The 57,671-nt window shown below is 70.7% G+C and carries 50 protein-coding genes (2 of these 50 only partly in view); 42 read left to right on the top strand and 8 right to left on the bottom strand.

Annotated elements, in window-relative coordinates; translation table 11 throughout:
• The 3 genes from hisS to ACZ32T_RS25330 form a co-directional block, all read left to right on the top strand.
• Positions 1–306, top strand: partial view of a histidine--tRNA ligase gene (gene hisS, locus ACZ32T_RS25340; protein WP_467369188.1) — the 3' end only. It extends 957 nt beyond the left edge of the window; the window shows 306 of its 1,263 coding nt (coding positions 958–1,263); its start codon lies beyond the left edge, outside the window; it ends in the stop codon at positions 304–306.
• A 308-nt stretch (positions 307–614) separates the two neighbouring features.
• Positions 615–1,250 carry a vitamin K epoxide reductase family protein gene (locus ACZ32T_RS25335; RefSeq protein ID WP_124279733.1) on the top strand — a complete coding sequence of 212 codons (636 nt, stop codon included), beginning with the start codon at positions 615–617 and terminating at the stop codon, positions 1,248–1,250.
• Between the two features lie 44 nt (positions 1,251–1,294).
• A complete protein-coding gene (locus tag ACZ32T_RS25330) occupies positions 1,295–2,668 on the top strand; it encodes a replication-associated recombination protein A (protein WP_467264836.1) in 1,374 nt (457 codons plus the stop codon).
• A gap of 9 nt (positions 2,669–2,677) precedes the next feature.
• Here the strand turns inward: ACZ32T_RS25330 and ACZ32T_RS25325 are convergent, their stop codons facing one another.
• Positions 2,678–3,379, bottom strand: a complete 702-nt coding sequence (locus ACZ32T_RS25325; RefSeq protein ID WP_467369186.1) for a DUF2470 domain-containing protein — start codon at positions 3,377–3,379, stop codon at positions 2,678–2,680.
• A gap of 188 nt (positions 3,380–3,567) precedes the next feature.
• On the opposite strand from ACZ32T_RS25325, the gene rpsD reads away from it, so the two are divergent.
• Positions 3,568–4,182: a 30S ribosomal protein S4 gene (gene rpsD / locus ACZ32T_RS25320; RefSeq protein ID WP_099176856.1), complete on the top strand. Its 615-nt coding sequence runs from the start codon at positions 3,568–3,570 to the stop codon at positions 4,180–4,182.
• A 14-nt stretch (positions 4,183–4,196) separates the two neighbouring features.
• Here the strand turns inward: rpsD and ACZ32T_RS25315 are convergent, their stop codons facing one another.
• Positions 4,197–6,440 carry an ATP-binding protein gene (locus ACZ32T_RS25315; RefSeq protein ID WP_467369184.1) on the bottom strand — a complete coding sequence of 748 codons (2,244 nt, stop codon included), beginning with the start codon at positions 6,438–6,440 and terminating at the stop codon, positions 4,197–4,199.
• A gap of 238 nt (positions 6,441–6,678) precedes the next feature.
• On the opposite strand from ACZ32T_RS25315, the gene ACZ32T_RS25310 reads away from it, so the two are divergent.
• From ACZ32T_RS25310 to nusB, 13 genes are all read left to right on the top strand, one after another.
• On the top strand, positions 6,679–7,134 hold the full coding sequence (locus ACZ32T_RS25310; RefSeq protein WP_467265068.1) for a DUF948 domain-containing protein: 456 nt from the start codon (positions 6,679–6,681) through the stop codon (positions 7,132–7,134).
• Between the two features lie 7 nt (positions 7,135–7,141).
• Positions 7,142–7,438: a hypothetical protein gene (locus ACZ32T_RS25305; protein WP_467369182.1), complete on the top strand. Its 297-nt coding sequence runs from the start codon at positions 7,142–7,144 to the stop codon at positions 7,436–7,438.
• The gene (gene alaS / locus ACZ32T_RS25300) at positions 7,438–10,107 is read left to right on the top strand and encodes an alanine--tRNA ligase (protein ID WP_467264844.1); all 2,670 of its coding nucleotides are present in this window, start codon (positions 7,438–7,440) and stop codon (positions 10,105–10,107) included. The genes ACZ32T_RS25305 and alaS overlap by 1 nt, the downstream gene beginning before the upstream one ends.
• Positions 10,108–10,115: 8 nt before the next feature.
• Positions 10,116–10,589, top strand: coding sequence for a Holliday junction resolvase RuvX (gene ruvX / locus ACZ32T_RS25295; RefSeq protein WP_356712737.1), 474 nt, complete (start codon positions 10,116–10,118; stop codon positions 10,587–10,589).
• A gap of 100 nt (positions 10,590–10,689) precedes the next feature.
• Complete coding sequence (mltG, locus tag ACZ32T_RS25290) at positions 10,690–12,423, top strand: endolytic transglycosylase MltG (RefSeq protein ID WP_467369180.1); 1,734 nt, start codon at positions 10,690–10,692, stop codon at positions 12,421–12,423.
• Positions 12,420–13,256, top strand: coding sequence for a shikimate dehydrogenase (locus tag ACZ32T_RS25285; protein ID WP_467369178.1), 837 nt, complete (start codon positions 12,420–12,422; stop codon positions 13,254–13,256). The genes mltG and ACZ32T_RS25285 overlap by 4 nt, the downstream gene beginning before the upstream one ends.
• Positions 13,257–13,403: 147 nt before the next feature.
• Positions 13,404–14,588: a chorismate synthase gene (gene aroC / locus ACZ32T_RS25280; RefSeq protein ID WP_467264850.1), complete on the top strand. Its 1,185-nt coding sequence runs from the start codon at positions 13,404–13,406 to the stop codon at positions 14,586–14,588.
• Complete coding sequence (gene aroB / locus ACZ32T_RS25275; protein ID WP_467369177.1) at positions 14,585–16,231, top strand: 3-dehydroquinate synthase; 1,647 nt, start codon at positions 14,585–14,587, stop codon at positions 16,229–16,231. The genes aroC and aroB overlap by 4 nt, the downstream gene beginning before the upstream one ends.
• Positions 16,228–16,671 carry a type II 3-dehydroquinate dehydratase gene (gene aroQ, locus ACZ32T_RS25270; RefSeq protein ID WP_467369175.1) on the top strand — a complete coding sequence of 148 codons (444 nt, stop codon included), beginning with the start codon at positions 16,228–16,230 and terminating at the stop codon, positions 16,669–16,671. The genes aroB and aroQ overlap by 4 nt, the downstream gene beginning before the upstream one ends.
• 107 nt (positions 16,672–16,778) lie before the next feature.
• On the top strand, positions 16,779–17,594 hold the full coding sequence (locus ACZ32T_RS25265; protein ID WP_467369173.1) for a Pro-rich N-terminal domain-containing protein: 816 nt from the start codon (positions 16,779–16,781) through the stop codon (positions 17,592–17,594).
• 69 nt (positions 17,595–17,663) lie between these two features.
• The gene (locus tag ACZ32T_RS25260; protein WP_467369171.1) at positions 17,664–18,770 is read left to right on the top strand and encodes a M24 family metallopeptidase; all 1,107 of its coding nucleotides are present in this window, start codon (positions 17,664–17,666) and stop codon (positions 18,768–18,770) included.
• A 75-nt stretch (positions 18,771–18,845) separates the two neighbouring features.
• Positions 18,846–19,412 carry an elongation factor P gene (efp, locus tag ACZ32T_RS25255; protein WP_467264859.1) on the top strand — a complete coding sequence of 189 codons (567 nt, stop codon included), beginning with the start codon at positions 18,846–18,848 and terminating at the stop codon, positions 19,410–19,412.
• 2 nt (positions 19,413–19,414) lie between these two features.
• Entirely contained in the window at positions 19,415–19,846 is a 432-nt protein-coding gene (gene nusB, locus ACZ32T_RS25250) for a transcription antitermination factor NusB (protein ID WP_031097763.1), read from the top strand.
• A gap of 170 nt (positions 19,847–20,016) precedes the next feature.
• Here nusB and bldD read toward each other — a convergent pair whose 3' ends face one another.
• Positions 20,017–20,517, bottom strand: coding sequence for a transcriptional regulator BldD (gene bldD / locus ACZ32T_RS25245; protein WP_014157378.1), 501 nt, complete (start codon positions 20,515–20,517; stop codon positions 20,017–20,019).
• A gap of 221 nt (positions 20,518–20,738) precedes the next feature.
• Between bldD and pyrR the strand changes: the two genes are divergently transcribed.
• The 14 genes from pyrR (at position 20,739) to ACZ32T_RS25175 (ending at position 37,466) form a co-directional block, all read left to right on the top strand.
• A complete protein-coding gene (gene pyrR / locus ACZ32T_RS25240) occupies positions 20,739–21,323 on the top strand; it encodes a bifunctional pyr operon transcriptional regulator/uracil phosphoribosyltransferase PyrR (protein ID WP_362929224.1) in 585 nt (194 codons plus the stop codon).
• Between the two features lie 92 nt (positions 21,324–21,415).
• On the top strand, positions 21,416–22,432 hold the full coding sequence (locus ACZ32T_RS25235; RefSeq protein ID WP_467264862.1) for an aspartate carbamoyltransferase catalytic subunit: 1,017 nt from the start codon (positions 21,416–21,418) through the stop codon (positions 22,430–22,432).
• 2 nt (positions 22,433–22,434) lie between these two features.
• Complete coding sequence (locus ACZ32T_RS25230; RefSeq protein ID WP_467264864.1) at positions 22,435–23,721, top strand: dihydroorotase; 1,287 nt, start codon at positions 22,435–22,437, stop codon at positions 23,719–23,721.
• A complete protein-coding gene (locus tag ACZ32T_RS25225; RefSeq protein ID WP_467264866.1) occupies positions 23,718–24,332 on the top strand; it encodes a PH-like domain-containing protein in 615 nt (204 codons plus the stop codon). Before ACZ32T_RS25230 ends, ACZ32T_RS25225 begins: the two co-directional genes overlap by 4 nt.
• Positions 24,329–25,471, top strand: a complete 1,143-nt coding sequence (gene carA, locus ACZ32T_RS25220) for a glutamine-hydrolyzing carbamoyl-phosphate synthase small subunit (RefSeq protein ID WP_365931454.1) — start codon at positions 24,329–24,331, stop codon at positions 25,469–25,471. Before ACZ32T_RS25225 ends, carA begins: the two co-directional genes overlap by 4 nt.
• Positions 25,464–28,772, top strand: coding sequence for a carbamoyl-phosphate synthase large subunit (gene carB / locus ACZ32T_RS25215; RefSeq protein WP_467264868.1), 3,309 nt, complete (start codon positions 25,464–25,466; stop codon positions 28,770–28,772). Before carA ends, carB begins: the two co-directional genes overlap by 8 nt.
• A 55-nt stretch (positions 28,773–28,827) precedes the next feature.
• Positions 28,828–29,937, top strand: a complete 1,110-nt coding sequence (locus ACZ32T_RS25210) for a quinone-dependent dihydroorotate dehydrogenase (protein ID WP_467264870.1) — start codon at positions 28,828–28,830, stop codon at positions 29,935–29,937.
• Positions 29,934–30,773, top strand: coding sequence for an orotidine-5'-phosphate decarboxylase (gene pyrF / locus ACZ32T_RS25205; RefSeq protein WP_467369169.1), 840 nt, complete (start codon positions 29,934–29,936; stop codon positions 30,771–30,773). The genes ACZ32T_RS25210 and pyrF overlap by 4 nt, the downstream gene beginning before the upstream one ends.
• Before the next feature lie 244 nt (positions 30,774–31,017).
• Entirely contained in the window at positions 31,018–31,341 is a 324-nt protein-coding gene (locus ACZ32T_RS25200) for an integration host factor (protein ID WP_014157387.1), read from the top strand.
• A 38-nt stretch (positions 31,342–31,379) separates the two neighbouring features.
• Positions 31,380–31,997 (top strand): guanylate kinase, encoded by a 618-nt coding sequence (gmk, locus tag ACZ32T_RS25195; protein WP_467264875.1) that lies wholly within the window; start codon positions 31,380–31,382, stop codon positions 31,995–31,997.
• A gap of 95 nt (positions 31,998–32,092) precedes the next feature.
• Positions 32,093–32,365 carry a DNA-directed RNA polymerase subunit omega gene (rpoZ, locus tag ACZ32T_RS25190; protein ID WP_003970369.1) on the top strand — a complete coding sequence of 91 codons (273 nt, stop codon included), beginning with the start codon at positions 32,093–32,095 and terminating at the stop codon, positions 32,363–32,365.
• A 189-nt stretch (positions 32,366–32,554) separates the two neighbouring features.
• Complete coding sequence (coaBC, locus tag ACZ32T_RS25185) at positions 32,555–33,757, top strand: bifunctional phosphopantothenoylcysteine decarboxylase/phosphopantothenate--cysteine ligase CoaBC (RefSeq protein WP_467369167.1); 1,203 nt, start codon at positions 32,555–32,557, stop codon at positions 33,755–33,757.
• A gap of 238 nt (positions 33,758–33,995) precedes the next feature.
• Positions 33,996–35,204, top strand: a complete 1,209-nt coding sequence (metK, locus tag ACZ32T_RS25180; RefSeq protein ID WP_467264879.1) for a methionine adenosyltransferase — start codon at positions 33,996–33,998, stop codon at positions 35,202–35,204.
• Between the two features lie 117 nt (positions 35,205–35,321).
• Entirely contained in the window at positions 35,322–37,466 is a 2,145-nt protein-coding gene (locus ACZ32T_RS25175; RefSeq protein WP_467369165.1) for a primosomal protein N', read from the top strand.
• Between the two features lie 38 nt (positions 37,467–37,504).
• Here ACZ32T_RS25175 and ACZ32T_RS25170 read toward each other — a convergent pair whose 3' ends face one another.
• Positions 37,505–38,017 carry a hypothetical protein gene (locus ACZ32T_RS25170; RefSeq protein ID WP_467264883.1) on the bottom strand — a complete coding sequence of 171 codons (513 nt, stop codon included), beginning with the start codon at positions 38,015–38,017 and terminating at the stop codon, positions 37,505–37,507.
• Between the two features lie 260 nt (positions 38,018–38,277).
• Between ACZ32T_RS25170 and fmt the strand changes: the two genes are divergently transcribed.
• The 4 genes from fmt (at position 38,278) to ACZ32T_RS25150 (ending at position 42,700) form a co-directional block, all read left to right on the top strand.
• Positions 38,278–39,210 carry a methionyl-tRNA formyltransferase gene (gene fmt, locus ACZ32T_RS25165; RefSeq protein WP_467264885.1) on the top strand — a complete coding sequence of 311 codons (933 nt, stop codon included), beginning with the start codon at positions 38,278–38,280 and terminating at the stop codon, positions 39,208–39,210.
• Positions 39,211–39,289: 79 nt separating this feature from the next.
• The gene (locus ACZ32T_RS25160) at positions 39,290–40,723 is read left to right on the top strand and encodes an RsmB/NOP family class I SAM-dependent RNA methyltransferase (protein WP_467264887.1); all 1,434 of its coding nucleotides are present in this window, start codon (positions 39,290–39,292) and stop codon (positions 40,721–40,723) included.
• 168 nt (positions 40,724–40,891) lie between these two features.
• A complete protein-coding gene (rpe, locus tag ACZ32T_RS25155; RefSeq protein WP_356712587.1) occupies positions 40,892–41,575 on the top strand; it encodes a ribulose-phosphate 3-epimerase in 684 nt (227 codons plus the stop codon).
• 132 nt (positions 41,576–41,707) lie between these two features.
• Positions 41,708–42,700, top strand: coding sequence for a sugar-binding transcriptional regulator (locus tag ACZ32T_RS25150; protein WP_467264889.1), 993 nt, complete (start codon positions 41,708–41,710; stop codon positions 42,698–42,700).
• Between the two features lie 57 nt (positions 42,701–42,757).
• Here the strand turns inward: ACZ32T_RS25150 and ACZ32T_RS25145 are convergent, their stop codons facing one another.
• The gene (locus ACZ32T_RS25145; RefSeq protein ID WP_467264891.1) at positions 42,758–43,810 is read right to left on the bottom strand and encodes a terpene synthase family protein; all 1,053 of its coding nucleotides are present in this window, start codon (positions 43,808–43,810) and stop codon (positions 42,758–42,760) included.
• A 294-nt stretch (positions 43,811–44,104) separates the two neighbouring features.
• Between ACZ32T_RS25145 and ACZ32T_RS25140 the strand changes: the two genes are divergently transcribed.
• The 5 genes from ACZ32T_RS25140 (at position 44,105) to ACZ32T_RS25120 (ending at position 50,533) form a co-directional block, all read left to right on the top strand.
• Positions 44,105–45,571, top strand: a complete 1,467-nt coding sequence (locus ACZ32T_RS25140) for a GuaB1 family IMP dehydrogenase-related protein (RefSeq protein ID WP_467264893.1) — start codon at positions 44,105–44,107, stop codon at positions 45,569–45,571.
• 195 nt (positions 45,572–45,766) lie between these two features.
• Positions 45,767–47,227: an aldehyde dehydrogenase family protein gene (locus ACZ32T_RS25135; RefSeq protein WP_467264895.1), complete on the top strand. Its 1,461-nt coding sequence runs from the start codon at positions 45,767–45,769 to the stop codon at positions 47,225–47,227.
• A gap of 101 nt (positions 47,228–47,328) precedes the next feature.
• The gene (locus ACZ32T_RS25130; RefSeq protein ID WP_104790440.1) at positions 47,329–47,787 is read left to right on the top strand and encodes an Lrp/AsnC family transcriptional regulator; all 459 of its coding nucleotides are present in this window, start codon (positions 47,329–47,331) and stop codon (positions 47,785–47,787) included.
• Between the two features lie 210 nt (positions 47,788–47,997).
• Positions 47,998–48,795, top strand: a complete 798-nt coding sequence (locus tag ACZ32T_RS25125) for a carbon-nitrogen hydrolase family protein (RefSeq protein ID WP_467264897.1) — start codon at positions 47,998–48,000, stop codon at positions 48,793–48,795.
• 46 nt (positions 48,796–48,841) lie between these two features.
• On the top strand, positions 48,842–50,533 hold the full coding sequence (locus tag ACZ32T_RS25120; RefSeq protein ID WP_467369163.1) for a flavin monoamine oxidase family protein: 1,692 nt from the start codon (positions 48,842–48,844) through the stop codon (positions 50,531–50,533).
• Between the two features lie 218 nt (positions 50,534–50,751).
• Here the strand turns inward: ACZ32T_RS25120 and ACZ32T_RS25115 are convergent, their stop codons facing one another.
• Complete coding sequence (locus ACZ32T_RS25115) at positions 50,752–53,016, bottom strand: penicillin acylase family protein (protein ID WP_467369161.1); 2,265 nt, start codon at positions 53,014–53,016, stop codon at positions 50,752–50,754.
• Positions 53,017–53,359: 343 nt separating this feature from the next.
• On the opposite strand from ACZ32T_RS25115, the gene ACZ32T_RS25110 reads away from it, so the two are divergent.
• On the top strand, positions 53,360–54,454 hold the full coding sequence (locus tag ACZ32T_RS25110) for a ferric reductase-like transmembrane domain-containing protein (protein ID WP_467369159.1): 1,095 nt from the start codon (positions 53,360–53,362) through the stop codon (positions 54,452–54,454).
• Between the two features lie 166 nt (positions 54,455–54,620).
• Here ACZ32T_RS25110 and ACZ32T_RS25105 read toward each other — a convergent pair whose 3' ends face one another.
• Positions 54,621–55,370, bottom strand: coding sequence for an isochorismatase family protein (locus ACZ32T_RS25105; RefSeq protein WP_467369157.1), 750 nt, complete (start codon positions 55,368–55,370; stop codon positions 54,621–54,623).
• 532 nt (positions 55,371–55,902) lie between these two features.
• On the bottom strand, positions 55,903–56,799 hold the full coding sequence (locus tag ACZ32T_RS25100) for a helix-turn-helix transcriptional regulator (protein WP_467369155.1): 897 nt from the start codon (positions 56,797–56,799) through the stop codon (positions 55,903–55,905).
• 263 nt (positions 56,800–57,062) lie between these two features.
• Between ACZ32T_RS25100 and ACZ32T_RS25095 the strand changes: the two genes are divergently transcribed.
• Positions 57,063–57,671: the 5' portion of a zinc-dependent alcohol dehydrogenase family protein gene (locus ACZ32T_RS25095; RefSeq protein ID WP_467369153.1), read on the top strand. 408 nt of this gene lie beyond the right edge of the window; the window shows 609 of its 1,017 coding nt (coding positions 1–609); its start codon is at positions 57,063–57,065; its stop codon lies beyond the right edge, outside the window.

Below are 57,671 nucleotides of genomic sequence, written 5' to 3'. Positions count from 1 at the left end.
GAGCTCGACGTCCCGGCCACCACCAGCGTGTACGCGGTACCGCTCGGCGAGGAGGCCCGGCGGGTGCTCTTCGGTCTGGTCACCGAGTTGCGCAAGGCCGGTGTCGCCACCGACTTCGCGTTCGGAGGCCGGGGCCTCAAGGGTGCGATGAAGAGCGCGAACCGCTCCGGTGCCCGCTTCACGATCGTGGCCGGCGAGCGTGATCTCGCCGAGGGCGCGGTCCAGCTCAAGGACATGGAGTCCGGCGGCCAGGAGCCGGTCGCGCTCGACGCGCTCGTGGCCACGGTGCGGGCCAAGCTGGCCTGAGCCGCACGTCCGACCGCTGTGCCCGCCCGGTCCGTCCGGGCGGGCACAGCGCGTTCCGGGGCGCCCTTCGTCAATTTCGGGTCCCTGGATTCACCGTGCCGGGATATTTCATTACGGGGTCAGGACGCCAGGAGCGCTCACCCCGGCCCGGCCCTTCACCGCGTGCCGGGCCAGGGACGCGGGCTTCCCACACACCTCCAAAAACAGGGCGGTCGTCGCACACTTTTATGCCGATCGAACGGCTGGCCACAACGCCGGTGCGGCACAATGACCATGCCCAGCCGGCTACTCAGTGATGGAACGGCGATATGACGATGGCAGCGGTAGACCACCCCTCCTCCCGGCAGGACGAGGACAACGGCGCGAAGACCTACGGCGGCAGCCGCGCGCTCGCACTGCTGCTGGTGATCACCGGCGCGGCCGGGCTGCTCGCCGCCTGGGTGATCACCATCGACAAGTTCAAGCTGCTCGAGGACCCGAGCTTCACCCCGGGCTGCAGCCTCAACCCGGTGGTCGCGTGCGGCAACATCATGAAGAGCGAGCAGGCGTCCGCCTTCGGCTTCCCCAACCCGATGCTCGGCATCGCCACGTACTCGGTGGTCATCGGCATCGGCATGGCGCTCCTCGCCGGTGCCCGCTTCCGTGCCTGGTACTGGCTGGGTCTCAACGCGGGCACGCTCTTCGGCGTCGGCTTCTGCACCTGGCTGCAGTACCAGTCGCTGTACAACATCAACTCGCTCTGCCTGTGGTGCTGCCTGGCCTGGGTCGCCACGATCTTCATGTTCTGCTACGTCACCACGCACAACATCAAGCACGGCATCCTGCCCGCCCCCGCCTGGCTGCGGAACACCCTCACCGAGTTCCACTGGGTGCCGCCGGTCCTCTGGATCGGGATCATCGGCATGCTGATCCTGACCCGCTGGTGGGACTTCTGGACCAGCTGACGCGCCAGGCGGTCCTGTCAGTGGGGTGACATAGGCTTCGTGACGTGGAGCCCGACCTCTTTACCGCAGCAGCCGAAGACCGCCAGGAGAAGGACCCGTCCAGCAGCCCCCTCGCTGTCCGGATGCGTCCTCGTACGCTGGACGAGGTGGTCGGCCAGCAGCATCTGCTCAAGCCCGGCTCTCCGCTGCGGCGACTCGTCGGGGAGGGGAGCGGAGGGCCCGCGGGCCCCTCGTCGGTGATCCTCTGGGGCCCGCCCGGCACGGGTAAGACAACTCTGGCGTACGTGGTCAGCAAGGCCACCAACAAGCGCTTCGTCGAGCTCTCCGCGATCACCGCCGGCGTCAAGGAGGTGCGGGCCGTCATCGAGGGCGCGCGCCGCGCCACCGGCGGCTTCGGCAAGGAGACCGTCCTCTTCCTCGACGAGATCCACCGCTTCTCCAAGGCCCAGCAGGATTCCCTCCTCCCCGCCGTGGAGAACCGCTGGGTCACGCTGATCGCGGCCACCACGGAGAATCCGTACTTCTCGATCATCTCCCCGCTGCTGTCGCGCTCCCTGCTCCTCACCCTGGAGCCGCTCACCGACGAGGACCTTCGCGCGCTCCTGCGCCGGGCGCTGACCGACGAGCGGGGACTGGGGGGCGCCGTCACCCTGCCCGAGGACGCCGAGGCCCATCTGCTCCGCATCGCCGGTGGCGACGCCCGGCGCGCGCTGACCGCGCTGGAGGCGGCGGCCGGAGCGGCCCTCACCACGCACGAGCGGGAGATCACGCTCACGACGCTGGAGGAGACCGTCGACCGGGCCGCCGTGAAGTACGACCGCGACGGCGACCAGCACTACGACGTGGCGAGCGCCCTGATCAAGTCGATCCGCGGCTCCGACGTGGACGCCGCCCTGCACTACCTGGCCCGGATGATCGAGGCGGGGGAGGACCCGCGCTTCATCGCCCGGCGGCTGATGATCTCCGCCAGCGAGGACATCGGGCTCGCCGATCCGACGGCACTGCCCACGGCGGTGGCGGCGGCCCAGGCCGTCGCCATGATCGGCTTCCCCGAGGCGGCGCTCACCCTCAGCCATGCCACGATCGCGCTGGCGCTCGCCCCCAAGTCGAACGCGGCGACGCTGGCCATCTCCGCGGCGCAGGAGGACGTGCGCCGGGGCCTCGCCGGTCCGGTCCCGGCCCATCTGCGCGACGGCCACTACAAGGGCGCGGCCAAGCTGGGCCACGCCCAGGGCTATGTCTACCCGCACGACGTCCCCGGCGGTATCGCCGCCCAGGAGTACGCCCCGGACGCCGTCCGCGGCAGGCGCTACTACGAACCCACGCGGTACGGCGCGGAGGCGCGCTACGCCGACGTGGCGGACCGGGTGCGCGAGCGGCTCGGCCGCGGGGAGCAGGGCGGCCCGGCCTCCCCGTGAGGCCGCCGCTCAGCAGGCGGCCGCTTCGAAGAGGGTGTGCATCGCGCGGCGCAGCCCGGTGATGTCGCGTACGGGCTCGGGAAATTCGAACCGGGCGTCGAAACGGGCGTCGCGGCCGTCGACGAACCGCACCCGGAGTCCGAAGCGGTCGAGTGCGACCGGGACGGCACCGAGCCGGTGCTCCGCGCAGCCGCACCCGTCCCGGTCACCGAGGAGCGCGGACAGCGTGGCCATCCGCTCGCTGTGCGCGGCGTGCAGATGCTGGAGCAGCTCGGCCTCATGGGCGACCAGCGGATCGGCGACCGCGTCCCGGAAGGCATCGGGCTCCACCTCGTCGAACCCCCACAGGTCGTCGACCGACGCCTCCCCGGTCTCCAGCCGGAGCGTCATCCGGCCGGGCTCGGCGAGCCCGGGCACCGCGGTGAGCCAGCCACCGATCCGGACGCGGCCGCGGATCCGGTGCGGGACCGAGACCGGTGCGACATCGGTGATCTCCAGCACAGCGGTCAGCTCGTCGCCCTGGGCGCGCGTCGCGGCCCGCACGACCGGGGAGTCCACGGGGAAGCCGAGGAAGAGGTCCCCCTCGGGACCGATGCTCCTGCTGTCGGGCATCAGCTGGTCCGGGTGGATCACCGACAGCCCCGGTGCGAGCAGCACCGCGGAGCAGGTACTCTGTACGAGAGTTCGTGTGCGCTCGGCTGCTGACGGCATCCGAGTGTTTTCAAGCCCGCTGGGACGCGGCTGACCACGATCAGATCGGCCTTCCGTCGTAGCAGCACCTTCAGGTGTGCTGCCGCTGTCTGTGCTGTCCGTGACGTGTGTGGTGTTCCCAGGGCGAGACATGCGATCTCCTTGAGTAAGGTAAGCCTAACCTAACCTACAACGGAGGTCTGGAGAACGTGCCTAACCAGTCGCGTCCCAAGGTCAAGAAGTCGCGTGCCCTCGGCATCGCCCTGACGCCGAAGGCTGTCAAGTACTTCGAAGCCCGCCCCTACCCGCCGGGCGAGCACGGCCGTGGCCGCAAGCAGAACTCGGACTACAAGGTCCGTCTGCTCGAGAAGCAGCGTCTGCGTGCGCAGTACGACATCAGCGAGCGCCAGATGGCGCGCGCCTACGACCGCGCCCGTAAGGCCGAGGGCAAGACGGGCGAGGCGCTGGTCGTCGAGCTCGAGCGCCGCCTCGACGCCCTGGTCCTGCGTTCGGGCATCGCCCGCACCATCTACCAGGCCCGTCAGATGGTCGTCCACGGCCACATCGAGGTCAACGGTGGCAAGGTCGACAAGCCGTCCTTCCGCGTGCGCCCCGACGACGTCGTGCAGGTCCGCGAGCGCAGCCGCGCCAAGGTCCCCTTCCAGGTGGCCCGCGAGGGTGGCTACGACACCGATGGTGAGACCCCGCGCTACCTCCAGGTGAACCTGAAGGCCCTGGCCTTCCGCCTGGACCGGGACCCGAACCGCAAGGAAATCCCGGTCATCTGCGACGAGCAGCTCGTCGTCGAGTACTACGCCCGCTGACGCAGGCGTAGCGCTCAACCGAGCTCGGGCCCGCCCCTCCTTGTTGTCCGGGAGGCGGCGGGCCTTCGCGTTTCCCCGGCCGTCCCGGCGCCGGACACTCCCTCGGGGCCCGGGGTGATGCCGGGCTCCGCCGGAAACGCGCGGGCGGCCTCCGGGTCCGGGTCGTCGACCTCGCCGGTCCCGAGTGCCCGCGCCACTGCCGCCGAGGCGTCCAGCCGGCGGCCCGAGCGCCGTCGTGCCTCGTAGCGCTCGTCGCCGAGCTCGCCGCGCGCCCGCTCCTCGCACTCGGCCCGGGGTCTTCCGTAGTGGACGGAGCCGAACAGCGGCAGGCCCACCGACGGCCAGATCCGGTCGGCCGCGCCCTGGAGCACCGCCGCCTCCGCCGCGTCCCCCTCGGCCACCGTGACGAGGGCCAGCAGCTCCATCGAGAGGACCGTGCCGAGCAGATCGTGGAAGGCGTGCGCGATGGACAGGGACTCCCCGAGCATCCGCCGCGCCCGCCCGCTCGCCCCGGACCGCAGGGCGGCGAAGCCCAGGACATACAGCGCGTAGGCCAGGACCCACCGCTCACCGTGGTCCTCGCAGATGTCGCGGACCTCGTCACAGATCGCCGCGGCCGCGCCCAGATCCCCGCGGAACGCCACGGCCATGCCCAGCTCGACCTGGGCCATCAGCACATTGCTGTTCAGTTCGCCGATCTCCCGGTAGCGCCCGAGCGCCTCGCGCAGCAGTTCCTCCGCGCGGACCGGGTCGTCCGTGACGAGGGAGAGGCAGCCCGTACGGTGCACGGCGTAGGCCACGGCGGTGGCGTCCCCCGAGTGCTCGCCCTCCTCGCGGCACTCCTGCAACGCCGACACCGCGCAGGCCGGGTCCCCCTGCAGCACGGCGACGTACCCGAGCACCCAGAGGGCCTTCAGCCGCGAGTGGTCGTAGGGGGACTCCGCCTCCAGGACGTGGTCCAGCCAGTGACGGCCCTCCGAGAGGCGTCCGCAGCCCACCCAGTGGAACCAGAGCGTGCCCGCCAGATACTGCGCGAGATGGACCTCCTCCGGGCTCTCCATCGAGCACTCCATCGCGCGGCGGAGGTTGGGCAGCTCGCTGTCGACCCGGGCGGCGGCCTCCGCCTGCCGTGGGCTGAACCAGTCGAGCTCGCACCAGGTGGCGAGCCCCAGATACCAGTCCCGGTGCCTGCGGCGCAGCCGCTCGGCGTCCCCCGTCGCGCGCAGCCACTCGGCGCCGTACTCCCGCACGGTGTCCAGCAGCCGGTAGCGGCTGCCGACGGCCGAGTCCTCGCGCAGCACCACGGACTGCGCCAGCAGTTCGTCCAGCACGTCCAGCACGGAGTCGACCGGCAGGCCGGGGCCGCTGCAGATGTACTCGACGGCCTCCAGGTCGAACTGTCCCGCGAACACCGAGAGCCGCGCCCACAGCAGCCGCTGCTCGGGAGTGCACAGTTCATGGCTCCAGCCGATGGCCGTACGCAGGGTCTGGTGGCGGGGGAGAGCGCTCGGACTGCCGCCGGTCAGCAGCCGGAAGCGGTCGTCCAGACGGTGCAGCACCTGCTCCATCGTCAGGGCCCGCAGCCGCCCCGCGGCGAGTTCCAGGGCCAGCGGAATGCCGTCGAGGCGGCTGCAGAGCTCCCGCGCGGTCTCCAGGTCGCCGCCGGCCGGCCCGAACCCGGGACACACCGCGGCGGCGCGCCGGGTGAAGAGTTCGAGGGCGTCGTCGTCCTTCATCGGCGGCAGCGGAAACGTGAGTTCGCCGTCCACCCGCAGGGGACGGCGCCCGGCCGCGAGCACCTGGAGCCGTGGAGCCCGGCGGAGCAGCTCCCGCACGAGTCCGGCGCAGGTGTCGGCGAGATGCTCGAAGCCGTCGATCACGAGCAGGAGCCGGCGCTCCGCGCAGTGCTCGACCAGCACGGTGCGGGGCGGCTTGCCGGTGTGGTCGGTGATTCCCAGCGCCTCCACCAGGGCGTGTTCGAGCAGCGCGGGGTCCTGGACGGCCGACAGCTCGGCGATCCAGACACCATCGCAGTACCGTTTCTCCATCAGGGCGGCCGCCCTGGTCACGAAGCGGGTCTTGCCGACCCCGGCCACCCCCGCCACGGTGACCAGCCTCGACTGCCGCAGGAGCGGCTCCAGTTCGGCCAGTTCGTCGTCGCGTCCCACGAAGGTGTTCAGCTCGGCCGGGAGATTTCCACGTACGGGGGCGGACTCCGCGTCGTCGGGCGTAGGGCGGGGGCGCTGAGGGCGTCGCATGAAACACGCAGAGTACTGGCACATAAGCTCTCCGTACAATCTCCCCACGTCCGGACCCGCGCTGCCCGCCCGTAATGCGGTACGGCGTCCGACGCCCGGCGCGATAGGCTCGGGGGACGACGATCGGCAGTGGTGGCAGCACGCCGCCGGCCGAGCAGTGACAGGCAGATACCGGCCGGGACAGGTCCCGGCCGATGCGGCGACGAGCAGAGAGCGGTGCACTGTGTCCGGTGGAGAGGTGGCCGGCATCCTGGTGGCTGTCTTCTGGGCGATCCTGGTTTCCTTCCTCGCCGTGGTACTGGTGAGACTGGCCCAGACGCTCAGGGCGACCACCGCGCTGGTGGCGGATGTGACGGAGCAGGCGGTCCCGCTGCTCGCCGACGCCTCGGCCACGCTGCGTTCCGCGCAGACCCAGCTGGACAAGGTCGACGCCATCGCGAGCGACGTCCAGGAGGTCACCTCCAACGCCTCGGCGCTCTCCACCACCGTCGCGTCGACCTTCGGCGGCCCGCTCGTGAAGGTCGCCGCGTTCGGCTACGGCGTGCGGCAGGCGATCGGCCGTCGTACCGCCGCCGAGCCCGAGCCCGCCCAGGCCCGCCGGACCTCCCGCCGCACCGTGATTGTCGGCCGTACCGTGCCGTCCGCCCGTGACAGGAAGCGGAACGGCCGAAGCTCCCGCGGACAGAAGGACTGACCCAGCGATGTTCCGCCGTACGTTCTGGTTCACCGCCGGCGCAGCCGCCGGTGTCTGGGCCACCACCAAGGTCAACCGCAAGATCCGGCAGCTGACCCCCGAGAGCCTCGCGGCGCAGGCCGCCGACAAGGCGCTCGAGGCAGGTCACAAGCTGAAGGACTTCGCCCTCGACGTGCGTGAGGGCATGGTCAGGCGCGAGGCCGAACTGGGCGGGGCGCTCGGCATCGAGGCACCGGCCGACCCCCAGCCCGCCCTCCAGCGAACACTCCCCTACAACTCGAACAACCGGAATGAGGACTACTGATGGAGTCGGCTGAAATCCGCCGCCGCTGGCTGAGCTTCTTCGAGGAGCGCGGTCACACCGTCGTGCCTTCGGCGTCGCTGATCGCGGACGACCCGACTCTGCTGCTGGTCCCCGCGGGCATGGTTCCCTTCAAGCCCTACTTCCTCGGCGAGGTCAAGCCGCCCGCCCCGCGCGTCACCAGCGTGCAGAAGTGCGTGCGTACGCCGGACATCGAAGAGGTCGGCAAGACCACCCGGCACGGCACGTTCTTCCAGATGTGCGGCAACTTCTCCTTCGGTGACTACTTCAAGGAAGGCGCCATCCAGTTCGCCTGGGAGGCCCTCACCAACTCCGTCGCCGACGGCGGCTTCGGCCTGGACCCCGAGCGTCTGTGGATCACGGTCTACCTCGACGACGACGAGGCCGAGCAGATCTGGCGCGAGAAGATCGGCGTCCCGGCCGAGCGCATCCAGCGCCTGGGCAAGAAGGACAACTTCTGGTCCATGGGCGTCCCCGGCCCCTGCGGCCCGTGCTCCGAGATCAACTACGACCGCGGTCCGGAGTTCGGCGTCGAGGGCGGCCCCGCCGTCAACGACGAGCGCTACGTGGAGATCTGGAACCTGGTCTTCATGCAGTACGAGCGCGGCGCCGGCGACGGCAAGGAGGACTTCCCGATCCTCGGCGACCTCCCGTCGCAGAACATCGACACGGGGCTCGGCCTCGAACGCCTCGCCATGATCCTGCAGGGCGTACAGAACATGTACGAGACCGACACCCTGCGCGTCGTCATGGACAAGGCCACCGAGCTCACGGGCGTGCGTTACGGCGCCGAGCAGGGCTCCGACGTCTCCCTCCGAGTCGTCGCCGACCACATCCGCACGTCGGTGATGCTCATCGGCGACGGCGTCACCCCGGGCAACGAGGGCCGTGGCTACGTCCTGCGCCGCATCATGCGCCGCGCCATCCGCAACATGCGCCTCATGGGCGCCACCGGGCCGGTCGTCCAGGAGCTCGTCGACGTCGTCATCGACACCATGGGGCAGCAGTACCCGGAGCTGATCACCGACCGCAAGCGCATCGAGACCGTCGCCCTCGCCGAGGAAGCCGCCTTCCTCAAGGCTCTCAAGGGCGGCACGAACATCCTCGACACCGCCGTCACGGAGACCAAGGCCTCCGGGGAGACGGTCCTCGCCGGCGACAAGGCGTTCCTGCTCCACGACACCTGGGGCTTCCCGATCGACCTCACGCTGGAAATGGCCGCCGAACAGGGCCTCTCCGTCGACGAGGAGGGCTTCCGCCGCCTGATGAAGGAGCAGCGGGAGCGCGCCAAGGCCGACGCCAAGGCCAAGAAGACGGGTCACGCCGACCTGTCGGCGTACCGCGAGGTCGCCGACAACTCCGGCGTCACCGAGTTCACCGGCTACACCAGCAACGAGGGCGAGTCGAAGATCGTCGGCCTGCTGGTCGACGGTGTGCCCTCGCCCGCCGCCTCCGAGGGCGACGAGGTCGAGGTCGTCCTCGACCGCACCCCCTTCTACGCCGAGGGCGGCGGCCAGCTCGCCGACCAGGGCCGCATCCGGCTCGACAGCGGCGCCGTCATCCAGGTCCGCGACGTGCAGCAGCCCGTGCCGGGCGTCTCGGTCCACAAGGGCTCGGTCCAGGTCGGCGAGGTGACGGTCGGCGCCTCCGCCTACGCCGCCATCGACAACACCCGCCGCCGCGCCATCGCCCGCGCCCACAGCGCCACGCACCTCACGCACCAGGCGCTGCGCGACGCCCTCGGCCCGACGGCCGCCCAGGCCGGCTCGGAGAACTCGCCGGGCCGCTTCCGCTTCGACTTCGGCTCGCCCGCCGCCGTACCCGGCACGGTCCTCACGGACGTCGAGCAGAAGATCAACGAGGTCCTCTCGCGGGAGCTCGACGTCCAGGCCGAGGTCATGTCCATCGACGACGCCAAGAAGCAGGGCGCCATCGCGGAGTTCGGCGAGAAGTACGGCGAGCGGGTCCGGGTCGTCACCATCGGCGACTTCTCCAAGGAGCTGTGCGGCGGTACGCACGTCCACAACACCTCCCAGCTGGGCCTGGTGAAGCTGCTCGGCGAGTCGTCCATCGGTTCGGGTGTGCGCCGCATCGAGGCCCTGGTCGGCGTCGACGCGTACAACTTCCTCGCCAAGGAGCACACGGTCGTCGCCCAGCTCCAGGAGCTGCTCAAGGGCCGCCCCGAGGAGCTCCCCGAGAAGATCTCCGGCATGCTCGGCAAGCTGAAGGACGCCGAGAAGGAGATCGAGAAGTTCCGCGCGGAGAAGGTCCTCCAGGCCGCCGCCGGCCTCGTGGAGTCGGCCAAGGACGTGCGCGGCGTCGCCCTGGTGACCGGACAGGTGCCGGACGGCACCACGGCCGACGACCTGCGCAAGCTGGTCCTCGACGTGCGCGGGCGCATCCAGGGCGGCCGGCCGGCCGTCGTGGCCCTGTTCACCACGGCCAACGGCCGCCCGCTGACGGTCATCGCCACCAACGAGGCGGCCCGCGAGCGCGGCCTCAAGGCCGGTGAACTGGTGCGCACCGCCGCCAAGACCCTCGGTGGCGGAGGCGGCGGCAAGCCGGACGTCGCCCAGGGCGGCGGCCAGAACCCGGACGCCATCGGCGACGCCGTCGCCGCTGTCGAACGCCTCGTCACCGAGACGGCGTGACGCCCGGCATGTCGCAGATGCGCCGTGGACGCCGGCTCGCCGTCGACGTCGGTGACGCCCGTATCGGGGTCGCGTCCTGCGACCCCGACGGGATCCTCGCCACGCCGGTGGAGACCGTGCCGGGACGCGACGTCCCGGCCGCCCACCGGCGGCTCGGGCAGATCGTCGCGGAGTACGAGCCGATCGAGGTCATCGTCGGGCTGCCCCGCTCCCTGGGCGGCGGGGAAGGCCCGGCTGCCGCCAAGGTCCGCGCGTTCGCGCAGGTGTTCGCCCAGGCGATCGCGCCGATTCCCGTACGTCTTCTGGACGAGAGGATGACCACAGTGACGGCCACTCAAGGGCTACGCGCTTCGGGCGTGAAGTCCAAGAAGGGCCGGTCTGTCATCGACCAGGCTGCCGCTGTGGTGATCCTTCAGAACGCTCTGGAGTCCGAACGGGCGTCAGGCACCCCACCCGGCGAGGGCGTCGAGGTGGCTGTCTGATCGCGATACGGTAACGTTCCGCGCGATGCGCCGGTGTTCGAACAGACACCGCACAGCAAAGCGAAGAGACGGAGCGTCGTCTCGCGGCTCAAGGGGATCGATGACTGAGTATGGCCGGGGCTCCGGCTCCGAACCGTGGCATCCCGAGGACCCCTTGTACGGGGACCAGGGATGGGGAGGCCGTCAGGCTGCCCACGGCCAGGGCCAGTACGAAGGCCAGCAGCAGCCCTACGCCCAGGACCCGTACGCCCAGCAGGGCTACCAGCAGGACCCGTACGCGCAGCAGCAGCCGCCGCAGCACCAGCAGCACGACCCGTACGCGCAGCAGCAGCACCAGCAGCACGATCCGTACGCGCAGCAGCAGCACCAGCAGCCGTACGGCGCGCCGCAGGACCCCTACGCCCAGCAGCAGCCGCAGTACGACGGCGGCTGGGACACCGGCCAGCAGGCGGCGATGCCGTACGGGGCGCAGCAGCCCGCGTACGGCGACAACCCCGGCTACGGCGAGCAGGGGGACTACTACGGCACCTCCGAGGCATACCCTCCGCCGCAGCCCCCGGGGCATCGCGAGGAACCCGGCCGGCAGCAGGCTCCGGACTGGGATCCGGAGGCGCCGCAGGACGAGACGCATCCCTTCTTCACCGGCGAGGACGCACCGGCCGACGCGCGCGGTTCCCGCGAAGACGACGAGTACGACGACGACCCGCGCGAGTCCCGCCGGGGCGACGGCGAGCGCCGTGGCAAGGGCAAGAAGAAGAGCCGCAACGGCTGTGCCTGCCTGGGCGTCGCGGCGGTCCTCGTCGCCGGCCTCGGGGGAGTGGGCTACTTCGGCTACTCGTTCTACCAGGGTCAGTTCGGTGAGGCCCCGGACTACGAGGGTTCCGGCACGGGCTCGGTCGAGGTGGAGATCCCCGAGGGCGCTCTGGGCAACGAGATCGCCAACATCCTGAAGAAGGCAGGCGTCGTCAAATCCGTCGATGCCTTCGTCTCGGCGCAGAACGGGAATCCCAAGGGGGGCTCCCTGCAGGCCGGCGTTTACCTCCTGAAGAAGGGGATGTCCGCCGACAGTGCCATCGAATTGATGCTGGACCCGAAGAGCCAGAACGCGCTGGTTATTCCCGAGGGAACGAGCACCATCGGCATCTATGCGGCGATCGACAAGAGGCTAGAGCTGAAGGCCGGCACCACGGCCAAGGTCGCGAAGACGAAGGCCGAAAGCCTGGGGCTGCCTGAATGGGCAGATGGCGATCCCAAGGTCAAGGATCCGCTGGAAGGTTTCCTTTTCCCGGCCGCGTACGCGGTTCCCAAGAGCTCGAAGCCCGAGGACGCCCTGAAAAAGATGGTGACCCGGGCCAACAAGGAGTACGGGAAGCTTGATCTTGAGCAGAACGCCAAGAAGCTGAACCTGGACTCGCCGCTCGACCTCATCACTGTCGCGAGCCTTGTTCAGAAAGAGGGTAAGTACAAGCACGATTTCGACAAGGTCGCGAGAGTCGTCTACAACCGGCTCAAGCCGGACAACCTCGAAACCGTCGGCCGGCTCGAATTCGACTCGACAATCAATTACATTCGGGACGAGAGCACGCTGGACGTGGGTGCCGTGGATGCACTGCGGGAGATCGATGATCCGTACAACACGTACAGAATCAAGGGGCTTCCGCTCGGCCCGATCAGCAACCCTGGCGCTGACGCGCTGCAGTCGGCGATCAACCCCGCGTCCGGCCCCTGGTACTACTTCGTCTCCGTCACCGAGGACAAGACACTGTTTGCGGTGACGAACGAGGAGCACGAACGCAACCGCGACAAGTACGAAGAGAACAAGGCGGACCAGTGAGTGCCAACCGCCGGGCAGCCGTCCTCGGCTCGCCCATCGCCCACTCCCTCTCGCCCGTCCTGCACCGCGCGGCATACGCGGAACTCGGTCTGGACAACTGGACGTACGAGCGCTTCGACGTGGACGAGGCGGCGCTCCCCGGCTTCGTCGAAGGGCTGGACCAGTCCTGGGCGGGGCTCTCCCTGACCATGCCGCTCAAGCGGGCGATCCTCCCGCTGCTGGACGGCGTCAGCGACACGGCGGCGTCCGTCGAGACCGTCAACACCGTCGTCTTCACCGAGGACGGCCGCAGACTCGGCGACAACACGGACATCCCCGGCATGGTTGCCGCCCTGCACGAACGCGGGGTAGAGAAGGTCGAGTCCGCCGCCGTCCTGGGCGCCGGCGCCACGGCATCCTCGGCGCTGGCCGCGCTCTCCGTGATCTGTACGGGCCCGGTCACCGCCTACGTGCGCAGTGCGGCACGGGCCGACGAGATGCGCGGCTGGGGCGAGCGCCTCGGCGTCGACGTCAGGATCACGGACTGGGCCAGGGCCGACGAGGCCCTGCATGCCCCCCTGGTGATCGCCACCACGCCGGCCGGCACGACGGACGCCCTGGCGGACGCAGTCCCGACCGCCCCCGGCACTCTGTTCGATGTGCTGTACGAGCCCTGGCCGACGGCCCTCGCCTCTCGCTGGTCGGCGGCCGGGGGGACGGTCGTCGGAGGGCTGGACCTCCTCGTCCATCAGGCGGTTCTCCAGGTCGAGCAGATGACCGTTCGGAGCCCCGGCCCGCTCCGTGCCATGCGGGCGGCAGGCGAGCAGGCACTCGCGGCGCGCGAACCCCGGTAGACCGGTCCGGATCGGGCCGTCAAACGTCCGTCTGCTGGACCGGCGGCCGGTGGGCCCTCCCGTCGTGGGAGGATCGGGGGCGGCGGGCCAGGGCCGCGCACCCGGTCGCGCCGTTGCAGTTTCAGGCGCGAGCATGAGGGAGCACCGTTGAGCAGGTTGCGCTGGCTGACCGCCGGAGAGTCGCACGGCCCCGCACTGGTGGCGACGCTGGAGGGTCTTCCCGCCGGTATCCCCGTCACCACGGAGATGGTGGCGGACGCGCTCGCCAGGCGACGGCTCGGTTACGGGCGCGGCGCCCGGATGAAGTTCGAGCGGGACGAGGTCACCTTCCTCGGAGGGGTCCGGCACGGCCTGACCATGGGCTCGCCGGTCGCCGTCATGGTGGGCAACACCGAGTGGCCCAAGTGGGAGCAGGTCATGTCGGCCGATCCCGTCGACCCCGACGTGCTGGCCGCGCAGGCCCGTAACGCCCCGCTGACCCGTCCCAGGCCCGGCCACGCCGACCTGGCCGGGATGCAGAAGTACGGCTTCGACGAGGCCCGGCCGGTCCTGGAGCGTGCGAGCGCCCGGGAGACCGCCGCCCGTGTCGCCCTCGGCGCCGTCGCCCGCTCCTACCTCAAGGAGACCGCGGGCATCGAGATCGTCTCCCACGTCGTCGAGCTGGCCGCGGCCAAGGCGCCCCACGGTGTCTACCCCAAGCCTTCCGACGTCGAGCGGCTCGACGCCGACCCCGTGCGCTGCCTGGACGCCGACGCGTCAGAGGCGATGGTCGCGGAGATCGACCAGGCCCACAAGGACGGCGACACCCTCGGAGGAGTCGTCGAGGTGCTCGCCTACGGCGTCCCCGTCGGCCTCGGCTCGCACGTCCACTGGGACCGCAGGCTCGACGCCCGTCTCGCCGCCGCGCTGATGGGCATCCAGGCCATCAAGGGCGTCGAGGTCGGCGACGGCTTCGACCTCGCCCGGGTACCCGGCTCCAAGGCGCACGACGAGATCGTGGCCACCGAGACCGGCATCAAGCGCACCTCCGGCCGCTCCGGCGGCACCGAGGGCGGGCTGACGACCGGTGAGCTGCTGCGGGTCCGCGCGGCGATGAAGCCCATCGCCACCGTGCCCCGCGCGCTCGCCACGGTCGATGTCGTCACCGGCGAGGCGACCAAGGCCCACCACCAGCGCTCCGACGTGTGCGCCGTCCCGGCCGCCGGGATCGTCGCCGAGGCGATGGTCGCCCTGGTGCTGGCCGACGCGGTGGCGGAGAAGTTCGGCGGTGACAGCGTCGCCGAGACCCACCGCAACGTGCAGTCGTTCCTCTCCCACCTCCAGATCCGGTGAGCGGCCCGCTGATCGTCCTGGTGGGCCCGATGGGGGTGGGCAAGTCCACGGTGGGTGAACTGCTCGCCGACCGGCTGGGCAGTTCCTACCGCGACACCGACGCGGACGTCGTCGCCACGGCGGGCAAGGCCATCCCGGAGATCTTCTTCGACGACGGCGAGGAGCGTTTCCGCGCGCTCGAACGGCAGGCTGTGCGGGACGCGATCGAAGGTCACACCGGCGTCCTCGCCCTCGGCGGCGGCGCGGTGCTCGACGCGGAGACCCGTGCGCTGCTCGGCGGTCACCGGGTCGTCTATCTCTCCATGGATGTGGACGAGGCCGTACGGAGGGTCGGGCTGAACACCGCCCGCCCCCTCCTCGCCGTCAACCCGCGACGGCAGTGGCGCGAGCTCATGGACGCCCGGCGCCCCCTCTACGAAGAGGTGGCGTCCGTCACCGTCGCCACTGACGAACGCGCTCCCGAAGAGGTCGCCCAGGCGGTCCTCGACGCACTGGAACTGCCGGAGCGCACAGACGGGCCCGCCCCGTCCGACCAGGAGAAGACACGCATGACCGAGCAGGGCACCACACGCATCCAGATCGCCGGCACGGCAGGCACCGACCCGTACGAGGTGCTCGTCGGCCGCCAGCTCCTCGGCGAGCTGCCCAACCTCATCGGTGACCGCGCCAAGCGGGTCGCCGTCCTGCACCCCGAGGCGCTCGCCGAGACCGGCGAGGCGGTCCGTGAGGACCTCGCCTCCCAGGGTTACGAGGCCATCGCCATCCAGCTGCCGAACGCCGAGGAGGCCAAGACCGTCGAGGTCGCCGCCTACTGCTGGAAGGCGCTCGGCCAGACGGGGTTCACCCGCACCGACGTCATCGTCGGCATCGGCGGGGGTGCCACCACCGACGTCGCGGGCTTCGTCGCCGCCTCCTGGCTGCGCGGGGTGCGCTGGATCGCCGTACCGACGACCGTGCTCGGCATGGTCGACGCGGCGGTCGGCGGCAAGACCGGCATCAACACCGCCGAGGGCAAGAACCTCGTGGGCGCCTTCCACCCGCCGGCCGGCGTGCTCTGCGACCTCGCCGCGCTGGACTCGCTGCCGGTCAACGACTACGTCTCCGGCATGGCCGAGATCATCAAGGCCGGCTTCATCGCCGACCCGGTCATCCTGGACCTCGTCGAGGCCGACCCCCAGGGCGCCCGTACGCCCGCCGGGCCGCACACCGCGGAGCTGATCGAGCGTTCCATCCGGGTGAAGGCCGAGGTCGTCTCCAGCGACCTCAAGGAGTCCGGCCTGAGGGAGATCCTCAACTACGGCCACACCCTCGCCCACGCCATCGAGAAGAACGAGCGCTACAAGTGGCGTCACGGGGCGGCCGTCTCGGTCGGCATGGTCTTCGCCGCGGAGCTGGGCCGGCTCGCGGGACGCCTCGACGACGCCACCGCCGACCGGCACCGCGCCGTCCTGGAGTCCGTCGGGCTGCCGCTCACCTACCGAGGTGACCAGTGGCCCAAGCTCCTGGAGAACATGAAGGTCGACAAGAAGTCCCGCGGCGACCTGCTGCGCTTCATCGTCCTGGACGGCATCGGCAAGCCCACCGTGCTGGAGGGTCCCGACCCGGCCGTCCTGCTCGCCGCCTACGGGGAGGTCTCCGCGTGACGACCCGCAGGGTCCTCGTGCTCAACGGCCCGAACCTCGGACGTCTCGGCTCCCGCGAGCCCGACGTCTACGGGGCGACGTCCTACGCGGGTCTGGTCGAGACCTGCCGGACACTCGGCAAGGAGCTCGGGTTCGACGTCGACGTCCGCGAGACCAACGACGAGGGCGAACTGATCCGCTGGCTCCACGAGGCGGCGGACGGTTCGGTCCCGGTCGTCCTCAACCCCGGCGCCTTCACGCACTATTCGTACGGAATGCGGGACGCGGCGGCCCAGCGCACCGCTCCGCTGATCGAGGTGCACATCTCGAATCCGTACGCGCGCGAGGAGTTCCGCCACACCTCGGTGGTCGCCCCGGTGGCCACCGGGACCGTGGCGGGCTTCGGGATCGGCTCCTACCGGCTCGCCCTGCGGGCCCTGGCCGACGAACTGACGGGCTGACACCGGGCACTTCGTACCTTCCCCGCCCGTTCACCGAGTGGCGGCCGGGGAAGGTACGGTTGCCGTCGACCAGCGCCAGTTGCCTGCACGAGACGGAGTGGCACCGGATGCAGCACGCAGTGGGGGCTCCGCTGCCGCCGCCCCAAGGTCCCGGGAACGGGCCGTGGACGCACCAGGCCCAGCACCAGGGCCACCCCGGCCAGGCGGGGCCGCCTCCTCCTCCCATGGCTCCCGGGCCCCGGCCGCAGGCGCCCGCGCCCCAGCACGCCCCGGCGCCGCCCTCCCGGGAGACCACCGGGCACATCCAGCTGCCGCCCGGCGGCCCCGTCCCGCTGCCCGCGCCGCCCGCCGAGGCGGGCACCGGCGCCGCGACCCTGGCCGTGCTGCTGATCGGGCCCGCGGGAGCGGGGAAGACCACGGTCGCCAAGCTCTGGGCGGGCCGCCGCCGGGTTCCCACCGCGCACGTCTCGCTGGACGACGTCCGCGAATGGGTCTGCTCCGGCTTCGCCGACCCGCAGGCCGGATGGAACGACCACTCGGAGGCGCAGTACCGCCTGGCCCGGCGCACCTGCGGCTTCGCCGCCCGTAATTTCCTGGCCAACGGCATCTCCTGCATCCTCGACGACGCCGTCTTCCCCGACCGGCCCGTCGTCGGCCTCGGCGGCTGGAAGCGCCACGTGGGCCCCGGCCTGCTGCCGGTGGTCCTCCTGCCCGGCCTGGAGGTCGTCCTGGAGCGCAACGCGGCACGCAGCGGGAACCGCAGGCTCTCCGACGAGGAAGTCGCCAGGATCCACGGCCGCATGGCCGGGTGGTACGGCTCCGGCCTGCCGATCATCGACAACTCCACCTACGACGTGGAGACGACCGCCCGGGTCCTCGACGACGTCCTGGCCCGCTCCATAGCCAGCCCCCCGGCCTGGTAGCGGCCGCGCCGTCCCCGGTCGGGTGCGCTGACCGGGCGGGGCCCGGCCCGCGCTCGTAGGCTCGGAAACATGTCAGAGGTGTACGCCGTCCGACGCGGGCAGCTGCGTGACCGGTACGCCGCCGCCGGTTCCGCGGCCGCCCTGGTCTCCCGCCCCGCCAACGTCCGCTATCTCGCGGGCGGTGCCCCGCCCGGCGCCGTGCTGTTGCTCGGCCCCGGCGAGGACGTCCTGCTCTGTCCCCGCGCGCCGACCGGGGACCCCGCCCACGGCCGTCCCGACGAGGGCCTGCGACTGACCGTGCTCCCCGGGGCCGACAGCGACCCGGTGATCGCGGCGGCCGAGCTCGCCGGCGGCCTGGGCGCCGAATCCCTGTCGGTCGAGGAACACGACCTGACCGTCTCCCGCCACCGCGCCATGAGTGCTGTCGCGCCCCGCCTGCGTCTCGAGGACCTGGGCAGCACGGTGGAGCAGCTTCGTCTCGTGAAGGACGAGGAGGAGATCGCCTGCCTGCGGATCGCCGCGGAGATCACCGACCAGGCGCTCGGCGAACTCCTCGAATCCATCCTGGTGGGGCGGACGGAACGCCATCTCGCCCTGGAGCTGGAACGCCGGTTGGTGGACCACGGTGCCGACGGCCCGGCTTTCGCCACCTCGGTGGGGACAGGCCCCCACTCCGGTCTGGGCCGTCACCGGCCCACCGACCGCAGGGTCGAGGAAGGTGATTTCCTCTCCGTCTGCCTGGGAGCGAACTACCGCGGCTACCGCTGCGAGATCGGCCGGACCTTCGTCATCGGGACCAGTCCCGCAGACTGGCAGATCGAGCTCTACGACCTTGTTTTCGCCGCTCAGAGGGCCGGCAGAGAGGCTCTGGTGCCCGGCGCCGCCTGCCGCGACGTGGACCGTGCGGCCCGCCATCTCCTGGACTCCGCGGGTCACGCCGACTGCCTCCAGCCCAGCACCGGGCACGGGGTCGGGCTCGAAATCGACGAGGACCCGCAGTTGGCACCGACAGCCATGGGTAAACTGGACGCTTGTGTGCCGGTCACCGTCGAACCGGGGGTCCACCTCCCGGGCCGGGGCGGTGTCCGGATCGATGACACGCTCGTCGTGCGCCCCGAGGCGGACGGCGGACCCGAGCTACTCACCATTACGACCAAGGAGCTGCTCGCGCTCTAGGGGAACTCCTCGCGGAGGACCCCGGGCGCGCACCCTCGGTCGTCCACCAGCTTCAGTCCAGGAGATTCCGCAACCGTGGCTTCCACGAACGACCTCAAGAACGGCCTGGTGCTCAAGCTCGACGGAGGCCAGCTCTGGTCCGTCGTCGAGTTCCAGCACGTCAAGCCCGGCAAGGGCCCTGCCTTCGTGCGCACCAAGCTCAAGAACGTGCTCTCCGGCAAGGTCGTCGACAAGACGTTCAACGCCGGTGTGAAGGTCGAGACGGCCACCATCGACCGCCGCGACATGCAGTTCTCGTACATGGACGGCGAGTACTTCGTCTTCATGGACATGGACACGTACGACCAGCTCATGGTCGACCGCAAGGCCGTCGGCGACGCCGCCAACTTCCTGATCGAGGGCTTCACCGCCTCCGTGGCGCAGCACGAGGGCGAGGTGCTCTACGTCGAGCTGCCCGCCGCGGTCGAGCTGGTCGTCAAGCACACCGACCCGGGCGTCCAGGGCGACCGCTCCACCGGTGGCACGAAGCCCGCCACCTTGGAGACCGACTACGAGATCGGTGTCCCGCTCTTCATCACCACCGGCGAGAAGATCAAGGTCGACACCCGTACGGGCGACTACCTCGGCCGGGTGAACAGCTAACCGTGGCTGCCCGGAACAAGGCCCGCAAGCGCGCCTTCCAGATCCTTTTCGAGGCCGACCAGCGCGGTGAGTCCGTGCAGACGGTCCTCGCGGACTGGGTGCGGCTCTCGCGGACCGACGACCGTCAGCCGCCGGTCGGTGAATTCACGATGGAGCTGGTCGAGGGGTACGCGCAGTACGCGGACCGGATCGACGACCTCATCGTCACCTATGCCGTGGACTGGGAGATCGACCGCATGCCGGTCGTCGACCGGAGCATCCTGCGGCTCGGGGCGTACGAGCTGATCTGGATGGACTCGACCCCGGACGCCGTGGTGATCGACGAGGCGGTCCAGCTCGCCAAGGAGTTCTCGACCGACGACTCCCCGGCCTTCGTGAACGGCCTGCTGGCCCGGTTCAAGGACCTCAAGCCGAATCTCCGCCGGGAGCAGTAGCCTCCGGCGGCGACAGAGCCGGACGAAGGGCCCACGGTCGCACGCGACCGTGGGCCCTTCGGCGTCTTCGCCCCGGCCGCGGCGGACGGGCCAGGACATGAGAACGCCGGGCCGGCGGGGTCCTGGAGACTCCGCCGGCCCGGCGTTCACGCTCTTGGTGGTGCTGGTGGTCAGCCCTCGTCGTGGGCCACGGCGCGACGCGCGTCGGCGTCCAGCACGCCCCAGCTGATCAGCTGCTCCGTGAGCACGGACGGCGACTGGTCGTAGATCACGGCCAGGGTGCGCAGGTCGTCCTGGCGGATCGACAGCACCTTGCCGTTGTAGTCGCCGCGCTGGCTCTGGATCGTCGCCGCGTAACGCTGCAGCGGTCCGGCCTTCTCCGGCGGCACGTGGGCGAGGCGCTCGAGGTCGAGGACCAGCTTCGGCGGCGGCTCGGCGGCACCGCCGGGAGTCGTACCGGGCAGGAGCTCCTGGACCGGAACGCCGTAGAAGTCGGCCAGCTCGGCAAGGCGCTGAACGGTCACGGCGCGGTCGCCGCGCTCGTAGGAACCGACCACGACGGCCTTCCAGCGGCCCTGCGACTTCTCCTCCACGCCGTGGAGGGAGAGGCCTTGCTGGGTGCGGATGGCGCGGAGCTTGGCCCCGAGCTGCTTTGCGTATTCGCTGGACATGAGGCTCCCCGGACGCTGGAACATTCTGCGGCTGGGCCGCGTGGCTGGTAACTCACTGTGAGGTTACGCAGCGTTACTTGGCTGCGTCAAGCCGAAAGGTCCGGACTGCGGCCTCCCGGGGGCGGGGCCAGGGCCTCGCACAAGCCCTGGTAACGTGGATGACGCAATTTCGACGTCCTTTAACGTCCGTCCAGTGAGGCGGAGAAGGAGGTCCGTTTCTTATGGACGCACAGCATGACCACACCGGCAATGCGGCACGCCCCGTTCTCGAGGCTCCCGACATCGCCCGGGTACTGACCCGGATCGCCCACGAGATCGTCGAACGCGCCAAGGGCGCCGACGACGTGGTGCTGCTCGGCATCCCGACACGCGGGGTCTTCCTCGCCCGTCGGCTCGCCGGAAAGCTCGAAGAGATCACCGGCCGGAAGACGCCGGTCGGGTCACTCGACATCACGATGTACCGCGACGACCTGCGGATGCGCCCGGCGCGTGCCCTCGCACGCACCGAGATCCCCGGTGAGGGCATCGAGGGCAGCCTCGTCGTGCTCGTCGACGACGTGCTCTTCTCCGGCCGCACGATCCGCGCCGCACTCGACGCGCTCGGCGACATCGGCCGGCCCCGTGCCGTACAGCTCGCGGTCCTCGTCGACCGGGGCCACCGCGAACTCCCGATCCGTGCCGACTACGTCGGCAAGAACCTCCCCACGTCGCTGCGGGAGACGGTCAAGGTCCAGCTCGCCGAGGAGGACGGCCGCGACGCCGTGCTGCTCGGTGTCAAGCAGACCGTCCCGGCAGGCGAGCAGTAGCCGAGTCCCGTCCCGTGTGCGCCCCATCGGCCGCACGGCTGCTTCCGCACGCCCGCCTGCCTGATCCCTCCACCCTTCACGGAGACTCCCAGATGCTGCGCCCTCCCGGGGACAACCCCCGGACACCCCGCCACCTCATCTCGGCCGCAGACCTCACCCGCGACGACGCCGTCCTGATCCTCGACACCGCCGAGGAGATGGCGAGGGTCGCGGACCGGCCGATCAAGAAGCTTCCCACCCTGCGTGGACGAACGGTCGTCAACCTCTTCTTCGAGGACTCGACCCGGACGCGGATCTCGTTCGAGGCCGCCGCCAAGCGCCTCTCCGCCGACGTCATCAACTTCTCCGCGAAGGGCTCCTCCGTCTCCAAGGGAGAGTCGCTCAAGGACACCGCGCTGACCCTGGAGGCCATGGGCGCCGACGCCGTCGTCATCCGGCACGGCGCCTCCGGGGCCCCGTACCGCCTAGCGACCTCCGGCTGGATCGACAGCGCCGTCGTCAACGCGGGGGACGGCACGCACGAGCACCCCACCCAGGCCCTGCTCGACGCCTTCACGATGCGCCGCAGGCTCGTCGGGCCCGACGCGGGCATCGGCCGGGACCTCGAAGGCCGCCGGATCACGATCGTCGGAGACATCCTGCACAGCCGTGTGGCCCGCTCCAACGTGCACCTGCTGCACACGCTGGGCGCCCACGTCACCCTGGTGGCCCCGCCCACCCTCGTGCCCGTCGGCGTCGAGCAGTGGCCCTGCGACGTCAGCTACCGCCTCGACGCCGTGCTTCCGAAGTCCGACGCCGTCATGATGCTCCGTGTGCAGCGGGAGCGGATGAACGCCGCCTACTTCCCGACCGAGCGCGAGTACTCCCGCCGCTACGGCCTGGACGGCGAACGCATGGCGCGGATGCCCGAGCACGCCATCGTGATGCACCCCGGCCCGATGGTCCGCGGCATGGAGATCACCGCAGAGGTCGCGGACTCCGACCGCTGCACCGCCGTCGAGCAGGTCGCGAACGGCGTCTCCACCCGCATGGCCGTCCTGTACCTGCTGCTGGGCGGTTCCGAGACCGCCCTGCCGTCCGCCTCCGCCCGTACCGAGGAGAACAAGTAACCATGAGCAAGATCCTGATCCGCGGTGCGAAGGTCCTCGGCGGCGAGCCGCAGGACGTCCTCATCGACGGCGAGACCATCGCGGAGACCGGCACCGGCATCGAGGCGGGCGACGCCACCGTGATCGAGGCGGCGGGCCACATCCTGCTGCCCGGCCTCGTCGACCTCCACACCCACCTGCGCGAGCCCGGCCGCGAGGACTCCGAGACCGTCCTCACCGGTACCAAGGCGGCGGCGGTCGGCGGATTCACCGCCGTCCACGCCATGGCCAACACCTTCCCCGTCGCCGACACCGCCGGCGTCGTCGAGCAGGTCTGGCGGCTCGGCAAGGAATCCGGCTACTGCGACGTGCAGCCCGTCGGCGCCGTCACCGTCGGCCTGGAGGGCAAGCAGCTCGCCGAGCTCGGCGCCATGCACGACTCCGCCGCCGGAGTGAAGGTCTTCTCCGACGACGGCAAGTGCGTCGACGACGCCGTGATCATGCGCCGTGCGCTGGAGTACGTGAAGGCCTTCGACGGTGTCGTCGCCCAGCACGCCCAGGAGCCCCGCCTCACCGAGGGCGCCCAGATGAACGAGGGCGTCGTCTCGGCCGAGCTCGGCCTCGGCGGCTGGCCCGCCGTCGCCGAGGAGTCGATCATCGCCCGCGACGTCCTCCTCGCCGCCCACGTCGGCTCCCGGGTCCACATCTGCCACCTGTCGACCGCCGGCTCCGTCGAGATCGTCCGCTGGGCCAAGTCCAAGGGCTGGAACGTCACCGCCGAGGTCACCCCGCACCACCTGCTGCTCACCGACGAGCTCGTACGGACGTACAACCCGGTCTACAAGGTGAACCCGCCGCTGCGCACCGAGGCCGACGTCATGGCCCTGCGCGAGGCCCTCGCCGACGGCACCATCGACTGCGTGGCCACCGACCACGCGCCGCACCCGCACGAGGACAAGGACTGCGAGTGGGCCGCCGCCGCCATGGGCATGGTGGGCCTGGAGACCGCGCTCTCCGTGGTCCAGCAGACGATGGTGGACACCGGTCTCCTCGACTGGGCGGGCGTCGCCGACCGCATGTCGCTCCGCCCCGCGGCCATCGGCAGGCTCGAAGGACACGGCCGGCCCGTCTCGGCGGGTGAGCCCGCCAACCTCACCCTGGTCGATCCGGCATACCGTGGAGCTGTGGACCCCGCGGGCTTCGCCTCCCGCAGCCGCAACACTCCGTACGAGGGTCGCGAGCTGCCCGGCCGAGTGACCCACACCTTCCTGCGGGGCCGTGCCACGGTCGTCGACGGGAAGCTCGCGTGACAACACTCAACCCCCTCTACCAGCTGGCCGCCGAAGAGAAGTCGGCCGAAGTGACGGACTGGTCCGCCCGCATCAGCTGGGTCCTCGGACTGCTCGTCCTCATCGCCTTCGTCTACTGGCTGATGCGCCAGGGATGGAAGTGGCGGGGGAGCCTGCAGTCCGGCCTCCCCGAGCTCACGGCCACCCCCGAAGGGTTCGCGGACGGCGAGAAGCTGCTCACGCTCACCGGCCGCTACCACGCCTCGACGACCGCCGGGCAGTGGCTCGACCGGATCGTGGCGCACGGCCTCGGCACCCGCAGCCGGGTCGGTCTCACCCTCACCGCGCAGGGCCTCGACGTCGTACGCCCCGGGGCCGCCGACTTCTTCGTACCGGCCGCCGCGCTGCGCGAGGCCAGGCTCGACAAGGCGCTCGCCGGGAAGGTCCTGCCCGAGGGCGGCCTCCTGGTCATCACCTGGGAGCACGGCGACCGGCTGATCGACTCAGGCTTCCGCTCCGACCACGCGGCCGAGCACCAGGCGTGGGTCGACGCCGTCAATCACCTCACCGGCGCAGCCGGTGACCACCTCACCAGCACCACCACCAGCACGACGGAAGGCACCGCACGATGACGATCTCCACCCGGGGAGCCGGAAAGGCTCCTGCCGTACTCGTCCTGGAGGACGGCCGCTCCTTCCGCGGCCGCGCCTACGGGGCCGTGGGGGAGACCTTCGGCGAGGCGGTGTTCTCCACCGGCATGACCGGCTACCAGGAAACGCTGACCGACCCCTCGTACCACCGCCAGGTCGTCGTCATGACCGCCCCGCACGTCGGCAACACCGGTGTGAACGACGAGGACGCCGAGTCGAAGCAGATCTGGGTCTCCGGCTACGTCGTACGCGACCCCGCCCGCACCCCCTCCAACTGGCGCTCCCGCCGGACCCTGGACGAGGAGCTCGCAGCCCAGGGCGTCGTCGGCATCAGCGGCATCGACACCCGCGCCCTCACCCGCCACCTGCGCGAGCGCGGCGCGATGCGCGTCGGCATCTTCTCCGGGAACGCGATCGAGGACGAGGGCGTCCTCCTCGCCAAGGTGCGCCAGGCCCCCGAGATGAGCGGCGCCGACCTCGCGGCCGAGGTCGCCACCAAGGAGGCGTACGTCGTCCCCGCCGTCGGCACCAGGAAGTTCACGGTCGCGGCGATCGACCTCGGCATCAAGGGCATGACCCCGCACCGGATGGCCGAGCGCGGCATCGAGGTGCACGTCCTGCCGGCCACCGCCACCCTCGACGAGGTGTACGCGGTGAAGCCCGACGGAGTCTTCTTCTCCAACGGCCCCGGCGACCCGTCCACCGCCGTCCACCCGGTCGCCCTCATGCAGGGTGTCCTGGAGCGCAGGACCCCGCTCTTCGGTATCTGCTTCGGCAACCAGATCCTGGGCCGCGCCCTCGGCTTCGGCACCTTCAAGCTGAAGTACGGCCACCGCGGCATCAACCAGCCCGTGCAGGACCGCACGACCGGCAAGGTCGAGGTCACCGCGCACAACCACGGCTTCGCCGTCGACGCCCCCCTCGACAAGGTCTCGGACACCGCGTTCGGCCGGGCCGAGGTCTCCCACGTATGCCTGAACGACCAGGTCGTCGAAGGGCTCCAGCTGCTCGACCAGCCGGCCTTCAGCGTCCAGTACCACCCCGAAGCAGCCGCGGGCCCGCACGACGCCGCGTACCTCTTCGACCGCTTCGTTTCCCTGATGGAGGACCAGCGTGCCTAAGCGCTCCGATATCCAGTCCGTCCTGGTCATCGGCTCCGGTCCGATCGTCATCGGACAGGCCGCCGAATTCGACTACTCCGGCACCCAGGCCTGCCGCGTGCTCAAGGCCGAGGGCCTGCGCGTCATCCTGGTGAACTCCAACCCGGCGACGATCATGACCGACCCGGAGATCGCCGACGCCACGTACGTCGAGCCGATCACCCCCGAGTTCGTCGAGAAGATCATCGCCAAGGAGCGCCCCGACGCGCTGCTGCCGACGCTGGGCGGCCAGACCGCGCTCAACACCGCGATCTCCATGCACGACAACGGCGTGCTGGAGAAGTACGGCGTCGAGCTCATCGGCGCCAACGTCGAGGCCATCAACAAGGGCGAGGACCGCGACCTCTTCAAGGGCGTCGTCGAGGCCGTCAAGGCGAAGATCGGCTACGGCGAGTCCGCCCGCTCCGTCATCTGCCACACGATGGACGACGTCATCGCCGGCGTCGACACCCTCGGCGGCTACCCCGTCGTCGTCCGCCCCTCCTTCACCATGGGCGGCGCCGGCTCCGGCTTCGCCCACGACGAGGAGGAGCTGCGCCGCATCGCCGGACAGGGCCTCACGCTCTCGCCGACCACCGAGGTGCTCCTGGAGGAGTCCATCCTCGGCTGGAAGGAGTACGAGCTGGAGCTGATGCGCGACAAGAACGACAACGTCGTGGTCGTCTGCTCCATCGAGAACTTCGACCCGATGGGCGTCCACACCGGCGACTCCATCACCGTCGCCCCGGCGATGACGCTCACCGACCGTGAGTACCAGCGGCTGCGTGACATCGGCATCGCGATCATCCGCGAGGTCGGCGTCGACACCGGCGGCTGCAACATCCAGTTCGCGATCGACCCGTCCGACGGCCGGATCATCGTGATCGAGATGAACCCGCGCGTCTCCCGCTCCTCGGCGCTCGCCTCCAAGGCCACCGGCTTCCCGATCGCCAAGATCGCCGCCAAGCTGGCCGTCGGCTACACGCTCGACGAGATCCCCAACGACATCACCGAGAAGACGCCGGCCTCCTTCGAGCCGACCCTCGACTACGTCGTCGTCAAGGCCCCGCGCTTCGCCTTCGAGAAGTTCCCGTCCGCCGACTCCACCCTCACCACCACCATGAAGTCGGTGGGCGAGGCCATGGCGATCGGCCGCAACTTCACCGAGGCCCTCCAGAAGGCCCTGCGCTCCCTGGAGAAGAAGGGCTCGCAGTTCGCCTTCACCGGCGAGACGGGCGACAAGGCCGAGCTGCTCGCCGAGGCGGTCCGCCCCACGGACGGCCGCATCAACACCGTGATGCAGGCGATCCGCGCCGGCGCCACCCAGGAGGAGGTCTTCGACGCCACGAGGATCGACCCCTGGTTCGTCGACCAGCTCTTCCTGATCAAGGAGATCGCCGACGAACTGGCCGCCGCCGACAAGCTCGTCCCCGAGCTGCTGGCCGAGGCCAAGCGGCACGGCTTCTCGGATGTCCAGATCGCGGAGATCCGCGGCCTGCGCGAGGACGTCGTGCGCGAGGTCCGGCACGCGCTGGGCATCCGCCCGGTCTACAAGACGGTCGACACCTGTGCCGCCGAGTTCGCCGCGAAGACGCCGTACTTCTACTCCAGCTATGACGAGGAGAGCGAGGTCGCGCCCCGCACCAAGCCGGCGGTGATCATCCTCGGCTCCGGCCCGAACCGCATCGGCCAGGGCATCGAGTTCGACTACTCCTGCGTCCACGCCTCCTTCGCGCTGAGCGACGCGGGCTACGAGACCGTGATGGTCAACTGCAACCCGGAGACCGTCTCCACGGACTACGACACCTCCGACCGGCTCTACTTCGAGCCGCTCACGCTCGAGGACGTCCTGGAGATCGTGCACGCCGAGTCGCTGGCCGGCCCGATCGCCGGTGTCGTCGTCCAGCTCGGCGGCCAGACCCCGCTAGGCCTCGCGCAGGCGCTCAAGGACAACGGCGTGCCGATCGTGGGGACCTCCCCGGAGGCCATCCACGCCGCCGAGGACCGCGGCGCCTTCGGCCGGGTGCTCGCCGAGGCCGGCCTGCCGGCCCCGAAGCACGGCACCGCCACCACCTTCGCCGAGGCCAAGGCCATCGCCGACGAGATCGGCTACCCCGTCCTCGTACGCCCGTCCTACGTGCTCGGCGGACGAGGCATGGAGATCGTCTACGACGAGACCCGGCTGTCCTCGTACATCTCCGAGTCCACCGAGATCAGCCCCACCCGGCCGGTCCTGGTCGACCGCTTCCTCGACGACGCGATCGAGATCGACGTCGACGCGCTCTACGACGGCACCGAGCTCTACCTCGGCGGCGTCATGGAGCACATCGAGGAGGCCGGTATCCACTCCGGCGACTCCGCCTGCGCGCTGCCCCCGATCACGCTCGGCGGGTACGACATCAAGCGGCTGCGGACCTCGACCGAGGGCATCGCCAAGGGCGTCGGCGTACGCGGGCTGATCAACATCCAGTTCGCCCTCTCCGGCGACATCCTGTACGTCCTGGAGGCCAACCCGCGCGCCTCGCGGACCGTCCCCTTCACCTCGAAGGCGACCGCGGTCCCGCTCGCGAAGGCCGCCGCCCGCATCTCGCTGGGCGCGACCGTCGCGGAACTCCGCGCGGAGGGCCTGCTCCCGAAGCACGGCGACGGCGGCACCCTGCCGCTCGACGCGCCGATCTCCGTCAAGGAGGCCGTCATGCCGTGGTCGCGCTTCCGCGACGTCCACGGACGCGGTGTCGACACCGTCCTCGGCCCGGAGATGCGCTCCACCGGCGAGGTCATGGGCATCGACTCGGTGTTCGGCACGGCGTACGCCAAGTCGCAGGCCGGGGCCTACGGGCCGCTGCCGACGAAGGGCCGCGCGTTCATCTCGGTCGCCAACCGGGACAAGCGAACGATGATCTTCCCGGCGCGTGAGCTCGTCGCGCACGGCTTCGAGCTGCTCGCCACCTCCGGCACCGCCGAGGTGCTCAAGCGCAACGGGATCAACGCCACGGTCGTGCGCAAGCAGTCCGAGGGCGAGGGCCCGAACGGCGAGAAGACGATCGTCCAGCTGATCCACGACGGCGGGGTCGACCTCATCGTCAACACGCCGTACGGAACGGGCGGCCGGCTCGACGGTTACGAGATCCGCACCGCGGCCGTCGCCCGGTCCGTGCCGTGCCTGACGACGGTCCAGGCGCTCGCCGCCGCCGTCCAGGGCATCGACGCGCTGACCCACGGCGACGTCGGCGTACGTTCGCTCCAGGAACACGCGGAACACCTGACCGCGGCCCGCGACTAGCCACTCCGAAGGGGGACACCGGAAACGGTGTCCCCCTCTTCATGAGGACACCGTGATGTACAAACTCTTCTTCCAGCTGGTCTTCAAGCGGATGGACCCGGAGCAGGCCCACCACCTCGCGTTCCGCTGGATCCGCCTCGCCGCCCGCACCCCGGTCCTGCGCACCTTCGTCGCCGCCGCCCTCGCCCCCCGCCACAAGGAGTTGCGCACCGAGGCACTCGGCCTGCGGATGCACGGCCCCTTCGGACTCGCCGCCGGCTTCGACAAGAACGCCGTCGCCATCGACGGCATGTCCATGCTCGGCTTCGACCACATCGAGATCGGCACGGTCACCGGCGAGCCGCAGCCCGGCAACCCCAGGAAGCGGCTGTTCCGCCTCGTCGAGGACCGGGCGCTGATCAACCGCATGGGCTTCAACAACGAGGGCTCCGCGGCCGTGGCCGAACGCCTCGCCGCCCGCACCCCGGTCTTCCGTACGACCGTCGGCGTCAACATCGGCAAGACCAAGGCCGTCCCCGAGGACGAGGCCGTGGGCGACTACGTGAAGTCCACCGAGCGGCTCGCCGCCCACGCCGACTACCTCGTCGTGAACGTCTCCTCGCCCAACACGCCCGGACTGCGCAACCTCCAGGCCACCGAGGCGCTCCGCCCGCTGCTCACCGCCGTGCGCGAGGCCGCCGACCGCACCGTCACAGGCAGGCGCGTCCCGCTCCTCGTCAAGATCGCCCCGGACCTCGCGGACGAGGACGTCGACGCGGTCGCCGACCTCGCCGTCGAACTCGGTCTGGACGGAATCATCGCCACCAACACCACCATCGCCCGCGAGGGCCTCGGCCTGAGCTCCGGCGCGTCCCTGGTCAAGGAGACCGGCGGACTCTCCGGCGCGCCCCTCAAGGAGCGCTCGCTGGAGGTCCTGAGCCGCCTGTACGCCCGTGTGGGGACCCGGATCACCCTCGTGGGCGTCGGGGGCATCGAGAACGCAGAGGACGCCTGGCAGCGCATCCTCGCCGGTGCCACGCTCGTCCAGGGCTACAGCGCCTTCGTCTACGAGGGCCCGTTCTACGCCCGCGCGGTCCACAAGGGCCTCGCCGCCCGCCTGGCCGCGTCCCCCTACGCCACCCTCGCCGAAGCCGTCGGCGCCGAGACACGGAAGGTCATGCAGTGACCCTCGCACCCTTCGGCGCGCGCCTGCGCCACGCCATGGACACCCGCGGGCCGCTCTGCGTCGGCATCGACCCGCACTCCTCCCTGCTCACCTCCTGGGGCCTGAACGACGACGTCGCGGGCCTGGAGCGCTTCACGCGCACGGTCGTCGAGGCACTGGCCGACCGGGTCGCCGTGCTCAAACCGCAGTCCGCGTTCTTCGAGCGCTTCGGATCGCGCGGTGTCGCCGTCCTGGAGAAGGCCGTCGAAGAGGCCCGCGCGGCGGGGGCCCTGGTGCTGATGGACGCCAAGCGCGGTGACATCGGGTCGACCATGGAGGCGTACGCGGCCACCTACCTCCACAAGGACTCGCCGCTCTTCTCCGACGCGGTCACCGTCTCGCCGTACCTCGGCTTCGGTTCGCTGCGCCCCGCGCTGGAGGCCGCCGAGATCTCCGGCGCGGGAGTCTTCGTGCTCGCCCTCACCTCCAATCCGGAGGGCGCGGAGGTCCAGCGGGCCACCGCCGCTGACGGACGGCCGCTGGCCCAGGTGATGCTCGACCACATGGCCGCCGAGAACGCGGGGGCGGCGCCGCTGGGCTCCGTGGGCGCCGTGGTCGGGGCCACGCTCGGGGACGTGGACGCGGATCTGGCGATCAACGGACCGCTGCTCGCCCCCGGAATCGGCGCACAGGGCGCGACCGCCGCGGATCTGCCCGGTGTGTTCGGTGCGTCGGTCGGCAATGTGGTGCCGAGCGTGAGCCGGGGCGTGCTCCGCCACGGACCGGACGCGTCAGGGCTGCGCGAAGCCGCCGGACGGTTCGCGGACGAGGTCCGTGCGGCCGTCTCGGAAGGCTGACCATGCCACGTAACAGCCTGTTGACGGAATTCTGACCAGAATTCCGGGTTGTTATGGCCTAAATGTCCGTGTCGGTCGATGCTGACCAGGACTTTTCCGCTGTTCTCGCTGACTCAGGCGGCCTTGGCCGCTAGTCTCCGTCGAGAGCCAATGAGCACAGGTTGTTCGTTGCTCACCAGGTGTGGTGCCACCAGGTTCCCCACCGGTCCGTATCCGACAGATCGACATCCGAGGTGACGTAGGCGTGGCTCTTCCGCCCCTTACCCCTGAACAGCGCGCAGCCGCGCTCGAAAAGGCCGCCGCGGCTCGCCGGGAGCGGGCCGAGGTCAAGAATCGACTCAAGCACTCCGGCGCCTCGCTCCACGAGGTCATCAAGCAGGGCCAGGAGAACGACGTCATCGGCAAGATGAAGGTCTCCGCCCTTCTCGAGTCCCTGCCGGGCGTGGGCAAGGTCCGCGCCAAGCAGATCATGGAGCGTCTCGGTATCTCCGAGAGCCGCCGTGTCCGGGGTCTTGGCTCCAACCAGATCGCATCCTTGGAGCGTGAGTTCGGCGGCAGCGCCGCCTGACGTTCTCAGGCACTCCTGAGAACGGGGATAATCGCCCCATGGCTGCAACATCCCGGGGGACGTCCCCCGTACCCCCGGACGCACGTCCGCGGCTGACCGTGCTCTCCGGCCCCTCAGGGGTCGGCAAGAGCACGGTCGTCGCTCATATGCGCAAGGTTCACCCCGAGGTCTGGCTCTCGGTGTCCGCGACGACCCGAAAGCCACGCCCCGGCGAGCGCAACGGCGTCCACTACTTCTTCGTCGAGGACGAGGAGTTCGACAAGCTGATCGCCAACGGCGAGCTGCTGGAGTGGGCCGAGTTCGCCGGCAACCGGTACGGCACACCGCGCCGGGCCGTGCTCGACCGCCTGGAGGCGGGGGAGCCGGTGCTGCTGGAGATCGACCTCCAGGGCGCCCGACTGGTCCGCCAGTCGATGCCCGAGGCGCAGCTCGTCTTCCTGGCGCCGCCCGGCTGGGACGAGCTGGTGCGCCGGCTCACCGGCCGCGGCACGGAATCGCAGGAAGTGATCGAGCGCCGGCTCGCCGCGGCCAAGGTCGAGCTGGCCGCCGAGGCGGAGTTCGACGTCACGCTCGTCAACACCTCGGTCGAGGACGTGGCGCGCGAGCTGCTAACGTTGATGCTGCAGGCTTCCGGCCTCCGTGGTACCGACGACTGATCCACCTGTCCGCGCCGCGGACGCAGAGCATCACCACTGCGGAACCAGCATGATCAAAGATCTCTTTGATCTCTATCCCCTTCGGAAGGCAGAGAGTGTCCTCTTCCATCACCACGCCCGAGGGCATCATCAACCCGCCGATTGATGAGCTCCTCGAGGCCACCGACTCGAAGTACAGCCTTGTCATCTACGCCGCCAAGCGCGCGCGTCAGATCAACGCTTACTACTCGCAGCTCGGCGAAGGCCTCCTCGAGTACGTCGGTCCGCTCGTCGACACCCACGTGCACGAGAAGCCGCTCTCGATCGCGCTCCGCGAGATCAACGCGGGCCTGCTGACCTCCGAGGCCATCGAGGGCCCCGCGCAGTAAGCAGGCGGCAGGAAACGCACCTTCACCACAGGCCCGGCGGTCGGTACCGCCGGGCCTGTGGTGTGTCCCGCGCCACCCACGGGATCCGCCGTACCCCCCGGACCCCGGCCGGGGCGGTGAGGCAGCATGGGGTGCGTACGTCACGAGGCCGCACGCGAGTGCGCGGAGACACGAGTGCGGGGAGACGCAGTGGAGAAGCCGAAGGTCGTCCTGGGGGTCAGCGGAGGCATCGCCGCGTACAAGGCGTGCGAGCTGCTGCGCAGGCTGACCGAGTCCGGCCACGACGTACGGGTCGTGCCGACCGACGCGTCGCTGAACTTCGTGGGGGCGGCGACCTGGTCGGCCCTCTCCGGGAATCCCGTGTCGACCGAGGTCTGGGAGAGCGTGCACGAGGTGCCGCACGTCCGGATCGGGCAGGGCGCCGATCTCGTCGTGGTGGCACCCGCCACCGCCGACATGCTCGCGAAGGCCGCCCACGGGCTCGCCGACGACCTCCTGACCAACACGCTGCTCACCGCGCGCTGTCCGGTCGTCTTCGCGCCCGCGATGCACACCGAGATGTGGGAGCACCCCGCCACCCAGGAGAACGTCGCGACCCTGCGCCGCCGCGGTGCCGTCGTCATCGAGCCCGCCGTCGGCAGGCTCACCGGGGTGGACACGGGCAAGGGCCGACTGCCGGACCCGGGGGAGATCTTCGAGGTCTGCCGGCGCGTCCTGGCCCGGGGCGCGGGGACACCCGACCTCGCCGGCCGGCACGTGGTGGTCAGCGCGGGCGGCACGCGTGAACCGCTGGACCCGGTGCGCTTCCTGGGCAACCGCTCCTCCGGCAAGCAGGGCTACGCCCTGGCCCGCACCGCCGTCGCCCGCGGCGCCCGGGTCACGCTGATCGAGGCGAACACCGGGCTGCCCGACCCGGCGGGCGCCGACGTCGTGCGCGCCGGGACGGCCGTGCAGCTGCGCGAGGCCGTGCTGAAGGCGGCGGCCGACGCCGACGTCGTGGTGATGGCCGCGGCCGTCGCCGACTTCCGGCCCGCCGCCTATGCGACAGGGAAGATCAAGAAGAAGGACGGACAGGAGCCCGCCCCCATCGCGCTCGTCCGCAACCCGGACGTCCTCGCCGAGGTCGCCGCCGACCGCGCCCGGGAGGGGCAGCTCGTCGTCGGGTTCGCGGCGGAGACCGACGACGTCCTGCGCAACGGCCGCGAGAAGCTCCGCCGTAAGGGCTGTGACCTCCTCGTGGTGAACGAGGTGGGGGAGCGCAAGACCTTCGGGTCGGAGGAGAACGAAGCGGTCGTGCTCGGCGCCGACGGCAGTGAGACCCCAGTGCCGTACGGGCCGAAGGAAGCGCTCGCCGACACGGTTTGGGACCTGGTGGCCGCGCGTTTCGGCTAGATTGCACACACGCCGCCACGGCGAAGATTCTCATGACATTCGGCCGTGTCCCGTTCCCGGAAGGAGGGATTGTCGTACTGCCGTCAACAGTGCCGCAGGTCACAGACCTCCCAAGGGGCGAGACACGTGCCCCAATCACCGGAAGCGACCGATAAACTGGTCGACGGAATGTGCCGGGCGCAGCTCCCGGAGTTCCGACAATGATCAGCCAGCAGCCGCTGCAACCCCAGGGAGCGATGTGTCCCGCCGTCTCTTCACCTCGGAGTCCGTTACCGAGGGCCACCCCGACAAGATCGCTGACCAGATCAGCGACACGATTCTCGACGCGCTCCTGCGCGAGGACCCCTCCTCGCGCGTCGCCGTCGAGACCCTGATCACCACCGGTCTGGTGCATGTCGCGGGTGAGGTCACGACCAAGGCCTACGCCGACATCCCCAACCTTGTGCGCAACAAGGTGCTGGAGATCGGCTACGACTCCTCCAAGAAGGGCTTCGACGGAGCCTCCTGCGGCGTCTCGGTGTCCATCGGGGCGCAGTCCCCGGACATCGCCCAGGGTGTCGACACCGCGTACGAGAAGCGGGTCGAGGGCGACGAGGACGAGCTCGACAAGCAGGGTGCGGGCGACCAGGGGCTGATGTTCGGCTACGCCTGCGACGAGACCCCCGAGCTGATGCCGCTTCCGGTCCACCTGGCGCACCGGCTCTCGCGCCGGCTCTCCGAGGTCCGCAAGAACGGGACCATCCCGTACCTGCGCCCCGACGGCAAGACCCAGGTCACCATCGAGTACGACGGCGACAAGGCCGTCCGCCTCGACACGGTCGTCGTCTCCTCGCAGCACGCCTCGGACATCGACCTGGACTCGCTGCTCGCGCCCGACATCCGCGAGTTCGTCGTCGAGCACGTCCTCGGGCAGCTGATCGAGGACGGCATCAAGCTGGACACCGACGGCTACCGCCTCCTGGTCAACCCGACCGGCCGCTTCGAGATCGGCGGCCCGATGGGCGACGCGGGCCTCACCGGCCGCAAGATCATCATCGACACCTACGGCGGCATGGCCCGCCACGGCGGCGGTGCCTTCTCCGGCAAGGACCCGTCCAAGGTCGACCGCTCGGCCGCGTACGCCATGCGCTGGGTCGCCAAGAACGTCGTGGCGGCCGGGCTCGCCACCCGCTGCGAGGTCCAGGTCGCCTACGCGATCGGCAAGGCCGAGCCGGTGGGTCTGTTCGTCGAGACCTTCGGCACCGCCGCGGTCGACACGGAGAAGATCGAGCACGCGATCGGCGAGGTCTTCGACCTCCGCCCGGCCGCGATCATCCGCGACCTCGACCTGCTCCGCCCGATCTACGCGCAGACCGCGGCGTACGGGCACTTCGGCCGCGAGCTCCCGGACTTCACCTGGGAGCGCACCGACCGCGTGGACGCGCTGCGCAGGGCGGCGGGGATCTAGCACCGCCTGCCGATCCGCACGACCGGGGCCCGGACACCGTACGAGTGTCCGGGCCCCGGTCGTGGGCGCCTTCCGGGCCGCCGGGGTGTGTCAGTGGCGTCTGGTAGGAAGGTGGCTGTGAGCAGCGACGACGAGCGGTCCGACGAGCCCGGGTCCGGGGCACCGGAGCAGCTTGCGCTCATCCGGGAGACGGTGCGCAGGGCCAAGGTGCCGCGGGCCAAGCCGCGGACATGGCGGGGCGCACCGCTCGCCGCGAAGCTCCCGGTCGCCCGCGTCCTGGTGAACAAGGGCGCACTCCACCTCGACCAGTACTTCGATTACGCCGTCCCCGAGGAGCTCGACGCGGACGCGCAGCCCGGTGTCCGGGTGCGGGTGCGCTTCGGGGCCGGAGGACGTCAGGTCCGCGGCGGGCGACGCGAGGGCGGCGGGCTGATCGACGGCTTCCTGATCGAGCGGCGGGCCTCGTCGGACTACCAGGGAGCGCTGGCGGCCCTGGCCTACGTCGTCTCGCCCGAGCCGGTCCTCGGACCGGAGCTGCTGGAGCTCGCGCGCGCCGTCGCCGACCGTTACGCCGGAAGCCTCGCGGACGTGCTGCAGCTCGCGGTGCCGCCGAGGAACGGCCGCGCCGAGTCCAAGCCCTCACCGGCCCCCCTGCCGCCCCCTCCAGCCCCGTCGCCCGGCACCTGGGAGCGCTATGCCAAGGGCCCCGGCTTCCTGCGGGCACTGGCCGAGGGCGGGGCGCCCCGGGCCGTCTGGACCGCTCTGCCCGGACCGCACTGGCCCGAGGAGACCGCTCGCGCGATGGCCGCCACGCTGGCCTCGGGCCGGGGTGCGCTCGTCGTCGTACCGGACGGGCGGAGTGCCGGGCGCGTCGACGCCGCGCTCACCGCGCTGCTGGGGGAGGGGCGCCACGCGCTGCTGACCGCCGACTCAGGACCGGAGAAGCGCTACCGCCAGTGGCTGGCCGTCCGGCGCGGTTCCGTGCGCGCGGTGGTCGGGACGAGGGCCGCGATGTTCGCCCCGGTCGCCGACCTGGGACTCGTGGCCCTCTGGGACGACGGAGACTCCAGCCACAGCGACGACAACGCGCCCTTCGCGCACGTCAGGGAGGTCCTGGAGCTGCGGGTGGCGCACGGCCGCTGCGCGTTCCTGCTCGGATCCACGAGCTGCACGGTGGAGGCCGCCCAGCTGGTCGAGAGCGGCTGGGCCCTGCCCCTGCGCGCGGACCGGGAGCAGCTGCGGGCCGCCGCCCCCCTCGTGCGTACCGTCGGCGACGGGGAGCTCGCGCGGGACGGCGCCGCCCGCTCCGCGCGGCTGCCCAGCCTGGCCTGGCAGACCGTGCGGGAGGGTCTGCGCAGCGGCCCCGTGCTCGTCCAGGTGCCGCGCCGGGGCTACGCGCCCCGGCTGGCCTGCGAGCGCTGCCGCGAACCCGCCCGGTGCCGTCACTGCGCGGGGCCGCTCCAGGCACCCGACCAGCAGGACCTCAACTGCGCCTGGTGCGGGCGGGCCGAGACGGCCTGGAGCTGCGCCGCCTGCGGTGGCGTCCGGCTGCGGGCGCAGATCGTCGGCGCCCGCAGGACCGCCGAGGAGCTGGGGCGGGCGTTCCCCGCCGTTCCGGTGCGGACGTCGGGGCGGGACCATGTGCTGGACTCCGTGCCGGGTCAGCCCGCGCTGGTGGTCAGCACCCCCGGGGCGGAGCCGGTGGCCGAGGGCGGTTACGCGGCGGCGCTGCTGCTGGACGGCTGGGCGATGGTCGGCCGGCCCGACCTGCGCGCGGGCGAGGAGGCCCTGCGGCGCTGGACGGCCGCCGCCGCGCTGGTCCGGGGGCAGCCGGAGGGCGGCACCGTGGTGATCATGGCCGAGCCGACCCTGCGGCCCGTGCAGGCCCTGGTCCGCTGGGACCCGGTCGGTCATGCCCGGCGTGAGCTCGCAGAACGCGCTGAGCTCGGCTTCCCTCCGGTCTCCCGGATGGCCTCGGTGACCGGCCCGCCGGAAGCGGTGGCCGCCTACCTCGCCGGAGCGGACCTGCCGCCCGAGGCGGAGGTGCTCGGCCCGGTCCCCGTGCCGGCGGCCACCCCCGGCAGGCCCCGCCGGCAGGGGGACGCACCCGCCGGCGAGACCTGGGACCGCGCGCTGGTCCGTGTCCCGCCGGGGCGGGGAGCGGCGCTGGCGGCAGCCCTGAAGACGGCACTGGCGGCGCGGACGGCCAAGGGCACCGGAGACCCCGTACGGATCAGGATCGATCCGCCGGACATCGGCTGAGGCGGCCCGGGGCGGAATCCGCCGCGCCTTCGCCGCCGTCAGCCGTTGCGCGGCCCGGGAAAGGCGCCGGGGCGATCCGACGGCTGCGGTGGCATGGAGCGGGCCGTGGGCACGGTCGGCAGCACGGAGGAGGCGGCCGGCGTCACTGGCACCGCGCGGTTCGCGTTCTCGGCGGCGGCCTCCGCCGACCCGGGCTGCGAGGTCGTGCGGCGTGCGCCGTAACGCCGGTGCACCGCCTGCTTCGTGACCCCGAGGGCGGACCCCACCGCGTCCCACGAGAAACCCAGCGAGCGGTCGAAGTCCACCGCCGCGGTGACCAGCGTCTCGACGCTGTCCCGCAGTTCCTGGGCGAGCCGGACCGTCGGGGCCGGCGCCCTGCCGTAGACGACGAAGCCCGCGGACGGGCCGGAGCGGCGCGGACGGTAGACGTTGCCCAGCTGCGCAGTGAGGGTACGCAGCGCGTCCACCTGCCGCCGGACCCGCTCGATGTCCCGCACCAACAGGTGCAGACTGGCACGCGCCTGGGCGTCGTGGGTTGCGTGGTCGGCCATGAAGAAGCCTCTCGAACCGGCGTTGAAAGGGATCGGGCCGCGCGGCGGCGGCCCACTTCGGTCAATCTCACTTGACCAACGCGTCACCCGGCCATGTGGTCACGCAATAGGGGCGTATGTGCATATGCGCGGGGCGTGCGGACCTGCGTACGCCCCCTGGCGGCCCGGCCCGGGGAGGCCGGGCGGGGCCTCGGAGTGACCCCCTAGACTGGTGTGCTGCTCGCCACGTACGTTCCGGCCCGAGAGGCAGTCCGCCACCCATGAAGCTCGTCTTCGCAGGCACCCCCGAGGTCGCCGTTCCCGCTCTGGACGCCCTGATCGCCTCCGACCGCCACGAGGTGGCCGCCGTGGTGACCCGCCCCGACGCTCCGGCCGGGCGGGGCCGCCGGCTGGTCGCCAGCCCCGTCGCCGAACGCGCCGAGGAAGCCGGCATCGAGGTGCTCAAGCCCGCCAGGCCGCGCGACGAGGACTTCCTGGCGCGGCTGCGCGAGATCGCACCGGACTGCTGCCCCGTCGTCGCCTACGGCGCCCTGCTGCCCAGGATCGCGCTCGACGTGCCTGCCAGGGGCTGGGTCAATCTGCACTTCTCCCTGCTGCCCGCCTGGCGCGGGGCAGCGCCCGTGCAGCACTCGTTGATGGCCGGCGACGAGGTCACCGGCGCGTCGACCTTCCTGATCGAGGAGGGGCTGGACTCCGGACCGGTCTACGGCGTCCTCACCGAGGAGGTCCGGCCCACCGACACCAGCGGTGACCTGCTGACCCGGCTGGCCTTCGCCGGCGCGGGGCTGCTCGCGGCGACCATGGACGGCATCGAGGACGGCACTCTGCACGCCGTCCCGCAGCCCGCCGAGGGCGTCACCCTCGCACCCAAGATCACCGTCGAGGACGCCCAGGTGCAGTGGTCCGCCCCCGCCCTCCGGGTCGACCGTGTCGTGCGCGGCTGCACCCCCGCGCCGGGGGCGTGGACACTCTTCCGCGGGGAGCGCCTCAAGCTGGTCCAGGCGGTGCCCGTCCCGGACCGTACGGATCTCACCCCCGGCGAGCTGTCCGCGGGCAAGAACAACGTGTACGTGGGTACCGGCTCGCACGCCGTGGAGCTCCTCTGGGTCCAGCCCCAGGGCAAGAAGCCGATGCGCGCCGCCGACTGGGCCCGCGGCGTGCGCATCGCCCACGGGGAGCTCCTGGGGCTCTGAGGTCCCGGGGGAGGGGGCGGGCCCCGGCGACGTACGCTGGACGGGTTCGTCCCCTCACCTTCAGCGGAGCACCTTTCACGTGAACGACCAGCAGCGTCGCCGTCCCTCCACACCGCACCGGCGTCCCAAGAAGGACCCGGTCCGGTTCCTCGCCTTCGAGGTGCTCAGGGCCGTCGACGAGCGCGACGCCTACGCCAACCTCGTCCTCCCCCCGCTGCTGAAGAAGGCGCGCGCCAAGGGCGAATTCGAGGGCCGGGACGCGGCGCTGGCCACCGAGCTGGTCTACGGGACGCTGCGCCGGCAGGGCACCTACGACGCGATCGTCGCCGCCTGCATCGACCGGCCGCTGCGCGAGGTCGACCCGCCCGTGCTCGACGTGCTCAACATGGGCGTCCACCAGCTGCTCGGCACCCGCATCCCCACCCACGCGGCCGTCTCCGCCAGTGTGGAGCTGGCGCGGGTGGTGCTGGGCGAGGGCCGCGCCAAGTTCGTCAACGCGGTGCTGCGGAAGGTCTCCGCGCACGACCTCGACGGATGGGTGGAACGTGTCGCGCCCGCGTACGACGAGGACGCAGAGGAACACCTCTCCGTCGTCCACTCGCATCCCCGGTGGATCGTCTCCGCCCTCTGGGACGCCCTGGGCGGCGGCCGGGCCGGGATCGAGGACCTGCTGGAGGCCGACAACGAGCGGCCCGAGGTGACGCTGGCCGCCCGCCCCGGCCGCTCCACCACCGAGGAGCTGCTGGACGCACTCGGCGAGGAGAGCGGCCTTCCCGGCCGTTGGTCGCCGTACGCCGTGCGGATGGCCGAGGGCGGCGAGCCCGGCGCCCTGGCCGCCGTGCGGGACGGCAGCGCCGGTGTGCAGGACGAGGGCAGCCAGCTCGTCGCCGCCGCCCTGGCCAACGCCCCCGTCGAGGGCGACGACACCCGGTGGCTGGACGGCTGCGCCGGCCCGGGCGGCAAGGCCGCGCTGCTGGCCGCGCTCGCCGCCGGACGCGGCGCGACCCTGCTCGCCGCCGAGAAGCAGCCGCACCGCGCCCGGCTCGTCGAGCGCACGCTGGCCGGCAACCCGGGGCCGTACCAGGTGATCACCGCCGACGGCACCAGGCCGCCGTGGCGGCCCGGCTCCTTCGACCGGGTCCTCATGGACGTCCCCTGCTCCGGCCTCGGCGCGCTGCGCAGGCGTCCGGAGTCCCGCTGGCGGCGCCGCGCGGAGGACCTGGAGGGCTTCGCCCCCCTGCAACGCGGCCTGCTGCGCGAGGCGTTGAAGGCCGTACGGGTCGGCGGGGTCGTCGGTTACGCGACCTGCTCACCGCACCTCGCGGAGACGAGGGTCGTCGTCGAGGACGTACTCAAGGGGCGCGGCGGGGAACCGTTCGAGGCGGAGTGGGTCGACGCCCGCCCGCTGCTGCCCGGAGTCCCCGCCCTGGGCGACGGGCCCGACATCCAGCTCTGGCCGCACCTGCACGGCACCGACGCGATGTACCTCGCGCTGCTGCGCCGCACGGGCTGACCGCCCCGGCGGCGCCCCGGTGCGTACGGGGGGAGGACCGTACCGGCTGATCACACGAGGTGATCATGGGGGTGGAATGACCGGGAATGCGCGAACCGTGATGATCCCGTGAGGCTTTGAGGCGCACCGAGGCGGGGAAGTGCCGCCGGGCATGGCAGGCTTGGGTGCATGGCCCAGATCAACCCCAGCATCCTGTCCGCCGACTTCGCCCGTCTCGCCGAGGAGGCGAAGGCGGTGGAAGGCGCCGACTGGCTCCATGTAGATGTCATGGACAACCATTTCGTGCCCAACCTGACGCTCGGCGTGCCCATCGTGGAGGCGCTGAGCAAGGCGACGGACACCCCGCTGGACTGCCATCTGATGATCGAGGACGCGGACCGGTGGGCCCCGCAGTACGTCGAGGCCGGTGCGGGCTCCGTCACCTTCCACGCGGAGGCCGCGGCGGCGCCCGTGAGGCTGGCCCGGGAGATCAGGGCGAAGGGCGCCCGCGCCTCCATGGCGCTGAAGCCCGCGACGCCCGTCGAGCCGTACGAGGACCTGCTCCCCGAGCTCGACATGCTGCTGATCATGACGGTGGAACCCGGCTTCGGCGGCCAGGCGTTCCTGGACATCATGCTGCCGAAGATCCGCCGTACGCGTGAGCTGATCTCCAAGCACGGTCTGGAGCTGTGGCTCCAGGTCGACGGCGGAGTCTCGGCCACCACCATCGAGCGGTGCGCCGAGGCCGGTGCGGACGTGTTCGTCGCCGGCTCGGCGGTGTACGGGGCCGAGGACCCGGCCGAGGCGGTGCGGGCGCTGCGGGCACAGGCGGACACGGTCACGGCTTCCGCACCCTGGGCATGCGGCCACTGAACCAACCTCGGATGAACGCAGCCCGACGGGGCTGATCAGGGATCGTCGCATCTGACAGGATGAACGGCGTATCGGCGTGTGAACAGCAGTGAGGAGATCGCGGTGTCTGGCATCTCGGCGGGTCGGTCAGCCATGCGGATGGGACCCGCGGAGCTGGTGCAGGCGGCGGCCATGGCCCGCCGGTTCTACCTCGAGGGAAAATCGAAGATCCAGATCGCCGAGGAGTTCGGCGTCAGCCGCTTCAAGGTGGCCCGGGTCCTGGAGACAGCCCTCGAGCGTGATCTCGTACGGATCGAGATCCGGGTACCGGCGGAGCTGGACGCGGAGCGCTCCGACGCCCTCCGGGCCCGCTACGGACTGCGGCACGCCGTCGTGGTCGAGTCTCCCGCGGAGGAGCAGGACGACGCCGCCGACCCGGAGAACCTGGGTGAGGTGGCGGCCGACCTGCTCGGCGAGCTGGTGAACGAGGGCGATGTGCTGGGCCTGGCCTGGGGCCGCTCCACCATCCACATGGCGGCGGCACTCGACCGGCTCCCCCCGTGCACGGTCGTGCAGCTCACCGGCGTCTACGACGCGGGTACGGCCGAGCGCGGCTCGGTCGAGGCGGTCCGCCGTGCCGCGCAGGTGTCCGGCGGCGAGGCGCACCCGATCTACGCGCCGATGCTGCTGCCCGACCCGGCGACGGCGGCCGCGCTGCGCCACCAGACAGGGATCGCCCGTGCCTTCGAGTACTTCGACAAGGTGACGGTCGCCGCGGTCTCCATCGGGTCCTGGGAGCCCGGCATCTCCACCGTCCACGACATGCTCTCGGACGAGGAGCGGGCCCACTACGCCTCGCTCGGTGTGGCGGCGGAGATGTCCGCCCACCTCTTCGACGCGAACGGACGCAGGGTCGGCAGGGACCTGGGCGAGCGGTGCATCACCGTGGAGGCCGACCGGCTGCGCCGCATTCCCGAGGTGGTGGCCATCGCCGGAGGGCAGCGGAAGGCGGCGGCGATCGGCGCGGTGCTGCGCTCGGGGCTGGTCACCAGCCTCGTCACGGACACCGCGGCGGCGGACTACCTCCTGACGGAGTTCGCCGCGGGACAGCGCCCGGCACTGGAGCGGGCCGACCCCGACGACTGACCGAGGACATGGCGGAGGCCGGACACCGCGGGTGCCCGGCCTCCGCCATGTCCGGCTTCAGCCGCTGCCGCCCGCTCCCAGCCGCACGTGGTCCGGGCTCACTCCGAGCACGGACTCCTCCAGATAGGCCGCGGGCTCCGCGTACTGGCTGACGTCCGCCGGGTTGTAGCGGGGAGTCTGCCGTGACCAGTCCAGGTTTCCGCGCATCCAGCTCCGCATCCCGTCGAGATACGGCACGAGCAGGTCCGCCAGCTCCGGGTACAGGGCGAGCAGCTCGGCCTCCGCGGTGAGGAAGCGTCTCGTCTCGGTGGCGATCTCCGCGCACACGTGCTCCAGCGCCTGGCGCTCACCGTAGCCGCGGTGGTGCCGGACCAGATGGACGAGATTGTGGATCTCGCCCAGCACCTGCTCCTTCTCGTAGGAGTAGACGTCGTTCGCCCAGCACACGACGTTGCAGGCGGCTTCGAGCGCCGTGATGAACCGGGCGTCGTTGTGGACCGACTCGGGTGCCCCGATGCCGGCCACGATCTCTATCAGGTCCATGCACACATGGATGGCCCCGGTGTGCCGGCGCTTGGCGATGTAGGTCGCCTCGGACGGCACGACCCCGTCGGCACGGTTCCCCGCCTCCCAGGTGGTGGCGGTCGTCAGGTATGTCATGAGGTGCCAGGTGAAGCGGGCGCGCCAGTGCGGGGCGACTCCCGGTACCGTACGTTCCCACAGGTCGGCCAGGGCGACGAGCGCGGCGGGGGCCTCCCCGTCCGCCAGGGGCCCGGGAGCCCCGCCCTCGATCACGTCACGCATCCGCTCGACCACGTCGCGTACGCGTTCGGGGCTGCGGCCCAGGTGTCCGTCGTCCAGCTGGTCGTCGACGAGGAAGAGCCAGACGAACCAGTCGGCGACCAGGTCGAGGTGCTCACTGTCGGCCGTCGGGTGGACCATGCCCACGAAGGCGCCGAAGTCGGCCTGCTCGAAGCGCTTCCTGGCCGATTCCCGGTGCACCAGACCGGTGCGCCGCGTCCAGGCGTCGAGGTGCTCCCTGGTGTGAGCCACATGCGGATTGCTCCGCTGGGGGAACGGGCAGTAGATGTCGGGCAGTTCGCTCTCCACAGGCGGATCCCCATCTTCTCCGGCCAAACGCGTGACAGGTGTTCCGGGTGCGTGGGCGGTGTCGCGCCTACCGCATGGACCTGCGGATTTGAAGCTACCTGACCCTTCGTCACCCGGTCCAGGGATAGTGATCGCGAAGGAGCGAATCCTGTTCGGGTAGGGTCCATGGGTAAGGCAGGCTTCCACTTGCCCGGCCCCCGGGCAGCCTCCTTGGAGGAACTGACGAACGCGGGGGTCCATTGCTGTGTCTTCGTGGAAACGACCTGCACCGTTTCGTATGAAAAAATGGGTCTTATGCGTTTTCTTGAGCCCGGCACCGGTCGCTACACGGCCTCTCCCTCGGTCCCCTACGACCTCACGTACGACGATGTCTTCATGGTCCCCGGCCGCTCCGCGGTCGGCTCCCGGCAGGCCGTGGACCTCTCGTCGCCGGACGGCAGCGGCACCACCATCCCGCTCGTCGTCGCGAACATGACCGCCATCGCGGGCCGCCGGATGGCCGAAACCATCGCCCGCCGCGGTGGTCTGGTCGTGATCCCGCAGGACATCCCGATCGAGGTCGTCACCGAGGTCATCGGCTGGGTCAAGAAGCGCCACCTCGTGCTCGACACGCCCATCGTGCTGGCCCCAGGCCAGACCGTCGCCGACGCGCTGTCGCTCCTGCACAAGCGGGCCCACGGAGCCGGTGTCGTCGTCGACGCCGAGAACCGTCCGGTCGGGGTCGTCACCGACCACGACCTGACCGGCGTGGACCGTTTCACCCAGCTCTCCGAGGTCATGTCCAAGGACCTGGTGGTGCTCGACGCGGACATCGATCCCCGTGAGGCCTTCAACAAGCTCGACGGCGCCAACCGCAAGCTCGCCCCGGCGGTCGACGGGGACGGCCGGCTCGTCGGCATCCTCACCCGCAAGGCCGCGCTGCGCGCGACGCTCTACACCCCCGCGACGGACGCGGACGGCAAGCTCCGGATCGCGGCGGCCGTCGGCATCAACGGCGATGTGGCGGGCAAGGCCAAGCAGCTCCTGGACGCCGGCGTCGACACCCTCGTCGTGGACACCGCCCACGGGCACCAGGAATCCATGATCAGCGCGGTCGCCGCCGTCCGGGCGCTCGACCCGGCCGTGCCGATCGTCGCGGGCAACGTCGTGGCGGCCGAGGGAGTGCGTGACCTGATCGAGGCCGGCGCCGACATCATCAAGGTCGGTGTGGGCCCCGGCGCGATGTGCACCACCCGCATGATGACCGGCGTCGGCAGGCCGCAGTTCTCCGCCGTGCTGGAATGCGCCGCCGAGGCGAAGAAGCACGGCAAGCACGTCTGGGCCGACGGAGGCGTCCGGCACCCGCGCGACGTGGCGATGGCTCTGGCGGCCGGTGCGTCCAACGTGATGATCGGTTCCTGGTTCGCCGGGACGTACGAGTCGCCCGGCGACCTCCAGCAGTCCGCCGACGGGCGGTACTACAAGGAGTCGTTCGGGATGGCCTCGGCGCGCGCGGTCAAGAACCGCACCTCGGAGGAGTCCGCCTACGACCGGGCCCGCAAGGGGCTGTTCGAGGAGGGCATCTCCACCTCGCGGATGTTCCTGGACCCCACCCGCCCCGGTGTGGAGGACCTGATCGACTCGATCATCGCCGGCGTCCGCTCATCCTGCACCTACGCGGGCGCCTCCTCGCTCGAGGAGTTCGCCGAGAAGGCGATCGTGGGTGTGCAGAGCGCCGCGGGCTACGCGGAGGGCAAGCCGCTCCACGCCAGCTGGAACTGACGCCCGGCCGCCCCGGCGGCCCTGCCGCACAAGTGCCCCTCCCCGCAGTCCGCGCGGGGAGGGGCACTTCTCGCATGTACGCCGAGGCCCCGGCCTTTCCTCAGGAGAGCCCTCCCGTCTCCCCTTCAACTTGGTTGAGGGATAAGTAATATGAGCCGCAATCAGCTGCCCGCCCCTCTGCGGTAAAGGGATTCCATGAGCTCCTTCTTCACCGACCTGGCCCAGCAGTACATCGACGGCGAGTGGAGGCCGGGGAAGGGGTCCTGGGACATCATCGACTTCGACCCGTACAGCGGGGAGAAGCTCGCCTCGGTCACCGTCGCGACGGCCGGTGAGGTCGACCAGGCCTACCGCGCCGCCGAGCGGGCCCAGCCGGGATGGGCCGACACCAACCCGTACGCCCGCCGGGCGGTGCTGGAGAAGGCCCTGCGGGTCGTCGAGGAGCGCGAGGCCGAGATCGGTGAAGCGATCGTCGCGGAGCTCGGCGGGACCCGGCTCAAGGCCGGCTTCGAGCTGCACCTGGCCAAGGAGTTCCTCCGCGAGGCGGCCCAGCTCGCACTGCGCTCCACCGGGCAGATACTTCCCTCGCCGACCGAGGGCAAGGAGAACCGCGTCTACCGGCTGCCCGTCGGTGTCGTGGGGGTCATCAGCCCCTTCAACTTCCCCTTCCTGCTGTCGCTCAAGTCGGTCGCGCCCGCGCTGGCCCTCGGCAACGCCGTGGTCCTCAAGCCGCACCAGAACACCCCGGTCTGCGGCGGCACCCTGATCGCCAAGGTGTTCGAGGAGGCGGGGCTCCCCGCCGGACTGCTGAACGTCGTGGTCACCGACATCGCCGAGATCGGCGACGCCCTGCTGGAACACCCCGTCCCGCAGGTCATCTCCTTCACCGGCTCGGACAGGATCGGCCGGCACGTCGCGACGGTCTGCGCGGCCAACCTCAAGCGCGCGGTGCTCGAACTCGGCGGCAACAGCGCGCTGATCGTCCTCGACGACGCGGATGTGGACTACGCCGTCGACGCGGCCGTCTTCAGCCGCTACATCCACCAGGGCCAGGTCTGCATGGCGGCCAACCGCATCCTGGTGGACCGCTCGGTGGAGCAGGAGTTCACCGAGAAGTTCGTGGCCAAGGTCGCCTCCCTCCGCGTCGGTGACCCGGCCGACCCCGCGACCCACATCGGCCCGCTGATCAGCTCCTCGCAGGCCGACGCCGTGTCCAGGCTCGTCGACGAGACCGTGGCGGCGGGCGCCACGGCACTGCTGCACGGCCGGACCGAGGGCAATGTGGTGAGCCCGTCCGTCCTCACCGGCCTCGCCGCCGACTCCCCCGTCCTGCAGCAGGAGATATTCGGGCCGGTGGCCCTGCTCGTCCCCTTCGACGGGGAGGACGAAGCCGTCCGGATCGCCAACGACACCCCGTACGGGCTGAGCGGCGCGGTCCACACCGCCAACATCGAGCGGGGCGTACGGGTGGGGCAGCGCATCCGCACCGGCATGATCCACATCAACGACGGCACCGTGCACGACGAGCCCATCGTCCCCTTCGGCGGGGAGAAGAACTCCGGCCTCGGGCGCCTGAACGGTGAGTCGATGCTCGAGGCGTTCACCACGCAGAAGTGGATCTCGGTCCAGCACGGCCGCTCGGAGTTCCCCTTCTGACCTGCCGTGCGCCGCGGTGAGCACCCGCGCGTGGTCTACTTCGGGGGCGGCCCGCGTGCCGCCCCCGGAACCCTCCGCCGCAGAGAAGTGATCCACCCGACGTGCGCCTGAACGACCTCGACGAACGCATCGTCCACGCCCTCGCCGAGGACGCCCGCCGCTCCTACGCGGACATCGGTGCCCTCATCGGCCTCTCGGCACCCGCGGTGAAGCGCCGCGTGGACCGGCTGCGCGCCGAAGGGGCCATCACGGGCTTCACCGTCCGCGTCGACCCGGCGGCGCTCGGCTGGGAGACCGAGGGGTTCATCGAGATCTACTGCAGCCGCAACACCGCCCCCGAGGCGATCAAGCGGGGCCTCTCCGCCTATCCGGAGATCGCGTCCGCGTCCACGGTGACGGGCGACGCCGACGCGGTCGTGCAGGTCTTCGCCGCCGACATGCGCCACTTCGAGCAGGTGCTGGAGCGGATCGCCGGCGAGCCGTACGTCGAGCGGACCAAGTCGGTCCTCGTGCTCTCCCCGCTGCTGCGGCGTTACTCATCCTCCGGCCCGCCCGCCTGACCTCGGTCTTCAGGCCGGGGCGGGCGCGGGGGAGACCGAAATCACTTGCCCGGCCCCCCAGGGACGCCCCACGCAACGAATCACCGCCGCGAGGGGTTTCCACGCAACGGATCGACGGTGAACGCGCAACAATCGCGCCTTGTCGACCGTGATTCCCGCGCCGTACCTTCAATAGGTCTCCCCACCCCGCCCGTCCCGCCGAGGTCAGCCATGCCGCCGTTGCGTACCGCCCTGCTCCAGAGCTCCGGACGAGCCGGCTCCGTGGACGACAACCTCGCGGCACTCGACGAGGCCGCGGCACGGGCCGCCGCCGCGGGCGCCCGGCTGCTGGTCTGCCCGGAGCTGTTCCTCACCGGCTACGCCATCGCGGACGCCGTCCCCGAGCTGGCCGAACCCGCGGACGGACCCGCCGCGCGAGCCGTCGCCGGCCTCTGCGTACGCCACGGCCTCGCCATCCACTACGGGTACCCGGAGCGGGCGGGCGAGGAGATCTTCAACGCGGCACAGCTCATCGGCCCGGACGGGACGCCGCTCGCCAACTACCGCAAGACCCACCTCTACGGCGCCTTCGAGGAGAAGTGGTTCACCCCCGGTGAGCAGCCCGTGGTGCAGGCCGAGCTCGACGGCGTACGGATCGGGCTGTTGATCTGCTACGACGTCGAGTTCCCGGAGAACGTACGCGCGCACGCCCTGGCCGGCACCGAACTGCTGCTCGTCCCGACCGCGCTGATGCACCCCTACACGTTCGTCGCCGATTCCGTCGTGCCGGTCCGCGCCTTCGAGAACCAGCTCTACATCGCGTACGTCAACAGGGCCGGTAGGGAAGGCGAGTTCGACTTCACCGGACTGAGCTGCCTGGCCGGCCCCGACGGCACGGTCCGCGTCCGCGCCGGCCGCGGCGAGGAACTGCTCGTCGGCGAGGCCGACCCCGGACTGCTCGCCGGGTCGCGCGCCGCCAACCCCTACATCGAGGACCGGCGGCCGGGCCTGTACGGCTCCCTGGTCTGAGTATCCGTTCCCGCCCCGCGCTTCCCCCGCAAGGAGTCCGTACCCCATGACGTCCACGGTGCCCAACGCCGTCCAGCACACCGACGCGCAGCCGCCGATCACCATGTTCGGACCGGACTTCCCGTACGCCTACGACGACTTCCTGGCCCACCCGGCGGGCATCGGGCAGATACCGGCCACCGAGCACGGCACCGAGGTCGCCGTCATCGGCGGGGGGCTCTCCGGCATCATCACCGCCTACGAGCTCATGAAGATGGGGCTGAAGCCCGTCGTCTACGAGGCGGACCGGATCGGCGGCCGGCTGCGTACCGTCGGCTTCGACGGGTGCGATCCCTCGCTGACCGCCGAGATGGGCGCCATGCGCTTCCCGCCCTCGTCCACGGCGCTCCAGCACTACATCGACCTGGTGGGCCTGGAGACCAGGCCGTTCCCCAACCCGCTCTCCCCGGCCACCCCCTCGACCGTCGTCGACCTCAAGGGTGAGTCCCACTACGCGCGCACCATCGACGACCTTCCCCAGGTGTACCGCGAGGTGATGGACGCCTGGAACTCCTGCCTGGAGGACGGTGCGGACTTCTCCGACATGAACCGCGCGATGCGTGAGCGCGACGTACCGCGCATCCGGGAGATCTGGGCGGAGCTCGTCGAGAAGCTCGACGACCAGACCTTCTACGGATTCCTCTGCGGCTCCGACGCCTTCGCCTCCTTCCGGCACCGTGAGATCTTCGGCCAGGTCGGCTTCGGCACCGGCGGCTGGGACACCGACTTCCCCAACTCCATCCTGGAGATCCTCCGCGTCGTCTACACCGAGGCCGACGACCACCACCGGGGGATCGTCGGCGGCAGCCAGCAGCTGCCGCTGCGCCTGTGGGAGCGGGAGCCGCAGAAGACCGTGCACTGGCCGTCCGGCACGTCGCTCTCCTCCCTGCACGGCGGGGAACCGCGCACCGCCGTGACGCGGCTCGACCGCACGGCGGGGAACCGGATCACGGTCACCGACGCCTCCGGTGACATCCGTACCTACCGGGCGGCGGTCTTCACCGGACAGTCCTGGCTGCTGCTCTCCAAGATCGCCTGCGACGACGCGCTCTTCCCCATCGACCACTGGACGGCGATGGAGCGGACCCACTACATGGAGTCCTCCAAGCTGTTCGTGCCCGTCGACCGGCCGTTCTGGCTCGACAAGGACGCCTCCACCGGCCGGGACACGATGTCCATGACGCTCACGGACCGGATGACCCGGGGGACGTACCTCCTGGACGACGGGCCCGACAGGCCGGCCGTCATCTGTCTCTCCTACACGTGGTGCGACGACAGCCTGAAGTGGCTGCCGCTCTCCCCGAACGAGCGCATGGACGTCATGCTCAAGTCGCTCGGCGAGATCTATCCGGGCGTCGACATCCGCAAGCACGTCATCGGTAACCCGGTCACCGTCTCCTGGGAGAACGAGCCGTACTTCATGGGCGCGTTCAAGGCGAACCTGCCCGGCCACTACCGCTACCAGCGGCGTCTGTTCACCCACTTCATGCAGGACCGGCTGCCCGCCGACAAGCGGGGCCTGTTCCTCGCGGGCGACGACATCTCGTGGACGGCGGGCTGGGCCGAGGGAGCCGTACAGACCGCGCTGAACGCCGTATGGGGCGTGATGGCACAGTTCGGCGGGGCCACCGACCCGGCGAACCCGGGGCCGGGCGATGTCTTCGACGAGATCGCGCCGGTCGAGCTGCCTGAGGGCTGAGGCGGGCCGCCGTCCCGGCGGGCGGGCCGGAGGGCGGCGTCTTCGGCCGGCCCGGTGGGCTCGTTCACACAGCCGGGAGCCCTGTCGTGCCGTCCACGGGAAGCGGTTGCAGCCCTTCACCACCGGAATTCACCGTCGTAGAGGCGTCGGTGCCACCGTTCGCGTCACCGGCCGAGCGGGACAGGCCTCGGGGCGGGGCCGTCCCGTTCGGCGGGTCCTCACTCGCCGGGCCGGTACCTCCGCTCCACGTGCCCCTCCAGCTCGTCGGGGTAGAAGTAGACGCGCCGCAGGTCGCCGCTCGCGTAGCGTTCGGCCTGGTCGTCGAAGTGCGGGGAGCGGGGGTGGCCGCTCACCCCGCCCGCCGTGACCGCCCAGGCGCGCACCCGGGGCCCGAACTCCACCACGGCGACGAAGGAGTTGCCGCTGGTGCCGTAGTAGCGCTTCGTGCCCGGGTAGGCCTTCGCACCGAACGACGCGAGAGAACCCCAGCGTGAGGAAGCGAAGGGGACCGGAATGCTGGGCTTGTCGTCGTCGAACTCCTGGACGATCGCGCCGTCGTTGCGCTGGTAGCGGTTGATCTCGCCCCACTCCACGTACCGGCTGCCGAAGTCCCGCTCCAGCCGCGTAACCGCTGTGCCGAGCGCCTCGATGCGCTCGGCGTCGGTGGCGCGGTCGGCCATGTAGTCCCACCCCGAGAGTCCTGCGTCCGCGGCCGCCTGCGCGGTCATCGCCCACAGGTCCTCCCCCCAGAACACGGCAACCGACATGGCCGTCGACCGCGCCGACCAGCGACAGTCCCAGTCGCGCAGCAGGGCGATCGGCCCGGAGAGCCGCTTCCTCCGCCCGCTGCCACGGGGAAGCCCGTCCCACGCGGCGACGAGGCCGGGCAGCAACCGGGCGAAAGCCGTGAGGTACGGGTCGAAGGCGGCCTCGATCAGCGTCCGCGGGGTGAAGTCCTTGCGTGCGGTGAGGACCCGGATCGCCTGAGGCCCGCGCGGATTCTCGCCGGCCTTGTCGAAGTAACGCGGGTAGTCGGCGGCGTCGGGGCTCTCGTCACCGGCTGCGGTCCAGGGCCAGTTGTTGGTGTTGAAGGCCCAGCCGTTCTTGGGATTCACGGCCTGCGGCAGGCTCGCCAGGCTGTGCAGTCCGTTCCAGTCGGTGGCAGGATCGCTGCCGTCGACGTTCTCGAGATAGTCGAAGCGGTCGTCGCGCCTCGGCATGAACTGCGGCATCAGAAAGGCGATGTCACCCCCGGAATCCGCGAAGAGAGTGTTGTTGGAGCTGTTCGCCTTGAGTTCCGCGACCCGGATGTACTCCTTGTAGTTCTTCGTCGTGGTGCGCAGGAAGCTCTGCTTGAGCGCGTCGACGGGCTTGTTCATCAGCGCGCACGCGATCCACTTGCCGTCCTCCTCGCGGACGACCGGGCCGTGGTGGGTGGCGAAGGTGGTGAAGCTCCGCTCCTCCTGGCCGCCGTCCTCGGTGCGGCAGGACAGCGTGACCGTCCTCCTGACGACGGGGCGCAGCTCGTCGCCGTAACGGTAGAAGTGCTTCCCGTGCTTTCCGTCCGGCCCGCTCACGACCGTCTCGGCGAAGTTGTCGATGTTGTCGACCCCGGCCGTCGTGTGCATCCAGCCGGTGTCGGCGTTGAAGCCCTGGTAGATGAAGAACTGGCCCCAGGTGGCGGCCCCGTAGACGTCGAGTCCCTGCCTGCTCGTCACGTGCTGCTCGGCGCGGAAGAAGAAGCTGGTGTGGGGGTTGATGAGGAGCAGGGCGTGCCCGTCGCGGGTGTGGCTCGGCGCGATGGCCATGCCGTTCGATCCGGTCGGCTCGCGGAACGTCAGGCCCATCTCGTCGTCGGTCATCGGCACTTCCCGCTCGGCGTAGAAGGCTTCGAGCCGGCTGAGCGGGATCGACTCGATGTCGCCGCCGATACTGCCCTCGGAGAAGCTCAGCGGCATCCACGGCTCGAAGCGGTCGAGTACACGAGGGCGCACGTCGGGGTGGGTGGCGAGGTAGTGGTTGAGGCCGTCCGCCCAGGCCTGCATCAAGGTGCGCAGCCAGGCGGGGGACCGGGCGTAGTCCTTCTTCAGCTCCTCGTGGTCGAGATAGAGCCGCTGGCGCAGGTCCTGCCATATCGCGCTCTCGCCCTCGGCCTCGGCGAGCCGTCCGAGAGCTGTCAGGTAATTGGTCTCGATCCGGTTGAAGTCGTCCTCGGCCTGGCTGTACATCATTCCGAACACCGCGTCGGCGTCACTCTCGCCGACCACGTGCGGGACGCCCCAGTCGTCGCGGGTGATCGTCACGCGTGCGGCGTGTCGTCGCCGGCGGGCCGTGTCCGACGCCGTGTCCGACGCCGCGGACGCGCTCCCTGCCGGCATCCCCGCCGCGACCACGGCCAGCCCGGCGGCGCCACCCAGTACGCGGCGGCGGCTCAGTCCTCCGTGCTGTCCCGGGATCTGCCCTGTGCTCTGCGCGTCGCTCATCACATGCTCCCCATCGGCTGTCGCGGCAGGACGCGTGGATTCCGGTGATCATCCACCCGGACAGTCCTATCCGTGACGTGACGCGTTGACAAGATCCCCGCCACAGCCCGAGCGGTCGACAGCAGACGGAGGGCGGTGAAATACCGGCACAAGGGAGCTGAATTCCCTTGTGCGTATACAAATGGGTGCTTGATCGCCGTCTTCCCCCGACGGGAAGAGTGCCGTTACCCTCCACCGTGAGAAGCCTGGAAACCAAAAGTGCTGCTACGGATTTCCGCTTTCGCTGTTCTGCGGTAAGTAGCGGGGAAGGCGGAGTCGAGTGGTGGCGCATTCTTCAGGATCGGTGAAGCCGCCTGCGCGGCGGACGAAGGAAGGGACTCGATTCGACTGGTCGGCGCTACGTGCCGATCTGCGAGGAGCGCTTCCCGACGCCTCGCTGGCCCTGGTGGTCACCGGGTTGATCTACTGGCTGCTCTACGTCCGCATCGAGAACGGCACTTCGGCGACCATCAAGATCATGCCGATGCTCGAGGACGCCGACGAGTTCTGGATGTACTGGATGTGTCAGGCGTTCGGCTGGTCGGCGATGCTATGGGCTTATGCGACCGTGATATTCGGGTTGTTACGTTCCGGGCCGAGACCTGGTGTGACCTGGCTGTCCGCAGCCAGGCTGGAGAAGTGGCACCGCACAACGAGCCTCACCACCATCGGTCTGATGTTCATGCACGCGTTCTTCTTCCTGACCGAGCAGATCCGGACCAATCAGGATCAGTGGCCGCTCGGGCGCAGCGTGTGGACCGCTTTCGTCGATGTGTTCGTGCCCGGCGGATACGCCACCGGCACCGGGCGAGTCGCTGTCCTGGTGGGCCTGCTGGCTTTCTATCTGGCCATCCCTCTGGGGTTCGCCTTCTATCTGCGGCACAGGACCGGATCCCGTGTGTGGCTGGCCTTGCACCGTTTCGCCATCGTGGTCTACATCCTCAGTGCCTGGCACACCCTGCTCTACACCACCCAGGGGTGGTACGACGGGCCGTTCCGCACCATGCTCTGGGCGCTGCAGATTCCGATCGCCGTGCTGCTCCTGGTCCGCCTGATGGCACCGGCCCGCCCGAGCGAGCGCCTGAAAGCGCGTGGCCCACGGCGCCGCGACATCGCGCTGCCGATCAGCGCGCGGCTGTTCGGACGCATCGTGGCGGCGGCCACGGTCCTGGGCCTGGTGGCTGTCATCGCCACCGGCGTGGACGGGGGACGCTCCCCGGAGGACGGCCCTCTTGCCCCGTGGCCGGACAAATCGGTGCTCTGGGCCGGACTGGCACTGTTCACCCTGATCGTGACCGCCACGGTCATCAGGGTCAGGCGCCGGACCACCGGCGCGACCCGGCCCAATAACTCTGAGGAGCCCTTGCCCGGCAGCGTTCCCCACCCCCGGGACCCGTGAAGTCCGCCGGGGACCGCGATCCCCGGCGGTACCACCGGCACCGCCGCCCACCGCACTGCCGAAGCGAAATTGGGGCGGCCGCACGCTTGTCCACCCGCGGCAACAAGGGCTCTGTTCGTTCCGACGCCGCGTCCGTCGACTCGCCACGGGATCAATGATCAGCGACCTAGCGGTCCGACTTGCGAGCGGTGTTCTCCACGAACCGGCTCAGCCGATAAGAGCTCTGCTCCACTGGTCGTCGACAAAACGTGTCAATGAGAGCGAGCACGTCCGTCGTGGGGCGGACGTCGCCGAAGGAGCGGTACACCGTGCGCAGGGTGGCGTTGTGTTCCTGGTCGCGGCCGGTGGAGTTGGCGTCGGCGACCATGACGACCCGGTAGCCGAGTGTCCAGGCGTCGCGGGCCGAACTCTCGCAACACACGTTCGTGACCGTGCCGGTGATCAGAACGGTGTCGACCCCTCGCTCCTGGAGAAGCTCCGGGAGGGGGCTGCGGCCGGGGAAGAAGGCGCTGGGCGCGGACTTCTCCACCAAGAGGTCGTCGGCACCGGTGACGAATTCGTGCCACAGCCGGGGCCGGAGGGGCCCGGTGCCGCCGGAGTTGCGGAACATTTCGGCTGCCTCGGGGCCATGGAATTCGTCGCCGATCGGGGTCCGTTCGGTGCGTGCGGGCAGGACCCAGGCGACCGTTCCGCCGACGGAGCGCAGGCGGTCGCCGAGCCGTTGGATGTTCGGGACGATGCCGCGGGCGTATGGGTTGGCGTCGACGAAGAACGGCACCATGTCGATCACGACGAGTGCGGTGCGGACCGGGTCGAGACTTGTGTACGCGAAGCGTCGGCCCCGGCGTTCCTCATGACGACGGTAGACCTCGTCCTCGATGTGCCAGGCATGGGTGAAGGCCTCAGTGTCCGGCAACGGCGGTGCTCCTGTCAGGTATTGCCCGGGTGGAGTCTGATGGCGTCGGTGAGTTCGGTGACGGGCTGGAGAGCGGCTCCGGGGATGCCGAGGTGCTGACGAGCCTGGTGGGCGGCAGCGGGCGGCCCCCAGTCGGAGATGCATGGCCTGTTCCGGGGCCGCCAGGATGCGGATGTAGGTGTGGCCTGTGGCCGGGTCGGGCCATGCGAGGCCGACGCCGGTGAGTGCTGCAGCGTAGCGCAGGTATGCGCGCTGTCCTTGGGAATCGGTGACGTGCCCGAGGGGCAAGGCGCTTCCGAATCGGGCTGCTGCCTCCTCCTCTGCTTCGCGGCGCAGGGTGGACACGGGGTCGCCTTGGTCCTGCTCCTCGGGCTTGCCGCCGGGCAGGAGGGCGGTTGGAGCTGGGCACCTCCCATGAACACCGCCACGACAGGACCGCAAAGTGACGCTAGTCGTCGACCGGATCCGCGCCGAACACCATGAGAGGTGACCACCATGGTTCGTTGTGGCCCAGCTGCCCGGTGTGGTGCCGCTACCGGCCCGCGTTCTCTGTGGTGCAGGGGCTGTCGCTGTTCCGGGTGGCAGCCCAGGAGGCGAGCAGGCGCAGTCCTTCTTCGGAGGGTGAGCGGGGTTCGGCGGTGTAGACGGTGAGGGTGAGGCCGGGTTCGGCGGCCATTTCCAGGCCCTCGAAGGCGAGGGTGAGGTCGCCGACGGCCGGGTGGTGGAAGCGTTTGGTGCCGGTGCCGTGGTGGCGGACGTTGTGGGCGCCCCAGCGGGTGCGGAATTCCTCGCTGCGGGTGGACAGCTCGCCGACGAGGTCGTGCAGGTCCTTGTCGTGCGGATTTCGCCCGGCTTCGGTGCGCAGGATGGCCACGGCGACGTCAGCGAAGAGGTCCCAGTCGGGGTAGAAGCGGCGCGAGGCGGGGTCGAGGAAGTTGAACCGGGCCAGGTTCGCCTGGTTGCCGGGGGCGGCGTAGACGTCGGCGTAGAAGGCGCGGGCGAGCGGGTTGGCGGCCAGGATGTCCATGCGGCCGTTGCGGACGAACGCGGGACCTGCGGTGATGGCGTCCAAGGTCCATTGCAGGCTGCGGTGCGGCCGCCACTGGTCCTTCGTACGCCGTCGGCGGGGGCGGTTGAGGACGTCGGATCCGTCGGCGGCCTGGGCCAGGTTCAGCAGGTGGGCGCGTTCGGCGTCATCGAGCTGAAGGGCCCGGGCGAGAGCTTCCAGGACGGACGGTGAGACGCCGGCGAGGTTGCCGCGTTCGAGCTTGGCGTAGTACTCGACGCTCATGTCGGCCAGGGCAGCGACCTCGCTTCTGCGAAGGCCGGGGACCCGGCGTCGAGGGCCCGCCGGCAGTCCGGCCTGCTCGGGGGTGATCTTGGCTCGCCGCGAGGTGAGGAACTCGCGGACCTCCTCGCGGTTGTCCATGCCTTCGACGGTACGGCCTGCCCGGGACGGGAGGGATGTACTGCTGGTACACCCCTCGTCAGTGACTCGCTGTCCGCGCGGGATGGGGGTTACCTGGTTGACGTGGCGCTCGCCGTCCGCCCGTCGCGACGGGCGGACGGGCGCCGGGCCCCCTGCGCCCGCAGGCGGCGGAATCGCTGCCGGCGCCGGGGCCCTCACCCATTCGGTGGCCTGCCGGAACCCTCCCGGCGTCGGCAGGCTTCAGCAGGCAAGGAGTCTTCCTCATGCGCGGAGCAGTGATCCACGCCCCCGGTGACATCCGGTTCGAGACCGTGGACGATGCCAAGATCGTCAAGCCGACCGACGCCGTCATCCGGACGGCCGTGACCTGCGTGTGCGGTTCCGACCTGTGGCCCTATCGCGGCGCGGAGCCGACGGAGCACGCACATCCCATGGGCCACGAGTACGTCGGTTTCGTCGCAGAGGTCGGATCTGAGGTCACCTCGGTGAAGCCCGGCCAGTTCGTCGTCGGCTCGTTCGCCACCTCGGACAACACCTGCGCGAACTGCCGCAACGGCTTCCAGTCGAACTGCCTGAACCGCGAGTTCATGTCCACCTGCCAGGCCGAGTACGTCCGCATCCCCAACGCCCAGGGCACCCTGGTCGCCACCGAGGACGTGCCGGGCGAGGATCTGTGGCCCGGTCTGCTTGCCGTGTCCGACGTGATGGGCACCGGCTGGTGGGCCGCGGATGCCGCCGAGGTGAGGCCCGGCTCAACCGCCGTGGTCGTCGGCGACGGCGCGGTCGGCCTGTGCGGGGTGATCGCGGCCAAGGAGCTGGGCGCGGAGCGCATCATCGCCATGTCACGGCACGCCTCCCGCCAGAAACTGGCG

This window comes from Streptomyces sp. NPDC023573 (assembly GCF_055559735.1).
This window is presented reverse-complemented; position numbering and strand designations above follow the sequence as displayed.

Bases quoted from the DNA above. Each gene is read 5' to 3' on its own strand.
- ACZ32T_RS25335 (WP_124279733.1), top strand. From the start codon at position 615: ATGACGATGGCAGCGGTAGACCACCCCTCCTCCCGGCAGGACGAGGAC.
- ACZ32T_RS25325 (WP_467369186.1), bottom strand. From the start codon at position 3,379: ATGCCGTCAGCAGCCGAGCGCACACGAACTCTCGTACAGAGTACCTGC.
- ACZ32T_RS25315 (WP_467369184.1), bottom strand. From the start codon at position 6,440: ATGCGACGCCCTCAGCGCCCCCGCCCTACGCCCGACGACGCGGAGTCC.
- ACZ32T_RS25305 (WP_467369182.1), top strand. From the start codon at position 7,142: ATGTTCCGCCGTACGTTCTGGTTCACCGCCGGCGCAGCCGCCGGTGTC.
- alaS (WP_467264844.1), top strand. From the start codon at position 7,438: ATGGAGTCGGCTGAAATCCGCCGCCGCTGGCTGAGCTTCTTCGAGGAG.
- ruvX (WP_356712737.1), top strand. From the start codon at position 10,116: ATGTCGCAGATGCGCCGTGGACGCCGGCTCGCCGTCGACGTCGGTGAC.
- mltG (WP_467369180.1), top strand. From the start codon at position 10,690: ATGACTGAGTATGGCCGGGGCTCCGGCTCCGAACCGTGGCATCCCGAG.
- ACZ32T_RS25265 (WP_467369173.1), top strand. From the start codon at position 16,779: ATGCAGCACGCAGTGGGGGCTCCGCTGCCGCCGCCCCAAGGTCCCGGG.
- ACZ32T_RS25260 (WP_467369171.1), top strand. From the start codon at position 17,664: ATGTCAGAGGTGTACGCCGTCCGACGCGGGCAGCTGCGTGACCGGTAC.
- bldD (WP_014157378.1), bottom strand. From the start codon at position 20,517: ATGTCCAGCGAATACGCAAAGCAGCTCGGGGCCAAGCTCCGCGCCATC.
- pyrR (WP_362929224.1), top strand. From the start codon at position 20,739: ATGGACGCACAGCATGACCACACCGGCAATGCGGCACGCCCCGTTCTC.
- ACZ32T_RS25235 (WP_467264862.1), top strand. From the start codon at position 21,416: ATGCTGCGCCCTCCCGGGGACAACCCCCGGACACCCCGCCACCTCATC.
- ACZ32T_RS25230 (WP_467264864.1), top strand. From the start codon at position 22,435: ATGAGCAAGATCCTGATCCGCGGTGCGAAGGTCCTCGGCGGCGAGCCG.
- carA (WP_365931454.1), top strand. From the start codon at position 24,329: ATGACGATCTCCACCCGGGGAGCCGGAAAGGCTCCTGCCGTACTCGTC.
- ACZ32T_RS25210 (WP_467264870.1), top strand. From the start codon at position 28,828: ATGTACAAACTCTTCTTCCAGCTGGTCTTCAAGCGGATGGACCCGGAG.
- gmk (WP_467264875.1), top strand. From the start codon at position 31,380: ATGGCTGCAACATCCCGGGGGACGTCCCCCGTACCCCCGGACGCACGT.
- ACZ32T_RS25170 (WP_467264883.1), bottom strand. From the start codon at position 38,017: ATGGCCGACCACGCAACCCACGACGCCCAGGCGCGTGCCAGTCTGCAC.
- fmt (WP_467264885.1), top strand. From the start codon at position 38,278: ATGAAGCTCGTCTTCGCAGGCACCCCCGAGGTCGCCGTTCCCGCTCTG.
- rpe (WP_356712587.1), top strand. From the start codon at position 40,892: ATGGCCCAGATCAACCCCAGCATCCTGTCCGCCGACTTCGCCCGTCTC.
- ACZ32T_RS25150 (WP_467264889.1), top strand. From the start codon at position 41,708: ATGCGGATGGGACCCGCGGAGCTGGTGCAGGCGGCGGCCATGGCCCGC.
- ACZ32T_RS25140 (WP_467264893.1), top strand. From the start codon at position 44,105: ATGCGTTTTCTTGAGCCCGGCACCGGTCGCTACACGGCCTCTCCCTCG.
- ACZ32T_RS25135 (WP_467264895.1), top strand. From the start codon at position 45,767: ATGAGCTCCTTCTTCACCGACCTGGCCCAGCAGTACATCGACGGCGAG.
- ACZ32T_RS25125 (WP_467264897.1), top strand. From the start codon at position 47,998: ATGCCGCCGTTGCGTACCGCCCTGCTCCAGAGCTCCGGACGAGCCGGC.
- ACZ32T_RS25120 (WP_467369163.1), top strand. From the start codon at position 48,842: ATGACGTCCACGGTGCCCAACGCCGTCCAGCACACCGACGCGCAGCCG.
- ACZ32T_RS25115 (WP_467369161.1), bottom strand. From the start codon at position 53,016: ATGAGCGACGCGCAGAGCACAGGGCAGATCCCGGGACAGCACGGAGGA.
- ACZ32T_RS25100 (WP_467369155.1), bottom strand. From the start codon at position 56,799: ATGGACAACCGCGAGGAGGTCCGCGAGTTCCTCACCTCGCGGCGAGCC.